The following is a 55834-nucleotide window of genomic DNA, read 5'->3' on the forward strand; positions in this document are numbered from 1 at the left end:
CGTCTGGTGGCCGCAGGACCTCGGCTCGCCCTCAAGCGCCGGCGCGCAGAACGACAGCGCCTATGCAATCTTTCCCGCCCACCGCCGCCTGGCAATCAAGGATTTGGGCGGCGTGACCCACTACGATACCGGCGATCATTTTATCTCCGGCGTCGGCCAGCAGCAGGGCAGCAATACCGGGCTTACCTTTTCCAGCCAGTATGGCTCGTTTTCGGTGTCGAGCCTGAGACGCGCCGACGAACTCCCCGAGCCCCTTCAGCAGCCGGTGGAGTGGTCGCCCTCTGTCGTGCAGCCGTCAGCGGCCCCGCCGGTTCAGCCGCTGCAGCAGCAGGCGGCATTACCCTTCGCTCCGGCCCCGGCTGGCGACAGCGCTTGGCAAGCCTCTCCGGCGTCTGCACCCGTCGCCGCCACAGGCCCCAAGGATGCCGCTGAAATCATCGGCCTCATCGAAAAGCTCGCAAGTCTTCGCGAGGCCGGCATCCTGACCGACGAAGAGTTTTCCGCCAAGAAGACCGAGCTTCTTGCCCGTCTGTGACGGCATGTCGGTCCGGGGTTCCCCATGACAACGACCCTGCGCTTGTTACAGGCTGAAGACGAAGAGGGTTGGAAAGCCTATCACGGCATCCGCCGGCATGTGCTTTTTGAGCTGCGGGGCTTGGACTTCTATGACGAAGTCCATCCGGACGAGCACAGGCAAGGACACTTCCCACTGCTGTTCAGCGTTGACGGCGTTCCCGCCGGAACAGCGCGCCTTGATGTTTCAGATGATGCAGAGGATGTCGGCATCGTACGGCTCGTCGCGATCATCCCTCAACTCCAGGGCCAAGGTTTCGGCAGGACGATGATGCGCGCGGTGGAGACTTTTGCCAGTGCGCGGGGCATCAGGCGGCTGGAGGTCTACGCCGCGCCGGACGCTGTTCCGTTCTATCAAAAGCAGGGTTGGCAGCACGTCAGGGAGACGCAGCAAACCGTCCTGCTGGCGAAATTGATCGACTGATCTCCTGTGTCTTTTGCGCGAGTTCTGACTTTGTCACACCTCTGTTAGACACACGTGGTCTAGCGACAGCAATCGTCTTAGAGAAGGATTGCTGCCATGAAGAGATTTGTCTCTGCTGTTTCCGCCCTTGTTGCCTTTGGCGCACTTGCCGTTTCCGCCAATGCCGCCGACCTCGTCATCTATACCAGCCAGCCGAACGAAGATGCCCAGGCAACCGTGGATGGTTTCAAGGCGGCAAATCCCGGCGTCGAAGTCGAATGGGTGCGAGACGGAACGACGAAGATCATGGCCAAGCTGATGGCTGAGATCGAGGCCGGAAATCCGGTGGCCGACGTGCTGCTGATTGCCGACACTGTCACGCTCGAGCGCCTGAAGCAGGACAAGCGGCTGATGGCGTATGTCTCGCCGGAAGCAAAGGCTTATGATGCCTCGCTCTACGATGCCGATGGCTATTATTATTCCACAAAGCTCATCACCACCGGCATCATGTACAACACGCAGGCCGCGATGAAACCGACGAGCTGGAAGGATCTGGCAAAGCCGGAGGCCAAGGGGCTTGTGGCCATGCCAAGCCCGTTGACGTCGGGTGCCGCCCTCATTCATGCCCAGACGCTCACCGCTAATCCGGCCCTCGGCTGGGATTATTACCGCGCGCTGAAGGAAAATGGCGCGACTGCCGCCGGCGGCAATGGCGCGGTGCTGAAATCCGTCGCCACCGGTGAAAAGGCCTATGGCGTTGTCGTCGATTACATGCCGATCCGCGAGAAGGCCAAGGGCGCGCCCATCGAATTCGTTTTCCCCTCGGAAGGCGTCTCGGCCGTCACCGAACCGGTCGCCATCATGAGCGCCACCAAACATGCCGATGCGGCGAAAAAGTTCGTCGATTACGTGCTGTCGGAAAAGGGCCAGGACGGTTTCCTGAAGCTCGGTTATATCCCGGCGCGCAACGGCATGGCTGTTCCCGCAGGCTTCCCGGCTCGTAATACGATCAAGGTCATGCCGCTCAAGGCCTCCGATGCGCTGAAGGATACCGATAAGGACTTGAAGACCTTTTCCGAGATCTTTGGCGGTAACGGCTGATTTCCAGGTTCCCGATGCCCCTTTTGCGTAACACGTCAAACAGCCAGCCCCGCTGGCTGTTTTCGTTCGTTCTCATCATGCTGTTTCTGTTGAGCGTTCTGCCGCTGGGCAGGCTTGCCGTGACCGGCATCCTGTCGCTGGTGAAGGGCGGCGGCGATGGGCTGCTTGCCGATCCTGCTCTCTGGCAGGCGCTGTGGAATACGCTCATCACCTCCTTCCTCGGCATGCTGGTCGCGGTGCTGCTCGGCGGCGGTTTTGCGCTGCTGCTAACGCTGTTTGATATTCGCGCCCGCACGCTGCTGGGCTTCCTGTTCATGCTGCCGATGATGATCCCGCCCCAGGTGACGGCACTTTCCTGGTTGGGGCTCACCGGCCCCTCCAGCACGCTGTTGAAGGCAATCGGCATGGCGCCCCCCATCGGCACGCCGCAGCCGCTCTATTCGATCGGCGGCATTGCGCTGCTGCTCGGGGTGCAGAATGCGCCGCTGGTTTATCTGGCGCTGAGGGCCGGCTTGCTTGCGCTGCCGCGCGATGCCGTGGAGGCGGCACGGCTTTCGGGTGCGTCGGCCTTGCAGGTGCTGGCGCATATCATCCTTCCCTTAGCACTGCCGGGTTTTGCGGCGGGTGCCGCCATGGCCTTCGTCTCCGGCGTCGGCAATTTCGGCATTCCCGCCATTCTCGGCATTCCCGCCTCGATCTACACGCTGCCGACGCTGATTTATGCGAAGTTTGCAAGTTTTGGGCCGAGCACCTTTGGCGATATCTCGCTGCTTTCAGGTTTCATCGCACTTTTGTCGGTGGCGGGCCTGCTGGTCGAGGAGCGGGTGCTGAAGGGCAGGGACTACCGTATCATCGGGCTGTCCGGCCGCTCGGCGGTGTTTGAACTGCGCAAGTGGCGGCTGGTCTCGGAGGCGCTGCTCTGGCTGGTGCTGGTGGTCATTCTGGTCCTGCCTTTCGCAGCGCTTGTGGCAAGTTCGCTGTCTCCCGCTTACGGCGTGCCACTGACGCTGAAGACGTTTACCCTGCATGCCTATGAGGAAGTGCTGCTGCGCCAGTCGGTGACGCGCACGGCTTTTCAGAATTCCATCGTGCTGTCACTTGCAACCGCCTTCGGCCTGCTGCTGGTGACGGTGCTGATGGGCTATTTCGTTGCCCGCGCCAGCCGGCGCGTGGCAGCCCTCGTGTCGGCCCTTGCCGATATTCCCTATGCGCTGCCGGGCATTGTTCTCGCGGTTGCCTGCATCCTTCTGTTTGCCGCCCCGCTGCCACTTGTCGGCGTGTCGATCTACGGCACGATCTGGATCCTGTTCTTTGCCTATCTCTCCAGTTTTCTCGCCGTCAGCTTGCGCCCCATTGCCAGCGCCTTTCGCCAGCTCGATCCTTCACTGGAAGAAGCGGCCCGCCTGTCGGGCGCCGGTTTTTACCAGCGCCTGCGCGATATTCTGGTGCCGCTGGTGGCGCCGGCCGCCGGTGCCGCCGTCATTCTGGTGTTCCTCATCGCCTGCAATGAACTGACCGTCTCGGCGCTCCTCTGGTCTGCCGGTACGCAGACGCTGGGTGTTGCCATCTACAATCTCGATGACAGCGGCAGTTTCAACCTCGCCTCTGCGCTTTCGGTTCTGGTCGTCGTTCTGGTGGTGGCCATGATGCTGCTGCTCGAACTTCTGGCCAAACATCTGCCCAAGGGAGTGGTGCCATGGCGAAGCTGATCCTCAACCGCCTGTCGAAGGATTTTGGCACCGGGCGGGCCGCGGTTGACGATGTCTCGCTCACCATCCGCGAAGGCGGGTTTCTGGCGCTGCTCGGCCCCTCCGGCTGCGGCAAAACGACGGTGCTGCGCATGATCGCCGGCTTCGAACAGCCGACGGATGGCGCGATCCTGCTCGGCGAACGGGTGCTGGCCGATGCATCGTCCATGGTGGCGCCCGAGCGGCGCAACATGGCGATGGTCTTCCAGTCCTACGCGCTCTGGCCGCATATGAGTGTGGCTGATAATGTCGGTTATCCGCTCAAAGTGCGTGGCATCACGGGCGAACGGCGCTCAGCTAAAGTGCGCGAGGCTTTGGCCGCCGTGCGTCTCGAAACCTATGCGGACCGTCGTCCGGCCGACCTCTCCGGCGGCCAGCGCCAGCGCGTGGCGCTGGCCCGGTGCCTCGTCACGGAGCCTGATGTGGTGCTGCTGGACGAGCCGCTCGCCAATCTCGACCGTCACCTACGTCAGGAGATGGAAGAAACGTTTCGCGAATTTCACGCCCGCTCGCGTGCCACGATGATCTATGTGACGCATGATCAGGCGGAAGCCATGGCGCTGGCGACAGACGTTGCCGTGATGGCGGACGGCAAGCTGCTGCAGATGGCATCGCCCGATGAAATCTATGCGCGGCCGCAGGGTCGGCTGGTCGGCGGTTTGATCGGGCAGGGGGCGATCCTGTCGCTGCCGTGGCGCGAACCGATGCCGCGCCAGATGGACTGGCCGGCGCTGCAGGCCTGCTTTTATCCGCAACCGGGAAGCCTTAAGGCCGAGATACTGGTGCGCCCGCAGGATGTGGTGATTTCCGACGAGGGGCTCGATACGGTGGTGGATGCATGCGTTTTCGAGGGCGAACGGTATGCGTTGCGGCTGCTTCTGGGCGATGGACAGGGCTTGCGCGCCTTCAGCCGCCGCCTTCTGAAGCCGGGAGAACGGGTGCGCGTGGTGTTGCGCAGCGGCTGGCGGCTTTGACGGAAACGAAACTGTCGGCAGTATTTTTCCCGATTTTCTCGGGACGGTAAAATTCAACGGTTGATGGTCCGTATTGTCTCGGGCAGTTTGTCGCCCATCTTCCCGGTGCGCTGCATCGGTTTGCGAAGGACAGGAGGTTCCCTTGGCTCTCACTTACGCCGTCTATGACGTGTTCACCGATACCCGGCTTGCCGGAAACCCTCTGGCGGTTGTGTTCGGCGCCGATGCGATGACGGATGGCGAGTTGCAGGCGCTGGCGCGCGAGACCAATCTGTCGGAAACGGTCTTCGTCCAGACCGCCGGCAACCCCGCCCACGCGGCAAAGCTGCGCATTTTTACGCCGACGCGTGAACTGCCGTTTGCCGGCCATCCGACCGTGGGTGCTGCCATCGCCATTGCCGAGCGGAACCATGCGGACGAGCGGCCGGATCTCGATCTCGTCTGCGTGCTGGAAGAAAATGTCGGGCCGGTGCGCTGCGCGGTGCGGCTTACCTCCGGCGAGGCAAGTTTTGCCGAATTCGATCTGCCGCGCATGCCCCAGCGCGTCCAGCTCGGTCTCGACCGGCAGGGGCTTGCCGATGCGCTCGGCGTCAAGCCCGGCGATCTCGGTTTTGAGAACCATGTGCCGTCGGTGTGGAGCGCCGGCGTGCCGTTCCTGATGGTCCCGCTGCACAATCTTGCGACCGTTGAAGGCATCGAATTCGACGGTATGTTGTGGGAGCGCGCGGCCCCGCTGGTCGAGGGCAGGCTTGCCTCCGTCTATGCCTATTGTCGCGGCGGCGTGCATCATGCTGCCCGTTTTCATGCGCGGATGTTTTCACCCGATATGGGAATTTCTGAAGATCCCGCAACCGGTGCGGCAGCCGCAGCCCTTGCCGGCGCCATCCATCATTTCGACGCGCTTCCGGATGGCCACCATCCGGTGCTGATCGAACAGGGCGTCGAGATGGGGCGCCCGTCCTTCATTCATCTGCACATGGATGTGAAGGAGAGTTCAATTGCGCGCGCACGCATTGGCGGGCAGGCTGTGAAGGTCGCGTCCGGAACCTTCCATCTCTGATCGATCTCGCATGACGATCAGATTTTGAGGTTTAGATGGGGAACCGAAAGCCGGCCCGATCGTTATGAGGGCCGACGGGAGTAGGGTCATGCATGTTTCATCTGTTGACGTTGTCGTAAGCCGCCAGGGCGGCGCGTGTTGGCCTGCGCGACGGGAGCGATTTTTTGCGGCCAGGGGCCTCGGGCCCACCCTCTAGCGTATCGCGAACATCACGATCCAAGGTGCTGCGCAAGGCGGCACCGTCGTTCGTCCACCACCCCAACCAGACAGAATATCGCCGTGTTGTTGATGCGTAAGGCTGCCCGCCCAATGGGCGCCAACGGTGATTCGTAATGCCGATGATGAGGAGTACCAATGATCAGAAGTGAGAAGAGGCCGAGCGACGACCCCTTGAATTCTGAGGATCTGGCAAAGTGCCAGCAGGTGTTCGAGCGGCTGCGGGCCGAAATCTGCCCTGATGACGACCAGGAGGAGACCAACCGGCTCGCTGCCATTACCATGGAGCTTTATCGCCAGGGCGTGCGCCGCGAAGACCTTTTGCGCGATATGGTGGCGGCTGCACGAGGGCATCACTGAGAGGTTTACCGCCTTCGACTGATCACTTCCTTGGAGGGCGGCGGTCTCGATTGATAGCAAAGACAACAGCAAGGCGCGGATGTTCAGGCCGCGCCTTTTGATTCGAGGAAGGGACGCCCAAAGCTGCGTTGGTTGCCGCGCCAGCGGCTTGTCTCCACTCAAGCTGCCGATCCCGCTTTAAGCCCAGTTCCCAGCTCGCACCTCCCAGTCGAGCCTCCACGCTCACATCCTTCCCCAGGCCCTCAATCCACCCGCCGTTTCCGTACCGCGAGCAGGCGCGCCCAGTCATCTCCTTGACGTTTACGTAAACTGCGTTTTATATCCGTGCTGTGGGCACGGGCGATCTGCCCCCCGTTGGGGAAGTGTCCGCGCATCTGGCGCGTTCCAAGGCTGGTGGCATAGGCTTTGCCGGTTGGCTGCCACGGCGCACACCGGCTTTTTGATCAAGAACTGCATCCTGGGGAGGACATTATGCCATTGCCAAAAACTCTCTCATCTTTGCGCCTGCCAGCGGTGGCCGCGCCGATGTTTCTGGCGTCGGGGCCGGATCTGGTGGTCGAAACCTGCCGCGCTGGTATTCTCGGCACCTTTCCCGCCCTGAACCAGCGCAGCACGCAAGGTTTTGTCGACTGGATGGACGAGATCCGGGCGCGCCTCCAGCCCTATCCGGATGCCGCTCCGTTCGGGGTCAACCTCATCGTTCACCGCTCCAACCCGCGGCTGGAGGCGGACCTGAAGGCGGTGGTCGATCACCAGGTGCCGCTGGTCATCACGTCGCTCGGGGCCGTGCCTGACGTGGTGAAGGCCGTGCAATCCTATGGCGGACTGGTGTTTCACGACGTCATCAGCCGGCGCCATGCGGAAAAGGCGGCTGAAGCCGGCGTCGATGGCATCATTGCCGTCTGCGCCGGCGCCGGCGGCCATGCGGGCACGCTCAGCCCCTTTGCGCTTTTGCCGGAAATCCGCTCCTTCTTCGACGGCACGCTGCTGTTGTCGGGGGCCATCAGCAACGGAGCGCAGATCGCCGCGGCCCGCCTGATGGGCGCAGACCTTGCGTATCTCGGCACGCGCTTTCTGGTGACCCGCGAATCGCTTGTCAGCGACGAACAGAAGCGCATGACGTTGGAGGCGAAGGCGGGCGACATCGTCTACACCAATGCCATTTCCGGCGTGAACGCAAACTTCCTCAAGCAGAGCATCGTGGCGGCCGGGCTTGATCCGGATCATCTGGTGGCGCATGGGCCGATGGATCTCGGCTCCGAGGCAAAAGCCTGGAAGACGGTGTGGTCGGCCGGGCAGGGCGTTTCGGCCATCGATGATATCCCGACTGTCGCCGAACTTTGCGACCGGCTGGTGCGCGAATATGCAAGCGCCATCGAAATTTCCGTCGCAGACCCATTTATGGCGCGGGCGGGAAGGGCGATCAACCGCTTGTGAAGGGTGAAATTGCTGCGCTCCTGCTTCGTTTCTTCCCTTCAAGTGATTGAGAAAAAATCGTTTTTCTGTGCAGCAGCGCCATCTGCCAGGCCGTTCACGAATTGATGACGATGCGGTCCAAGCTTTGCCCGTTGCCGGATCCAAAAACGAAGCCCATCTTCAGGATGCGTGACCGATAAGGCCGCAGAAACGGCGTTCGGGCCGTCATCGCTCCGGGCGCGCCGTAGAAGAGGATTTGAGCCATGAAACGTATTATCGTTGCTTGCACTATCGCGCTGTTGGGCGCTGGAACAATTGCTTTCGCGCAGGACCTGCATCACGCCAGCGAAGGTCGCCTCAGCATTGGCGCCATCGGCAGCACCGTGCAGCAGGTGTCCGATGAAAATGGCGCGCGTTACAGCGAAGTCTATCGCGTCACGCCCGACCACACCCTGACGCTTGTTTCCCGCACCGCCCTGTCGGACGGTTAAGGATTGTCGGCAAGGGCGGTTCGCTGCCCTTGCATGCTTCATTCAGCTTCGGATGGAAGAAAGCGCCCGCCTCACCGGCGGGTTTTCTTTTGCGGTTCTGTCGGTACCTGCGCAAAACCGCAGACAGCAAAAAGCCCCCGAAGCCGAGGCTGGGGGCCGTCATTCTGCTGTGGTGCTTCAGCCTTTGTTCCGCAACTGCCTCATACAGTCGGCGGTTCGAAGGCAACCCTTTCCGATTAACGGAAGGAGCGCGAAGCGATCGAACGAATGTCGTAGCGGGTCAGGCCGATGTCGCTGAGGGCCTGGTTGGACAGGCCACCCAGTTCGTTCATGGTGCGGCGGTAGCTGATCCAGCTCTTGGCGAGACGAATCGGGTTCATGGGATCTTCCTCAAACTTTGTTGTCCGTTGACACGTCCGTCAGCGGCGATGAGGGTCTTATACATCCGCATAATTAGAATGTGCAGTGCAAAAAGCAGGCGACTGCCATGCGTTTGTGCAATGTGATGAACAAATTTGCATCTTTGGGCAAAAAATGAGCGGCCGCCAAAGCGGCGTCGGCTCCGGCCGCAGGGCACAAAAAAAACGCCCCCCGAATGGGAGGCGTTTTGGAAAGCGTGGCCTTAAAGGTCGCGCTGGACAGTCTTCAGATGCCAACGGCGGTGCGGGCAACGCGACGGATTTCCGAGCGGCCGATGCCGAGATCGGTCAGTTCGCGGTCCGACATGCGGCCGAGTTCAGAAACGGTCTGACGATACTTGCGCCAGTTGGTGAGCGAGCGAGCGATGTTCATGGGTCATATCCTTCATGGGTTGAGGCAGAGACGGATTGCTTGGGTCGATCCGTCTCTCAAATCGATTGAATGCCACTATATGCTGCACCGCGTATAAGAACAGCGCTCATCCCGTATGCCACCCATGCGCTATATGCATTGCTGGTGAAAATCCGTTAAGCGGTGTGGCGAAAAGATGAGCGGTGGCCTCAATCTGTCCGCTCCATGCCGCCTGAATGCGGCAAGGCCCGAAACGAAAACGCCCACCGGGGGAGGACCGGTGGGCGTCAGGGAGGATGACTGGCGATCGGGAGGAGGATCTCGCCAGTCTATCGGGGTTCGCTGGGAGGAGGAGTGCGAACCGCCGAATTTATCATCGGGAAACCCCGAGGCCTTTTGCGGAAAGATCCGCCGACCGCCACGTCGCTGCACAGAATGTCCGTGCTGTTGTTTTGACTATACGCATTTCAGCGCCATTGTGCAGTGCAATATCGACAGGTGAGCCATTCGTCTTTCGCATGGCACTTCTTCTCCTTGATGATCATAGGCAATAAATATTAGGAACATGTAAACAATGGCGTTATCCTGCCGCCATCGAAACATTTCAGAGTTTCCGGTGCGTGGCTGCGGCAACTGTCATTTTTCCTTTGCGTGCACAAAAAACGGTTGTTATAGAGACGCGCGCTCCGGAAGGCCTCTGCGCGAGGAATTTCCACGCGGTTTTGGGGCGCGGGTATGGTGAAATTGGTAGACACGCCAGATTTAGGTTCTGGTGCCGCAAGGCGTGGGAGTTCAAGTCTCTCTACCCGCACCAGTTCCGCGGCAGATTCTGCCGCAGGTCTGATCCAGCTGTCGGCCCAGAGCCACAGCGCGCACGAGATTGCATCGAAGCCACGACCGGCGACAGGTTCCGGCGTCGTGCTCACCGAAACCACGGCTGTCTGAGCACCGCCGCATGATATGAAGGTATGACAATGCAGGTTATCGAAACGCTCGCTGAAGGGCTGAAGCGCGAAATCAAGGTCGTTATCCCGGCCAAGGACATGGAACAGCGCATGAACGAGCGCCTGGCGGAAGCCAAGGACAAGGTGCGCATCAATGGTTTCCGTCCCGGCAAGGTTCCGGTCGGCCATCTGAAGAAGATGTACGGCAAGTCGATCATGGCTGAACTCGTCAACGAGATCGTCCGCGACCGTCCGAGCGCCATCCTCTCCGAGCGTGGCGAAAAGTCGGCAACGCAGCCGACCGTTGCCATGACCGAGGACGAGGCGGAAGCCGACAAGATCCTCAACGCCGAAGTCGATTTCGAATTCACGCTCTCCTACGAAGTCATCCCGGCCATCGAACTGAAGCCGACCGCCGGCATCAAGGTCGTGCGCGAAGTGGTTGACGTTCCGGAAGAGGAAGTCAACGAGCAGATCATGAAGATCGCCGAAAGCGCGCGCACCTTTGAAGCCAAGGATGCTGCTGCCGAAACCGGCGACCGCGTAACGATGAACTACCTCGGCAAGGTTGATGGCGTTGCCTTTGATGGCGGCGCTGCTGAAGATGCCGAACTGGTCATCGGTTCCAACCGTTTCATCCCGGGCTTCGAAGACCAGCTGGTCGGCGTCAAGGCTGGCGAAGACAAGGTTATCACCGTCACCTTCCCGTCTGAATATCCGGCAGCAAACCTTGCTGGCAAGGACGCTACTTTCGACATCACCGTCAAGGAAGTGGCCGGTCCTGCAGCGCTTGAACTGAACGACGAACTGGCCACCACGCTTGGCGTCGAATCGCTCGACAAGCTGAAGGAAATCGTTCGCGGCCAGATCGAAGGCCAGTACGGCAACGTCACCCGTCAGAAGGTCAAGCGTCAGATCCTCGACCAGCTCGACGAGATGTACAAGTTCGACACGCCGGAAACCCTTGTTAACGCCGAGTTCGACAACATCTGGCGTCAGATCAACACCGATCTTGCCCAGTCCGGCAAAACCTTTGCCGACGAAGACACGACGGAAGAAGAAGCCCGCGACGAATATCGCAAGCTTGCCGAACGCCGCGTCCGCCTCGGCCTGGTTCTCTCCGAAATCGGCGAAAAGGCCGGCGTCGAAGTGACCGAAGAAGAAATGCAGCGTGCGCTTTACGCTCAGCTGCAGCAGTTCCCCGGCCAGCAGAAGGAAATCCTCGATTTCTTCCGCAACACGCCCGGTGCCTCCGCTTCGCTGCGCGCCCCGATCTTTGAAGAGAAGGTCGTTGACCAGCTGCTCTCGGAAATCGGCGTGACGGACAAGACCGTGACGAAGGAAGAGCTTCTCGCCGAAGACGAAAACGAAGGCGAAGAAAAGGCTGACAAGAAAAAGGCCGCTCCGAAGAAGAAGGCCGCCAAGGCCGAAGCTTCCGAAGCCGATGCCGCTGAAGGCGAAGAAGCCCCGGCACCGAAGAAGAAGGCTGCTCCGAAGAAGAAGGCCGCTGAAGGCGACGCTGAATAATCGTCTCCGGCAGATCCTGCCGATTGCATTGTCAAAAACCCCTGGCGTCACCGCCGGGGGTTTTTGCTTTGGGGCAGGGCCGTCAGGTGAAGGGGTCGTCTCGTCTGGCGGCATGGATGTGCGCCACGCGCAATTGCGCCCTCGGACAATTGCAGCCGGAAGCGGCCCTTGCGGGTATTCTTGACGCTACACAGAGTTTTGAATGAGGGTCTTGTCGATTGAGGCTTGGGTGGGTGACTTGGATGTGGCTTGGCGCCCCATGCCGGCTGATCGCTCGATCTGCGGCCTTTGGCCGGTACAGTCCGCGTCAGCGCCCTTACGAACCTTCGCAGGCGATCACGTCGGCAAGGAGAGGCGGGGATGGTGCATTGCGTGCCGAACGCCGTCCGACAGGTCTTTGGATGTCAGGTTTCCAGCACGGCCGGTGTGAAACGTGTACAGAGTTCGTCAGGCAACCCGGCTGCTGACGGACGAGAAATGCGCGTCGTTGAGAAGGACGCTGTAAAAGCCGGTATCGATCTTGCGCATGGCATCTTCGATGGACCAGCCGAACATCCAGGCGTCACACATCAGTTGCACATCGTCGCGCCCAAGACAGTCAGCGACTGCGGGGGCTGCCATGGGGCGCAGGAAGGGGTTCTCCTGTGCCGTTGCGCCGAGAATGCGGGCTTTTGATCCGCGTTCCTGCCATTCGAGAAGAGACTCAATGTTCATGTCTGCACCTGTTTTCAGCCCGTACCTAGGGCCGCGGCCTCGCTCTAGCAAGGCGTGAAATTGACCAATGCTCATAATTTTTTAACGATGGTATTTGCGAAAAACATTGCCGAATCAGTCAGATGCTGAATCAGCGTGGTTGGCGTTGCAAGCTGAGATAGATCGGGTCGAAGCCGGCAAACCGTTGCAGCCGATCCCAGTCGATAATCGTGATGCGGTCTTTCGACCAAATGAGGAATTCTTCCCCGCGCAGTTCCTGGATGACCCGGTTCATGTGAACGAGTGAAAGGCCCATCACATCGGCCATCTGCGTCTGCGACAAGGGGAAGTGAAAGCTGTTGGCGTTCACCCGCTTCACCACCTGCAGGCGCAGGTAAAGCTCGCAGATGATGTGGGCAAGATGCGCTGCCCGCGTCCTTCTCCCCATGGCAACCAGCCATTGGCGGCTGATGGCGCTCTGCACCAGCGTATCGAGCCACAGGAGGCGCGTCAGGTGGGGTTCCGTTTCCGTCAGTTCCTTCAGGGCCGAATGCTCGGCAATCCCGATGCGGCACGGCGATAACGCCACGATGCCATGGTCCATCGTCTTGACCATAAAGGCATGCAGATCGATGAATTCACCGGGAACGTGCAGGGAGGTCAATTGCCTCTGGCCATCGCCGGTGATGCTGTAACGGGCGGCAAAGCCTTCCAGCAATAGGCAGCTTGTCGTCGGCTGATCGCCTTCCTTGACGATGTCCTCCTGCGCCGCAACCCGCCGATCCCGCGTGAGAAGGCTTCTCAGCTTGGTTTTCTCGCGTTCATCGAGAATATCCCGTTGCTCCAGGTTCAAGAGCAGTGCGTCGATCAAGATCCGTCTCCAGGTGTCGGTGTAGGGCAGGTCAGAGTTCCAACGCCTGAGTGGCCTGTTTGTGCCTTCTGCTGGAACATTATTTGAAGCGACCGATTGTGTCAGTGCAATGCACGGTGGTTATGATGGCCCGCTATCTGTTCGATATACACAATGACGGCTTCAACCATGAGCCGGTGCCGATGGAACTATCCTCGCGAGATGAAGTAGTGCGGGAGGCCGGGCGAATTCTGGCTGACATGGCACGCGACGAGATGCGGGGCGACCGGCACATGTCGATCTTCCTCAACGTGCGCGATGAGACCGGCCGGCCGGTTTTCGTGAGCAGCCTGTCCTTTATGGCGGAATGGCTGGAAAAGGACAGCTGACACAGTGTGGCCAAGCAAAAAGGGGAGGAAGCGTGCGGCTTCCTCCCTTTTTTTCATGTCTTGCTGACCTCTCAGGTCGCCGGCGTCATGGCTGCCAACGCAGGTAGATGGTCGCAAGCGGCGGCAGCGTCAGAAGGATGGATTGCGGCTGGCCATGGGATGGCTGTTCTTCGCTCCAGGCTTCGACATTGCCAAGGTTGGAACCGCCATAAACGCCGGCGTCGGTGTTGAGGACCTCGCTCCATTTGCCAGCCTGCGGCACGCCGACTCGGTAACCTTTCCGCGGCACCGGCGTCATGTTGGAGATCGCAAGCACCGTCGAGCTTCCATCCCGGCTTTTGCGCAGCATGCCGAACACGGAATTTTCCGCGTCGTCCCCGATCACCCACTCAAAACCTTCCGGATGAATGTCGCCGTACTGAAGAGCGGGTTCGTTCGCGTAAAGCCGGTTGAGATCCCCGATCAGGCGCTGCATGCCGGCGTGGTCGGGTCGGTCGAGCAGATCCCAGACGAGCGAGCCGTCGTGGTTCCATTCGATGCTTTGTGCAATCTCACCGCCCATGAACAGCAGCTTCTTGCCGGGATGGGCCCACATGAAACCGTAATAGGCGCGAAGGTTTGCCATTTTCTGCCAGGCATCGCCGGGCATCTTGCCGACAAGCGAGCCCTTGCCGTGTACGACTTCGTCATGCGACAGCGGCAGCATGAAACGTTCGGTATAGGCGTAGACCATGCCGAAGGTCATCATGCCGTGGTGGTATTTCCGGTAGATCGGCTCCTCTTCCATGTAGTGGAGCGTGTCGTTCATCCAGCCCATGTTCCACTTGAAGTCGAAACCAAGACCGCCGTCTTCCACCGGCTTCGTGACGCCCGGCCATGCGGTCGATTCCTCGGCCACCGTGAAGGCGTGGGCGCAGCGCTGGTGGACGATGCTATTTAAATGCTTGAAGAACTCTACCGATTCAAGGTTTTCGCGGCCGCCATGTTTGTTGGGGATCCATTCGCCGGCATTGCGGGAATAATCGCGGTAAAGCATCGAAGCCACCGCATCGACGCGCAGGGCGTCGATGTGGAAATGCTCAAGCCATTCGAGGGCAGAGGCGATGAGGAACCCCTTCACCTCGTTGCGGCCGAGATTATAGATCAGCGTATTCCAGTCCTTGTGGAAACCTTCGCGCGGATCTTCATGCTCGTAGAGCGCGGTTCCATCAAAGCGCGCAAGGCCCCAGACATCGGTCGGGAAATGCGCCGGCACCCAGTCAAGAATAACGCCAATACCGGCTGCATGGCAGCGGTCAATGAAATAGGCAAAATCCTCCGGAGTGCCGTAACGTCCGGTCGGCGCAAACAGGCCAAGTGGCTGGTAACCCCAGGAGCCTCCGAACGGATGCTCCATGATCGGCATCAGCTCGATATGGGTAAAGCCGAGCTTTGCCGCGTAGGGCACCAGCCGCTGGCTGAGTTCCACCCAGTCGAGCGAACGGTTGTTCTCTTCGGCAATCCTGAGCCATGAGCCGAGATGCACCTCGTAGACGGACATGGCGGTTTCGCCGGAACGCACTTGCGTATCCTTGCGCATCCAGTCCTCGTCGGTCCAGCGAAACGGCGTGCTGGAGGCAACGATGGAGGCGGTGGCAGGGGCTGCCTCGCTGGCGCGCGCCACCGGATCTGCCTTCTGCGCCAGCACAGTTCCGTTCTGATCAGCGATCTCGAATTTGTAGCGATCGCCGGGGCCAAGGCGCGGCACAAAGATTTCCCAGATGCCGGCCTGAGGGCGAAGCCGCATCGGGTGGCGCCGCCCGTCCCAGGCGTTGAAATCACCCACCGCCGACACGCGGCGCGCATTGGGCGCCCAGACGGCAAAACGCACGCCGGGTACGCCATCCACGTCCATGGCACGGGCGCCAAGCGTCCGGCCCAGATCGTAATGCGTGCCCTGGCCGATCAGGTGGAGATCGAGATCGCCGAGCAGCAGGTCGAAGGAATAGGGATCTTCCGTCTCCTGCACGGCATCCGGCCAGGTGATGCGGTAGCGATAACGCCCGCCGCTTTCCACGGCGGCCGCAAACACACCCGCCGCATGGACGGTATGCATCCGCGCCAGCACCGCATTGCTGTCGGCAGCGATAATTTCGACATTTTCCGCCCCCGGCAGGAAGGCGCGAATGATGGTCACGCCGTGCGAGGGATGCGGGCCGAGGATGGAGAAGGGATCGCCATGGCGTCCTTCCACCAACGCCGTCAAGGCGTCAGGGGAAATGCCGGTCATGAGTTCGGAGCGTTCGATGTTCATTTCTGTGTCTCCGAGAGCCTTTTAACAATGGCAGAAAAGCCGGATAGCGGGATCGGCAGCCATTTCGGCCGGTTACGGGCTTCGTAGCCGATCTCGTAGGCCGCCTTCTGCAGAAGGTAGAGGTCGAGCATGCGCTGGCGGTCTACCGGATCAACGCGCAGGGCGTCAGACTGTTCGGTCTCTGCAAAATAGGCGTCGAGAAACGACTGCTCTGCCTGATCGGCAAAGGTGCGGATCATGGCAGTTCGTTCCGGGTGGTCCGTTTCCGAAACAGCTTCCGTATCCAGTTCCGCGGTGGCGGCGAGATAACTCAGCGAGCGCAGAAGGCCTGCCACATCCCGGAGCGGAATGGTCTTTGCCCGGCGTTCGGCAAGCGTCTTTGACGGCTCGCCCTCGAAGTCGATGATATAGGCATCGGCTTCGGCCACCAGGATCTGACCCAGGTGGAAATCACCATGGTTGCGGATCATCAGCGCACCCTCGGCCGACTGGGCAAGCTCGCCTGCAATGCGCAGCAGGTCATCGCGGCGGGCAAGAAGCGGCGCCACCATGGCTCTGGTTTCCGCATCCAGATCGCTGTTTGCCTCGCCAAGGATCGACAGGGTGGCTTCGATCTGGCTGACGGCCGCCTTGCGCCACAGCTCGGCATTTTCCGAGAGGGCCGGAAGTGGCTTGAAATCCTCGTTGTCGGTATCTGCGGCAAGCGCCACATGCAGTTCGCCCAATCGCTTGCCGATCGTGCCGGCAAAATCGACCAGCGGCCGCATCAGGTCGCTGACGGCATCCGGATCGTGATCGGAAAGGCCGATATCATCCAGCACACGGCGCAGGTTGCCGAGCATCCAGATCCAGGCATCACCCTGATTGCGCACGGCGCCCTGAACGATCATCAGCGTGAAGCGCTCGCCCTCCGGTGCAGTGCGCACCACCTCGCCCAGAAGCGGTGCAGTGTTCTGGTAACCGACATCCGTCAGGTATCGCGTCATCTCGACTTCCGGGTGGATGCCCGGAAAGATGTGGCGGATGAGCTTCACCATCGCGAGGTCTGCGATGATCAGCGAGCTGTTAGACTGCTCCGCGGACAGCCAGCGCACCGGCACATCCTCGGCAATGCTCATGCCGTCCAGCTGGTGCGTGCCGAGGAATTCCAGCGTTCCGCCGCGGCCGGAGAGGACCGAGCGTTCGCAAAGGCCACGGATCACGCCGCGGGCCATACCCTCCAGAGCAAAGCCATCCGTCAGGAAGCCGACGCGGCGTCCCTGGCGAATACGGGCAAGCGCCAGCTGCTGGGCAAGGGCCGGCGGCAGCGTATCGTCCCAGGCAGCCGTCAGCGGCAGGAGATAGGTTTCCGTGTGATCTTCCAGCTCCACTTCCAGCTCACCGAGCAGAATGTTGTGGGTGATGCCCATCGGGGTCGCGGCAACCAGCGTTGCCTTCTTCATCACCTCGCCCTTGGAGCCGAACCAGCGGCGCTTGTCGAGATAGGCCGGCAGGATCTCGCGCGACAGGGTTTCGGCAAGTTTTGGCGAATCGATCAGCTCCGTGAGGTCGCGGCGCATGACGAGCGTCGCCATGTCCGCCAGCTGTTCCGGCGGTTCCGTGCGCCAGGCCGGGCCATCGGCTTCCGCCACCAGCTGGAACCAGTAGAAGGAGAAGGGTGGCAGCGTCAGCAGATAGGTCAGCTCACCGATCGGTGGGAAGGGCGACATGCCCGTCAGCTCGATCGGTACACGGCCCTTGAACTCGGAGAGATCAAGCTCCACTGCCTGCGGCAGGCGCGAAAGGTTGGCGACGCAGAGCACCGTCTCGCCCTGGTATTCGCGCAAATACGCGAGGATCTTGCGGTTGCCGGGGGTGAGGAAACGCAGCGATCCGCGCCCGAAGGCCGGGTGTTTGCCGCGCAGCGCCAGCATGCGGCGCGTCCAGTTGAGAAGCGAATGGTTGTCGACGCTCTGCGCCTCGACATTCAGTGCCTCAAAGCCATAAAGCGGGTCCATAACCGGCGGCAGCACGAGGCGGGCGGGGTCGGCGCGGGAAAAGCCGCCATTGCGGTCATTGGACCACTGCATGGGCGTGCGAACGCCGTCGCGGTCACCGAGATAGATGTTGTCACCCATGCCGATTTCATCGCCGTAATAGAGAACGGGTGTGCCGGGCATGGAGAGAAGCAGGCCATTCATCAGTTCGACGCGGCGGCGATCTCGCTCCATCAGCGGCGCAAGACGGCGGCGGATGCCGAGATTGATGCGGGCGCGCCGGTCTGAGGCATAGATGCTCCAGAGGTAATCGCGCTCCTCGTCGGTCACCATTTCCAGCGTCAACTCATCATGGTTGCGCAGAAAAATCGCCCACTGGCAGTTTTCGGGGATTTCCGGCGTCTGGCGCATGATGTCGGTGATCGGGAAACGATCTTCCTTGGCAATCGCCATGTACATGCGTGGCATCAGCGGGAAGTGGAACGCCATGTTGCACTCGTCGCCATCGCCGAAATATTCCGACGTATCTTCCGGCCACTGGTTGGCCTCAGCCAGCAGAACCTTGCCGGGATGGCTGGCGTCCAGCGCAGCGCGGATCTTTTTCAGGATGTCGTGCGTCTCGGGCAGGTTCTCGTTGTTCGTGCCTTCGCGCTCGATCAGGTAGGGAATGGCGTCGAGACGGAAACCGTCGATGCCTGTTTCCAGCCAGAAACGCATGACGGACAAAAGCTCGTCCAGCACCTGCGGATTATCAAAATTGAGGTCCGGCTGGTGGGAATAGAAGCGGTGCCAGTAATAGGAGCCGGCAACCGGATCCCAGGTCCAGTTGGACTTTTCCGTATCGAGGAAGATGATGCGCGTTTCCGGAAACTTCTGGTCCGTATCGGACCAGACGTAAAAGTCTCGCTCCGGTGATCCCGCCGGCGCATTGCGCGCGCGCTGGAACCAGGGGTGCTGGTCGGACGTGTGGTTGATGACAAGCTCGATGATGACGCGGATGCCACGGCTATGAGCCGCATCCACAAACGCGCGAAAATCCTCCATCGTGCCGTAGTCGGGGCTGACAGCGCCGTAGTCTGCGATGTCATATCCGTCATCGCGGCGGGGCGAGGGGAAGAAGGGCAAGAGCCAGATGGCTGTCGCACCGAGCGAAGCAATGTGGTCGATCTTCTGGGTTAGGCCTGCGAAATCGCCGATGCCATCGCCGTTTGCATCGAAGAAGGACTTCACATGCAGCTGATAGATGATGGAATCCTTGTACCACAACAGGTCCTGTTCGGCCTGCTGGTTCTGCATCATATCCATAAAAGTCCTCCCTTATCGGACGCGCCAGACGGAAAACGGCATGCCGGGCTCAAGCCGCAGCCTTTGCCATTTTCCCGTCAGCGTGAATTTTTGACCCGTGATCAGGTCGTCCATGTTAAGCGCGCCATGGTCCGGGAGGTTCCATGACCAGAGAGGTATCTCTACATCTGCTTCCTGTGGCTGGTGCGGATCGAGGCTTACCCCGATCAGCAGAACGTTCTCGCGACCCGGGCTCGCCTTCTCGAAAAACATCACGTTGTCGTTGAAGGCGATGAGCTGGCGAAGGCCCAGATGCGAATGAAGCGCGGGGTTTTCCCGACGTATGCGGTTGAGGAGCGTGATCTCGCCCTTGATGTTGCCGGGCCGGTCATAATCCCAGGCGCGGATCTCGTATTTCTCCGAATCCGCATATTCCTTGCGCTTGGCATCGGGGCGGCCCTCGCAAAGCTCAAAGCCGTTATAGACACCCCAGAGGCCCGACAGCGTGGCGGCAAGGGCTGCCCGGATCAGATAGGCGGAGCGTGGCGCGTTCTGCAAAAAGTCCGGGTTGATATCATGCGTGTTGACGAAGAAATGCGGGCGGAAGAATTCGCGCGGCTCTTCCGTCGTCAGCTCGCGCATATAAGTTTCAAGCTCGGACTTCGTGTTGCGCCAGGTGAAGTAGGTGTAGGACTGCGAGAAGCCGACCTTGGCGAGGCGATACATCACCTTCGGCCGGGTAAAAGCTTCCGACAGGAACACCACATCAGGGTGGCGGCCGCGAATATCGGCGATCAGCCACTCCCAGAAGGGAAACGGCTTGGTGTGCGGATTGTCGACGCGAAACAGTTTGACGCCATTGTCGACCCAGAGCTGGACGACATCGCGCAACTCGGTCCAAAGCGATGGCACGGCGTCCTTCGCATAAAAATCGACGTTGACGATGTCCTCGTATTTCTTAGGCGGATTTTCGGCGTAACGCACGGTGCCGTCGGGGCGCCAGTCGAACCAGCCGGGATGTTCCTTCAGCCAGGGGTGATCCGGCGAGGCCTGGATGGCAAGGTCGAGTGCGATTTCCAGGCCATGGTCTGAAGCTGCCGAAACAAGACGGCGGAAATCCTCAAACGTGCCAAGCTCAGGATGGATTGCATCGTGGCCGCCATCGGGCGAACCGATACCGTAGGGGCTGCCGGGATCATTGGGGGCGGCGGTCAGGCTGTTGTTGCGGCCCTTGCGGTTGGTCGAGCCGATCGGGTGGATCGGCGGAAAATAGAGCACGTCAAATCCCATGTCGCGGATGGCGGGCAGCCGGGCAATCACGTCATCGAATGTGCCATGACGGTTGGGATCGCCGCTCTGGGAGCGGGGAAAGATCTGGAACCAGCTGGCAAAAGCTGCTTCGCGGCGTTCTGCATCAACGGGCATGGGAGCCGAGCGCACCCGGTGCGGGCGTCGGTCTGCCTCGGCCATGAGCCGGAATGTGTCGGCGGAGAGAAGCGTCTCTACCTTCTCGGCGGGGCCAAGGGCCTGCAGTCTGTCGTGAAGAGAGGTCAATCGGGTAACGAGATCGCCCGACGCACTTTTTTTCGCCTCCTCGATAAGCGTGATGCCCTCGATGGTTTCCAGCGTCAGATCCAGCCGCGCCTCATGTTTTTTCGAAAGCTCGTAGCGGAAGATGGCAAAGGGATTGCGCCAGCTTTCCACGGCAAATTCGTAGCGTCCCATGCGCCGCAGCGGAAATTCCGCACGCCAGCGGTCGTTCACCACATGGCGCATCGGCGCTTCACTCCACGTTGCTTCGTCGGCGGCGCGGTAGAACAGACTGGCCGAAATCGGGTCATGGCCATCGCCGAACACGTCAGCCTCCACCTCCACGGTGGAGCCCACGACGCGTTTCACCGGAAAACGGCCCTCATCAACGCTCGGGGTGATTTTTTCGATCGCAAGGCGCGGCGAGGCGGCTGCTTCCATCACATCTGGTACGGCGACAACATCGACGATGGCGGGAGAAACGGTGCCCTCGTACAGCCGCAACTCGCCCGGTTTGAGGCGCAGCGGCCCCGTCAGCGCAAGGGGAGAACGGGTGACGGTGTCGGTGAGCGGAAGGAAGGCGGAGGCCGCCTCACGCACGGCGTTGAGGGGGGCAGGAGCCGAGCGTCTGAGGTCTCGGTTGACGACGACAAGCCGCACGCCGGCGGCACTGCGCATATCCTCGGCATCGGGCATCATCAGGCCAATGGCCGGCGTCTGGGTCGCTGCAATCAGCCGCAGCGGACGTCCGCCCGAAACCAGGCGCGCGTCCTTCTGCTGGTCGTTGCGGGCGCGGATATCGGCGGAGAGGTCATAGACACCACCGTCCGCAAGGCCCCGCAGGCCGGTACCATGGCCGTGAGTCGGATCGAGCGGCGCCGTGGCGCCAACCTCAAATCCCATCGGTACCATCAGGCCCTCGGCCAGCGCGCCGGCCAGTTGCAGGGCCTGGCGCGCGCGCCGGATGCGGATTTCGGTGCTGTCCATGCCATGGGCGATGCGCTTGCCAAAGGGCACTTCCGGAAAAGCGATCTGGAACGGGAAGCGGCGATGGATCTCGTATTCCTCAAGAAACCAGCGTTCCTCAAGATCCCACCAGGCAAGCGACGAAAAGCAGCCATCGAAACCGTCTGAGCCGAGATCTGCAAGGTAACGGCGAAATTCGAAGCCGGTGCCCGGCGTCCAGGCGAGGAATTTTGTGTCAGGCTTCAGCATTCTTGCCGAGGTGATGAGGCGTGACCATGCTTCTACAGGCAGATGATCGATACCGAGGCAGCGAAAGCCGGAGATGCCGGCCCCCAGCATCAGTTCGATGCGTGCGTTCCAGCGCGCCACATAATCGTCCAGCATCTGCTCGTCACGGAGCGCCACCGGCCGGCTGCTGGCCGCCAGCGGATGGATACGGGGATCGGCAAGCACACGCTGACCGTCCTCAAGCGGCATTGCCTCGCGATCCACGACCAGATCGAGCATCAGCGCAAGGCCCTCATCCTGTGCGCTTTCAACCAGCAGCCGAAGACCTGCCGCCACATCGTCCCCAAGCCCTAGATCTGGGTCGAGACGGTCGAAATCCGCCGTGATGAAAACGCTGGCGCCTGCCGCGCGAACCCCGAGAGGTGTGCTCAGCACCGTGTCGAAACCAAGGTTTTTGGCATGTGCGAAAAGGGCCTTCCAGGCCTCGATCCCCCTCAATTCAAGCGGATGCACATAATAGATGCGCGGTGCCTTGCCCGTTGGCCCGGACGTGGGCGAAAGCGTGGATGCGGGGGTGGAAATCGAAGATCGGAGCAAAGACATGGGGCCGCCTGACGTGAGGTTTCAAAGGACCTAACGCAGGCATGCCGGCCTTGTTCCCTGTTCCACCCATGGCTCCGCTTGCTCGGATCAGGGAACAAGGCCGGCGCGCACCTCAGTGCAGCTTTGCTTCTTCCACCGCCGCTTCGAAACGCTGACGCGCGGCATCCGGCGCCTCCCGGCCGTCAAGCGCTGCCAGACACGAGAGATGCGCTTTTGCAAAACACATGCCCTTAATGGCTGGCCAGCGGAAATCCATGAAGCGGATGGCCTCATGCGGGCCGGTGATGACCTCGCGGCCAATCCTGACGGGGTTCTGCCAATGTGCTTTTTCCATGTCTTCCTCCCATGGGGTGTGCCTTCGTGTGGAAGGCATGCCGGCTTAACTTCCGGCCGCGGCCCGGGTTCCATCGGCCTCTGCCGTCTGCCTGGCCCATGGCCTTGCCGTTGGGTGGCGCGGGCGTTTGCGGTAAATTTCGTCTTAACGCCGTCATGAAAACTCTTTGGAAACCACCCATGATGATGATGGCCCGCATCAGGATGGGACAGACATGGCAAAAGCAGCATCCAGCCGGCCAAAACGCCGGCGAAAAACAACCAGAAAGACAACGGGCGGTCGCCTGTGGTTCTGGCTCCTGGCGCTCGTCGTGGTGCTCGGCAGTATCGTCGCCTACGATAATTCCAAGGAACTGCGCCGCTTCGTCGCGAGTAACTTTCCAAGCCTGTCGACCCCACCGCCCGCCTCCAGACCGGTTTCCGTCGCGCGTCAGGGCACGGCTTCCTCTCCAGCAAGGCCACAGGCTACGGTGCCGGTGCCGCCGCTTCCCGTCGGGCGTGGGCGTGAGGCGTCAACGGTAGAGGAAGTGCTGGCACGACAGCCCGCTTTGCCGCTAGCCGGTGCTGGCGCCGACAAACAGATGGGCGAGACGCTGGTCGGGCGGGGTTACCGCAACACATTCTATTTCTGCGGCACGTCCGGCCTCGATAATTGCGTCGCCGATGGCGGCGTCTTCTGGTTTCACAAGCAGGAAATCCGGCTGGCCGACGTCGTTGCGCCAAAAACCGAAAATGCCCGCTGCGACAGCGAACGGCAAAAGGGATTTGCCGCCAAGGTCCGGCTCCGCGATCTCCTCAATCAGGGCGGTTTCGATCTGGTCGATTGGCCGAACGCCGATGGAGACGGACGTGGCCGCAAGCTGAGGGTGGTCATGCGCAACGGACAGTCCATCGGCCAGCAGCTGGTGCGCGAAGGTCTTGTGCACGGCGTTTCCGACGCAGCCAAACCCTGGTGCGGATGAAGCCGCCTTTTTGCGCCGAAACTGGAATAGATCGGCCTTCTCACCATCCTGTTTAGGATTTGGGAACCACTTCCAGCGATTGTTCAACCTTAGTGATTTGATTCGATTGCGTGCGTATTAGGAGACATCATGGCGCTTGCACATTTCCCCGCCGATCGACGTAGGGCAGACATCAAGCGTTGTGCGCAGGCACTGCTCGATATCCATGGCGAGGACGCCAATCGCTTCTGGCGCGCCGAGATGGCGGCTCTTGCGAAGGGGCTGATGCAGCAGGGCGCATCGAGCGAAGAAATTTCCCATCAGGCGGCTTTGTTCATGAATGCCGTGCAGATGGAATTGCAGCATCTGTTTGCCGAGGAAGAACAGCAGGCGCTTGACGCTCGCGCCTGAGCGGCGCGCGGCCACTGTCTTTCCCGATGACTTCCAAAAAAGTGGCGTTCGCGCCACTTTTTTTATGCGCCTTAAGAAGGCGCCTCTGCCGCAAATGATTCGAATCGGTGTCGAAGGAAGGCCGGAAAAATCCGGCAAAAGCAATGAAGCAGCCGGGTCCCGTGAGGAACCGCAGCAGCTTCAAAATATCTTTGAAAAAGACTGGTGGGTGATGTAGGGCTCGAACCTACGACCCGCTGATTAAGAGTCAGCTGCTCTACCAACTGAGCTAATCACCCATCCGTGCGGCCCTGCGTTTCAGCGGCGCCGCTGGTGTGAGAGGGCGTATAAAGGGGATGTTTCAGCTTGTCTAGCGCCCTTTCAAAAAAACTTTCGTTTCTTTTCAACAGGCCCTTCCGAGATCGCAGGGTTTTGTTCCAAAGCGCCTGCAAAGCCGGGCTTTTGGCCGGGGAAAATTTTTTACTCCCCAGACGGACGCAATCGATGGCCAGCGCCTGCGGAAGGCAGTCGGTGAAGGTGGGCTAAATCGGGTTGTCGAACTGGTTGCGGGTCGGCTTTATGGGCTATTGTAGCAGTGCGGTTCGCTCCCAACATGGGAGTGACAAGGGGAGGAATGCCGATGGCTATCGAGGACGATATTGCAAAGGTTGGCGAACAGGAGAGGCTGCTGCGGTTTGATCGCTTCGATCTCGCCAGCGCCTGGTCGGTCGGCGAGAATCTGCGCCGGCGTGCCGACGAGCGAGGTCTGGTTTTATCCATCGATATTCGCATCAACGGCATGCAAGCGTTTTTCTCAGCTCTTCCGGAAGCACGGCCGGATTTCGAGCATTGGATCCGCCGCAAGCGCAATCTGGTCGAGCGGTTCCTGCGCTCAAGCTATGGGCTCGGGCTAGAGCTGAAAGCACAGAATGCCACAATGGAAGAAAAGTGGGGGCTTTCAAGCGCCGACTATGCGGCCCACGGCGGCTGCTTTCCCATTTTCGTCAACGGAGTCGGCTGTATCGGCACGGTCACCGTGTCCGGTCTTCCCCAGCGGGACGATCATAATCTGGTGGTCGAGGTGCTCGCCCGTCACCTCGGGATTAATTCGCATTCGATGCAGCTAGCCTGATTTTCTTGAAGGCATAAAAAAACCGGATGCCTTGGCACCCGGTTTTTTGGTTCACCCGTCTTAGGTGTTAGCGCCTGATCATGCGCGCGACGGCAATCAGGATGCAGGCGCCGATAAAGCCTGCGATCAGATAACCGATCCAGCCGCCCAGCACGACGCCGAAGACACTGAGGATGGCGTTGGCGACGATGGCGCCGACGATGCCCAGGATGATGTTCATGAGAACACCCATGTTGCTCTTCATGAACTGCTCTGCCAGCCAGCCGGCAATGCCGCCGATGATGATGGCTGCGATCCAGCCGATACCTGCGTTTTCCATGACCTTACCCTCTCGTTTCATAGGTGTCGGGCCGTCAACGCCGATCCGTGCCGAATGTTCCAGCAGAGGTAAAATCGGTTGAAGCGCCGACATGCCCCGGTTTTACGCAAGGCCGCCGTCTCGGCATGCCTTAGTTCTGCCCCTTCGCCGGTGTCGAAGCGGCAACTCCTTGCGTCAATCCACTTTCCTTCGGGAACAACTGAACTTATGGACTGAAGCTTCACCTGCCTGGGGTTCCCGACGTGATGAAATTGCCTTTCGACCGGTCCATCGGCTTTGTGCGCCTGGCGCTGCTTGTCACAGGTCTCGCTTTGGCCGCGACCAGCCTCAGCGCCGGCTTTTCGCGCGCGCAGGATCCGCAGGCCGCCCCGACATCCTCCGCCCCGGAACCGGCAGCCAATGCCGCTCCGGGCGCTACGCTTCCCGGCAACGATGCTCTGACCGTCGACACCGAGGCGGTTCTTGCCAATGCGCGCAAGTCGCTGGAAACGATAACAGCGCAGACGGCAGACGCCGATGTCGAGGATTTTCGCCTTGCCGAATTCAAGGTACAGGCCGATGATCTCGCCACGCATGTGGACGAGACGATGGTGAAGACCCGCCAGCGGCTGGAGCAGATCCAGACAAGGGTCACCCAGCTTGGCGAACCGCCGCAGGAGGGCCAGCCGCCAGAAGCGCTTGTCGTCACCGAAGAGCGCAAACGGCTGATGACCGAGCGCAACGAGTTGAATGCCGTTTCGGCCGAAGCCGGACAGGTGGTGGCCGCCGCGCGGTCGCTGTCAGCCAAGATCACCGAGCAGCGTCGTCGGCTGTTTTCCGAAAGGCTGCTGAAATATACCGATCTGTCGGCGGCCGTGTTCACTGACGCGGCCCAAGCCTTCACCGCCGAGGTGCGCGCGTTCAACGGCGCCATGTCCGGCTGGATCAGCTTTGCCTGGAAATTCAAGAAGCTGCAGCTTCTGTCGGCGATCTTCCTGTCGATCTGTGCGGCGCTGCTGTTTCTGGCCGGTGGCTACCGGCTGTTCGGGCGGATGATCAACCGCGACCTTTCGGTGGAAAATCCCCCCTATATCACGCGGCTGTCCTTTGCCTTCTGGTCGCTGATCGTGCAGACGGCGTCGCTGACCGCCTTCCTCATTGCCACGTTCTTTTTCCTTGTCAGCTTTAATGTGCTGCGCTCGGATGTGGCGCCGATGATCGCTTCCTTCTTCGGGTTCGTCTGGCTGGTGTTCTTCGTGGCGCGGCTGTGCGGGCTGTTGTTTGCGCCCGAGCATCCGAACTGGCGCCTTGCCCATGTGTCGAACCGCGGAGGGCGATGGCTCTACTGGCTCGTGCTCGGCATGGCCGTTATCAACGGGCTTGATTACGTGCTGAGCGCCATCGGCGAAGCCTTGAATTCGCCGGTGGTGCTGACCATCGTCAAGAGCCTGGTCGCCTCCGTACTGGTCGGCCTGATCCTCATCGGCATGTCGTTCCTGCGCCCGGAACTTGCAGACAGCAAGGACCCGGAGGAAGCGGGGCGGCCCTGGCCGCGCGGCGTTCCGCTCCTGATGCGGGCGATGGGGCTTGGGCTGATCTTTGCCGTGCTCACCGGTTATGTCGGGCTGGCGCGGTTTGCCTCCACGCAGATCGTGCTCACCGGTGCCATGATCGTCACCATGTATATCGGGCTTCTATCGGGCAAGGCTGTCGGCAAGCAGGGCAGTTTTGCCAATACCGTGGTCGGTCGTCATTTTGCCGAGCGCTTCAAGCTCGGTGAAGTGGCGCTGGATCAGATCGGGCTTGCGGCGGGGCTTGGCATCTATGCGGTGGCGCTTCTGTTCGGCGTGCCGCTGATCCTGCTCACCTGGGGTTTTCAGATCCAGGACATCCAGAGCGCCGCCTATCGTCTGTTCACGCAGATCTCCATCGGCAGCATCAATATCTCGCTCATCGGGATCCTCGGCGGCGTGCTGCTGTTCCTGCTGGGGTATCTCGGCACCCATTGGGCGCAGCGCTGGATAGACCGCAATGTCATGGCCCGCAGCCAGGTGGATGCCGGCGTGCGCAATTCGGTCAAGACCGGCATCGGTTACCTCGGCATCGGACTTGCGGCTGTCATCGGCATTTCGGCGGCCGGCATCGATCTTTCGAGCCTTGCGCTGGTTGCCAGTGCGCTCTCCGTCGGTATTGGTTTTGGCCTGCAGAACATCGTGTCCAATTTCGTTTCCGGCCTCATCCTTCTGGTGGAACGGCCGTTCAAGGTGGGTGACCATGTTGTGACGGGCACAACGGAAGGCATCGTCAAGCGCATTTCCGTGCGCGCCACCGAGATCGAAACCTTCCGCAAGCAGTCGATCATCGTGCCGAATTCCGATCTCATCAATGCTGCGGTCGGTAACTGGACGCATCGCAACCGCATTCAGCGCTCGGAAGTGCCTGTTAGCGTCGGGTATGATTCGGATCCGAAGCGTGTCATTGCGTTGCTGCTGGAGCTGGCGCATGCCGTGCCAGAGGTTCTGCGCAATCCCGAGCCGCATGTGGAATTCCTGCGGTTTGGCGCTTCGTCGCTGGATTTCGAACTGCGCTTTCACCTCGCCGACATGAACGATGGCCTGACCGTGCGCAACAATCTGCGTGCCGAGATCCTGAAGCGGTTCCGCGAGGAAGGCATCGAGATGCCCTATCCGCATCAGGATGTGAATATTCGCGGCACCGTGCTGACGCGTCTTGAGCCTTCGGCTCCGAAGCCTCAGGAGAAGGCGTCGCAGACAGACAAGGATGGCGAAGGTGAGGGGGCGTCTCCCGAGCCTGCCTGAACCGTGACCAAGGCGCGTCTGCATTTGGCAGCCGTCAATTTTGCCCTCGTCGCGGCAAGCTTGGCGCATGTCGTAAACAGGCGTTTGGCTGGCGGCTGGTGATTGCATAGTCGGCGCGAAAATTATGCGCGGGTGCCGTTCATCGGGCACCCGTCTGGTCAGAGGGGATGCTCAGATGAAGACACATGCACGGGCGGTCGTGATCGGTGGCGGGGTAGTGGGTGTTTCCACGCTGTACCATCTGGCAAAAAAGGGCTGGAACGATGCCGTGCTCATCGAGCGCAAGGAGCTGACGTCAGGTTCCACCTGGCATGCGGCGGGCCTTCTGCCGCTGTTCAACCTGTCTTATTCGGTCGGCCAGCTGCACAAATATTCGGTGCGCTTCTACGAGGAGCTGCAGGTGGAAACCGGCATGAATGTCGGTTTTTCAAAGGTGTCCAACATCCGTCTCGCGCGCACCAAGGACCGCTGGGACGAGTACATGTATTACGCCGGCATTGCCGAAACCATCGGCGTCAAGGTCAACATGCTGACGCCGGAAGAGGTCAAGGAGATCTGGCCGCTCTGCGAGACCGACGGCATTCTCGGCGCCATCCAGCATCCCGATGACGGTTATATCCAGCCGGCGGATCTGACGCAGGCGCTGGCCAAGGGCGCGCGTGATTTCGGGGCCACCATCTACCGAAACACCACCGTCACCGCCATCGAGCAGCAGCCGGACGGGCTCTGGAAGGTGACGACCGACAAGGGCGAGATCACCGCCGAGCACATCATTTCCTGCACCGGCAACTTTGCCCGCAAGACCGGCGAAATGGTCGGCCTCGACGTGCCGGTCATCCCCGTCGAGCACCAGTATATCGTCACCGAACCGCATCCGGCGATCCTGGAGCGTCGCCGCCAGGGCCTGCCGGAAATGGGCGTTCTGCGCGAATCCGACAGCGCCTGGTATATGCGCGAGGAGGCCGGCGGCCTCATCCTCGGGCCTTACGAGGTCGGCGCGCCCGTCTGTTATGTCGACGGTCCCTCCGCCGAGAGCGAATACGAGCTGTTCCAGGAAGAACTGGACCGCCTGATGCCGCATATCGAAACGGCGATTGCCCGCGTGCCGGCCTTTGGCGAAGTCGGCATCAAGAAGGTTTATAACGGCGCCATCGCCTACACGCCTGATGGTAACCCGATCGTCGGTCCGGCGCCGGGCCTCACCAATTTCTGGCTGAACGAAGGCCATTCCTTCGGCATCACGGCGGCCGGCGGCGCCGGTTGGCAGCTGGCGGAATGGATCGTCGATGGCGAGCCCACCGTCGACATGATGGGCGTCGATCCGCGCCGTTTCGGTCCTTACGCGACGGAAGGTTACCTCATTGCCAAGAACGAGGAAGCCTATGCCAATGTCTTCACCATGCATTATCCGGATGAGGAGCGCTCTGCCGCGCGTCCTTTGAAGGTCACGCCGGTCTATGACCGCCTGAAGAAGATGGGCGGCGTGTTCGGTTCGGTTTATGGCTGGGAGCGCGCCAACTGGTTTGCGCCGGAAGGTTATGAAGTGCCCGCCGATCAGCTCGGCGTCGGTGCCGATGTCCTCACCAGCCACAACCATGCGCCGCCGACGGAAGATGGCCGCATTGTCGAAAAATGGTCGTTCCGCCGCTCGAACTATTTTGAGCATGTCGGCAACGAGGTGAAGAATGTCCACGAGAATGTCGGCGTGCTCGACATGTCGGCCTTCGCCAAAATGGAAGTGTCCGGCCCCGGCGCGCGTGCCTTCCTCGAATCGATTTTCGCAAACGTGATCCCCAAGAAGCGCGGCCGCATCGCGCTTTGCCACATGCCGACACCGGCCGGCGGCGTGAAGGCGGAGTTTACCGTCTATGAGTGGGCGCCGGATCGTTTCTACATGGTGTCTGCCGGTTTCCTCGAAGCCCATGACCACGACCTCTTGCAGCGCCTGGCGCCAAAGGATGGTTCCGTCACCCTGCAGCCGATCACGCAGAAATACGGCGTGCTTGTTCTCGCCGGCCCCAAGTCGCGCCAGTTGCTGAAGAAGCTCACCCGCACCAGCCTCGACAACAAGGATTTCCCCTGGTTGACGGGCAAGAAGATCGCGGTGGGCGTTGCAACGGCCCATGCGCTGCGCGTCAACTTCATCGGCGAACTCGGCTGGGAGCTGCATCACCCGATCGAGATGCAGGCCACCATCTTCGATCAGCTGATGGAAGCCGGCGCCGAGTTTGGCATCAAGCCCTTCGGCATCCGGGCCATGGTGTCGATGGCGGTCGAAAAGTCCTATCGCAACATGGGCCGCGAGCTGTCGATCGAATACAATGCCTACGAGTCTGGCCTTGATCGTTTCATCCGTCCGGAAAAGCAGTTCATCGGCCGCGATACCATGCTGGCTGCACGTGACGCGGGCCTGCGCTCCAACCTCGTCACGCTTATTGTCGAGGGCAATACGGACGTCGATGCTCGTGGCTCGGAAGCGATCTACAACGAGGCCGGCGACCTCGTCGGGCGCGCCACCAGCGGTGCGTACGGTTGGCGTATCGGCAAGTCTGTGGCGCTTGCCATGGTGCGGCCGGACCATGCAGGCGTCGGCACCAAGCTGAAGATCAAGATCCTCGGCACACTGTTTGATGCGGTGGTGGTGCCGGAAAGCCCGTTTGACCCTGATAACGCGGCGATCCGCGCCGGCTGATCGGCGCAATCAAGGATTGATTGACCATGTTTTGAAGGCGGCTCCCTGGGGCCGCCTTTTTCGCTTGATTGTGCTACTTGTCCCCGATTCGCTTAAGGGTTCTGCAAGTCTGCTTTTTTATATTCAATGCATCACGAATATAAAGAAGGCGGATCATGACGTACCTCGGGATTTCCGGAATGCAATACTCTGGCGAACAGTTTCCGGAGGCTCGTATCATCGTGGCGGAAGACTCAAACGTCTTCACCTCCATGATCCGTCAGCGGCTGAAGGAAATCGTTGGTATTGACGCAGAGATCTGCCGCACGCACGAAGATCTGATGATGGCAAACGAGTTGTCGGACGAGCCGGTGACGCTGGCCATTTCCAACATCAACTTGCCGGGCGCCGAAAATGGCGAGGCGCTGGAATACCTGCTCGACCTCAACATCCCCACCATCGTTTTTACCGGCACGTTCCAGGAACAGACGCGCGAAAAGCTGCTGGCCAAGGATATCGTCGACTATATCCTGAAGGACAACGTTTTTGCCGTGGAAATGCTGGTGGAATCGGTCTGCCGCTTCCTCACCAACCACCGCCATCACGTGCTGATCGTCGATGACAGCCCGACGGCGCGCGCGCTCCTGTCAACGCGCCTCAAGCGCTATAATTTCCGGGTGAGCGTTGCCGAAAGCGGCGCCAAGGCCATCGACCTCCTGAAGAAGAACGCCGATATCGGCCTCGTCGTTACCGATTACAACATGCCCGATATCGACGGTTTCGAACTGACGCGCCGCATTCGCTCGGTGCGTGGCTCGCACGAATTGCGCGTCATCGGCGTGTCGTCCTCGACGGATCGGCTGTTGTCGGCGCGTTTCCTGAAGGCCGGCGGCAATGACTTCATGCTGCGCCCCTTCATCGACGAGGAGTTTCATTGCCGCGTCAACCAGAACCTGGACACGCTCTTGCAGATCAAGTCCATGCAGGCCTACCAGCGGCGCGAAGCCTCCGCCAAGGCTGCCGTTCCGGCCTGAATGTCCACCGCCCTTGATCTGCCTGCGCCGCGTTCCGAAAGGGACGCGGCGTTTTTGCTGATGGCCGAAGACCAGCTGGCTGACCTTTGCCCTTCCATTGAGGCGGGGGCGGCATACCGGCAACACTCGGCGTTTTTAGCGGGCAGCGCGCGGACACCCGCAACTTGATCGCGTCGGGCAAGTTCCTCGTCTGAGACGGAGAACCCGGATGCCCAAATCCAATCAAAAGCCCATGACCCCATCAGGTCGCCTTGACCGAAATATTGACACGCTCCTGGAGCGACGTATCCGGGACGAGGCGCAGGCCTCCCTGGAGGACAAGGCCGCAGGCGCCATTACCCGTTTTGCGGGATCGATGACGTTTGTTTATCTCCATGCCCTCGTGTTCGGCGGCTGGATACTTGTGAATATCGGTTTTCTGCCATTCATACCGGCCTTTGATCCCTCGCTTGTGATCCTCGCCATGGTGGCATCGGTGGAAGCCATCTTTATTTCCACCTTCGTGATGATCAGTCAGAACAGAATGGCCAAGGCTGATGACAAGCGGGCAGACCTCAACCTGCAGATTTCGCTTCTGGCGGAACACGAGACCACGCAGATCCTCTCCATTGTCGCGGCGATGGCCGAAAAGCTTGGGATCGTCGTCGAGCAGAAAGAGGAAATCGAGGAATTGCAAAAGGACGTCACGCCGGAAGAGGTGCTCGATACGATGGAACGCGTATCGTCAAAGGATGCGCACGAGACGACGTGACGTTTAAGGCTGCCCGGGAAAGGGCAGGGGCCAAGCGTGACAGGCTGGACCCCTTCTTGATGAGAACCCTGACAGCCTGTCGCGCCGCTGATCGTGGCGACCAGCGGCGGCGTACATCAGCGTGATTTAGGCGACCGCACCCATGCGCAGCGTGCTCATCGTCAGCTTGCGCTCGGCCCGCTCCTGCTGCGGCGAGCGGTTATAGACCTCGCGGTAACACTTGGAAAAATGCGAGGCGGAGACGAAACCGCAGGCAACGGCCACTTCCACCACCGGCATCGAGGATTGCACCAGCAGATGGCGGGCGCGGTCGAGGCGGATTTCCAGGTAATAACGCGCCGGTGAGCGGCCCATTTCCTGGCGGAACAGCCGTTCGATCTGCCGGCGCGACAGGCCGACATCGTCGGCGATCTCGATCAGCGACAGCGGCTCGGCCAAACTGCTTTCCATCAGCTCGATGATCTGCAGCACTTTAGCGTTCTGCACACCAAGGCGTGCACGCAGAGGCAGGCGCTGGCGGTCGTGCGGGTTGCGCACCCGGTCGGTCAACTGCTGCTCGCAGACGCGGTTGACCAGCGTTTCGCCAAAATCCTGGCCGATCAGGTTCAGCATCATGTCGAGCGATGCCGTGCCGCCGGCGCAGGTATAAAGATTGCCGTCGACCTCATAGAGATCGGCATAAACCTCCGCCTGCGGAAAGGCCTCGGCGAAACCCGGCAGGTTTTCCCAGTGAATGGCGCAGCGCTTGCCGTTCAGAAGCCCTGCCTGTGCCAGCACATGGGCGCCCGTACAGAGACTGCCGACGGCCACGCCGCGATTATACGTTTCGCGCAAGAAGGCGTTGACCGACTTGTTGTTGAATTCCTCGACATAAACGCCGGAACAGATCAACACCATGTTCGGGCGCCGTTCGCCGCCGAGATGGCGCCGCTCATCGGCCAGCGAACTGTTGACCTCAAGCGCAATGCCGCTCGAAGAATGCACCTTTTCGCCGTCCGTCGACGCCAGGCGCCATTCATAGGCGGGGTAGCCCAGCATGCGGTTGGCAATGCGCAGCGTTTCCACCGCGGCGGCAAAGGGCAGCATTGTAAAATGGGGAACGAGAAAAAAGACGAGCGTGCGCTTCGTGACCTGAGGCTTGTTCATCGGCGAGGGGGCTCCGTGGCGGATCGACATTCCTCGCGTGAAATTATGGTGCATGAATGTCCTTCATGCGACATTCAAAGTTGTATTCGCGCCCATCTCATAAAACAACAATGCCGCGCTTTACCATTTTTGCGACATGGTGCAATCGCTGCCTTCTGAGGGGCCAACTGGCGCAAATTTGGGCTATTCAACGCCCTTCCAAAGCCGAAATGTAAAACCCGCGTCCGGTGCTCTTCGAACGCGGGTTTTGGTGAATGTCGCAATTTCGCATTCAGCGGCGCTCCGCGGCTGCGGCGTCGCTTGTGGGCCAGCCGATGTCCTTGCGCGCATCGAAGGGCAGCGATTCCAGCAGGCGTTCCGTCTGGCGCCGGGTGCGTGCTGCCTGCCAGGCCGAAACGTGTGGCGCGATCATCTGAACGAGCGATGAGAGGGGGAGGGATGGAAGGCGCCAGCGCCTCTGTGACGGGTGCGTGCGGTGGTCGAGTATCATGGTCATTGTCATTCTCCTTCGTGTCTGCGACTGCCCGGTCGCCGCTGATAGCCATGCGCCGGGTTTATCGATCAATCAAACGAATGAAATTTATATCACTGATCGATTTCTGTGATTTCATGCCGTCTGATGCTGCAAAGATGCGGCATGGTTGACGATCAATCAAACGAAATGATATGGTGCTTAAGTTCAGTTAAATTGAAAGATGGATCGATGAACGCACCCTTTCGCCCTTCGCTGCCGCTGCTCGACAATGATGTGCTGCGCACCTTTGTGGCCATTGCCGAAACGGGGAATTTTTCAACGGCTGCAGAAGCCGTGTTGCGCACGCCGTCTGCCGTATCCATGCAGATCAAGAAACTGGAAGAGCAGTTGCGCACGACGCTGTTCTTGCGCGATGCCCGCTCCGTCAGCCTCACCCAGCATGGCGAGATGCTGCTGTCTTATGCGCGCCGCATGATCGCATTGTCGAACGAGGCGGTGTCGCGTTTCGTCATGCCGGAACTATCCGGCGTGGTGCGGCTGGGTGCTGCCGATGACATTGCCGAACGTCTTTTGCCGGCGATCCTGAAGGATTTCGGCGCCACCTTTCCCGGCATCATGGTTGATGTCACCGTGGACATGAGTTTGCACCTGCGCCGGCGCATGGAGGAGCAGCGGCTGGATCTGGCGCTGATCAACTGCGCGACCAAACCGTTTCCGACGGAGGGCGAGGTGGTTTATCGCGAAAATCTGGTCTGGGCCGGTGCAAAATGCGGCACGGCGCATCTGCGCGATCCCTTGCCCATTTCGATCTGGGAGGATGGCTGCATCTGGCGTCAGGAGGCGATCAGCCGGCTTGAAGCGATGAAGCGGCCCTATCGTATCGCCTATCTCAGCGCCAACACGATGGCGCAGCGTGCCGCCGTTGTCTCCGATCTTGCCATCGCGCCTTTCCCGCGCTCCTACATCACGGAAGACATGACGGTGCTTGGACTGCGGGAGGGATTGCCGGAACTGATCACGTTTGACATTCGGCTCGTGACCGCGCCGAATCTGTCGGTGCCGGGCAAGGCCGTCGCCGAAAGCATTCGGGAAGCCTATAGCGAAATGCAGCGTGCCGCCGCCTGAAGGGCAAGGATGTGCCGGTCCCGAGAAATTGCGCTGACGGGGCGATAGACGGCTTTGAGCGGATCCGGATCGGGTCGGCCGGAAACGCTTGAACGGCCGTCTGCCGCCCGCCATTGGGTCATCAGGCGGTATCCGCCGTCGTTACATCAGTCCCAACACGGTCAGTATGGCCACGACCAGGACGGAAAAGATGGCAAAGCTGGACCGCAGGACCATGCGGCGGCGCTGTTCGACGCCTGTCCAATCATAGTGCATTATGCTGGCTTTCTGCCTCCCGCCTCTCTTTCTTCATGAACAGGCAGGACTTTTTTCGTGGATCGGCATTCCACTGATCCCTTTATTAGAGCATTAATCCTGCGCGAACCTGTTCCCGGCTGCCGCAGATGATGCGGAGCGTGCGAAGGGCAGGGTTTACCAGATGCCGCGTGTCAGTCCGTGGTAAAGATAGGTCCAGATCGGCGGCGGGTAACGCAGGACCGACCGCCCGACCGGCCGGCGCGGCTGCAAATCGCCGCGCAGGGCATCCTCGATGGCGCGGATGGACATCTGCGTGCCGGCGGCCGTCAACAGCAGCGGATAGGTGGAGATCGTGTCCCGCGGCGATGGCGTCGGGCGCACTTCGTAGAGCGTGTCGCCGGTATCGAGGCCGGCATCGACCAGATGCACTGTCGCTCCGAAATTCGACTTGTCCCGTTCCACCAACGCCCAGTATCCGCCCATTTGCCCGCGATAGGTGGGATTGATGCCGGCATGGAAGTTGATGATGGGGCAGGAGATGGCAGCAAGGGTGCCGCGCGACAGGGCACGGCATGAAATGAGAAACACCACATCCGGCTTCATGCGCAGGATTTCCGCCTGCGCCTCACGGCTGTTGAGCGATGAGACATGCGTGGTCTTGATCGAGGCATCGGCGCCTGCCCAGAGCCGGTATTCCTCCAGGATTTCCTCGGTGCGCCGTAGCGCGATCTGTTTGCCGAACCGCGACAGGGCCATGGTTGCAAGCTGCCCGACGGCCGTCAGTCGGCCGAGCCGCCTTGCCCGGCGGCGGAAAATCTCGCGCTTGCTCTCGCTCTCCTCCTGCAGGACCTGTAGTCCCGGAAAGGATCGTGCCAGAACATTGACCATAACCTGCGGATTGAGCCCGCCAGCCGTCATCACCACCACGTTTGCGTCGCGCCTGTCCTGCATCCCCGCCCTGTTCTCTGCAGTCTTTTCCCCGTGCCGCAGATAGTTGCGCAGTTGCGCAGAAAAAAACGTTAAGGGGAAGTCCTTCTTCTCGCGGGGTTTGTCCGTCCCCAAGGCAAAAAGGGCAGGACATAAAAAGAGCAGTGGAAGGCAGTGAACCTTTTCGCATCTCATACGTTCCAGAGGCGGAAACTCACTTTCCGGACACGATCCTGTTCATTCCCATCGGAGACTTTCACATGACCGCCAAGACCATCACCGTCATTGCCGCACTGCTCGCCACCACGATGTCCCTCTCGTCCTGCGGCAATACGATCCGTGGCATGGGTCGGGATACTGCAAACACCGTGAATGCGACGCAGGACGCTGGCCGTAGCGTGGAACGCGCCGCCCGTTAAGGCAGCGATACAGACATGTTCGACAAGGCCGGTCTCGATGACCGGCCTTTTTGCATTTCCCCGCCCGTCGAATTTCAGCATTTAAATGGTGATAAAATAATTCAACTTTATTGCCGCCCGAAATCCAAGCTGATATCAGGTGCGTCAGGCAGGGAACTCGGGGTCTGGACGCTACAATTGGCGACGATGATCCGCGGGGCAAGTATTGAAGGATCGAGCAAAGATGAGCGCAACCGAAGTTCTGGAGAGGCCGGTGAATGCCGAGGAAAGCCGCACGAAACGGCTGAAGGCTGCAACGCATTCGACGCATGAGCGCCTGGACCAGCGGATTATGCGCGCGGACCCCTTTGCCGATCGTCAGCGCTACGGATGCTTTCTTGTCATGCAGTACCGGTTCCACCGGGATCTCGACGCGCTGTTTTCCAATCCGGAACTCGATGCGCTTTTGCCGGATCTGGCCGGTCGCAACCGCCTCGGCCTTATCGCGCAGGATCTGACCGATCTCGGACTTGAGCTTCCGGAGACGACCGAACCGCCTGTGTTTTCCGCGGGACAGCCGGTTGATATGGCAGAGGCACTGGGCTGGCTCTATGTCATCGAAGGCTCCAACCTGGGGGCCGCCTTCCTGTTGAAATATGCCGCAAAGCTTGGCCTCGACGAAACATTTGGCGCCCGCCATCTGGCCGGTTCACCAAACGGGCGCGGGCTGCATTGGCGCACGTTTACCGCAGCACTCGATGGCATTTCCCTGTCGCCTGAAGCGGAAGAGCGCGTTATCGCCGGCGCCGAATCGGCCTTCCGGCGCGTCCACGGCATGACCGAAGAGTGCTTCGCCTGAGAGGCTGATGCTTGCTTCAAAAGGAAGCCGGACCCCCCGATGCCGTCTTCACACGGGAGACGGCGGATAGGCCCGTTCCAGCCCGCCGGAGCGCACAAGGCCTTGCCTGAACGCCGCAAAGGCCGGATGCTGGCTGGACTTTGACGCTTCTGTTAGCCGCACCTGCAAGCGCGCGGGTGCGGCGTTACCGATCCATTCCCCGCATTTCTGCAGTTTCAGCGAGTTCAGAAATCGGGCGGTTGACGCGCGGTCGAGATAAAGATGCAGCCCGTCGAGCAGGGCATCGTCGCATTTCGGATTTTCCATCGCCAGTTGCAGGAAAGACTGGTTGTCGGCCGAGAACGTGGCGAGTGCGTCGGCCACCGTCTCGCGGTTTGCGATGGAGGAAATCTCGGTCATGGGCCTGTCCTGCTCAGTCTGCGATGCATCGGATGATGCCATATACCGACTGTCTAATGTTCTTTCAACGGCCCCCGGACGCTAGGTTTCCATCCCCGAAAACTCACCCCGCTGCCTCATGCGGCGTCGGTGTGACCATGGCGGAAACGAGCGCGGAAAAATCCAGCCGGCCGACGGGCTGCCCAGTGTCATCGACCACACGGGCCTCCGTGACATTGGCAAGCGTCATCTGCCGTGCTGCCGTTTCCAGCGTCATCGACGCGGGCACGGCAATGCTTTCCGAAGATAGCCCCAAATCACCAAGCGGAGTCATCACCGTTTTCGCCTGGATGATTCGGCCACGATTAACCTCGCGCACGAAGGAGGCGATGTAGTGATCGGCGGGGTTGAGCACGATGTCCTGCCCGGTGCCCTGCTGCACCACCTGTCCGTCGCGCAGGATGGCGATGCGGTCTCCAAGCCTCAGCGCCTCATCGAGATCATGGGTGATGAACACAACGGTCTTTTTCAACTCCGCCTGCAGGTCCAGCAACACGCCCTGCATGTCGACGCGGATGAGCGGGTCGAGCGCCGAATAGGCCTCGTCCATCAGGAGAATGTCGGCATCGTTGGTGAGCGCGCGGGCAAGCCCCACCCGCTGCTGCATGCCGCCGGACAACTGGTTTGGATAATGGCTCTCGAAGCCGGAAAGCCCGACGCGGTCGATCCAGTACCGTGCCTTTTTCAGGCTGTCGGTGCGGGGAATGCCCTGGATATCGAGACCGTAGACGGTGTTTTCCAGCACCGTGCGATGCGGCAGGAGGGCAAATTTCTGAAAAACCATTGCGGTCTTGTGGCGGCGGAATTCGCGAAGCTGGCTGACCGTCATCCGGCAGATGTCGGTGCCGTCATAGATCACTTCGCCCGCCGTTGGCTCGATCAACCGGTTGATGTGGCGGATGAGCGTGGACTTGCCGGAGCCGGAAAGCCCCATCACCACAGTAATGCCGCCGGCGGGCATGGAGATGTTGATATCCTGGAGGCCCAGCACATGGCCGTGGTTCTCGTTCAGGTCTGCCTTGGTCATGCCGGCCTTCACGGCCTCGACATAGCCTGCGCCGTCGGGCCCGAAAATCTTGTAGAGCCCGCGGATCTCGATGCCGTGACTAGCCATGCACCACCTCCGAATGTTTCTGCAGCCGCTTGCCAAAGGCCTGGCTTGCGCGGTCGAAGATGATGGCGATGGCCACAAGCGCAAAGCCGTTGAGGAAACCGAAGGTAAAAAACTGGTTGTTGATTGCCTGCAGCGTGTTTTTGCCAAGCCCGCCGACGCCGACCATGGAGGCGACGACGACCATGGCAAGCGACATCATGATGGTCTGGTTGATGCCGGCCATGATGGTGGGAAGCGCCAGCGGGATCTGCACGTTCCACAGTTTTTGGCCGGGCGATGAGCCGAAGGCATCTGCCGCTTCCAGCACGTCACGGTCCACCAGGCGTATGCCGAGATTGGTCAGCCGGATCATCGGCGGCACAGCGTAAATCACCACGGCAATCAGCCCCGGCACCTTGCCGATTCCGAAGATCACCACGACGGGAATGAGATAAACGAAGCTCGGCATGGTCTGCATCACGTCGAGCACCGGATTGACCACACCCTGCACCCGGTTCGAGCGCGCCATGACGATGCCGATCGGCAGGCCGATGAGGATGGCGATGAGGGTGGAGACGGTGACGATGGCAAGCGTTACCATCGTATCCTCCCAGAGCCCGACAAGACCGATGGCGCTCATGGCGAGCGCCGTCCCAAGCGTGATGGCCTTCGAGCGGCTGGCGAGATAGACGATGGCCACCATTACGGCGAGTACGAGGATCCACGGCGAGGTGGTGAACAGCCGCTCGAGATAGTTGAGAAACCATTGCAGCGGCTGCACCAGCACATCGATTACGTCTGCGTATTCGCGCACCAACCCCTTGAACCCGTCATCGATCGTCTTGCGGGCCATGCGGATCGTCTGGTCGCTGATGGCCGGAAAGTTGCAAAGCGCGTCCGGCAGCACAGAACAGGTCGCCATCGTTTCCCCTTCGATTTTTAAAGGCGTGCCGTTTGCCGGTCGTATCGCCTGTCACACCCCAGATCCCGTCCCGGCCTCCTCATGAGAAGACCGGGGATGGGAGGTCAATTTTACCGGAAGGGTCGCCGCAAGGGCGGCCTCAGACTGCTGACAAAGGGCCTTGAACTTTCTTCCGTCATGCTCGGGCTTGTCCCGAGTATCTACAACGTTTTGATTTTACTGGGTCTTGGTAGATCCTCGGCACAAGGCCGAGGATGACGTCGCGGTAGGAGACAGCTTTGCCATCAAGCTGGGACCGCCTCAAAGGGCGGCCTTCACCTTTGTCGCGGCCTCGGGGTTCACCCACGGCGTCCAGACGTCGGGGTTGTTCTTGAGGAAATAGCGTGCGGCATCTTCGTTGGTGCCCTGGTTGGCATCCTGCCAGGCCAGGATCGAATTCACCATGGCATTGCCCCACTTGCGCGCCTTGACGTAATCGAGGGCCACGCCCGCCTTTTCGGAAAAACGCTTGGTGATGACGGTATAGGCCTGCGAGGTCGGATAGGAGTTGACCTTGGGGTTTGGACAATCGGGAACCGCCGTGCAGGCATCCCAGTCCGCCTTGTCATGCGGTACGCCGAAGGACAGTTTTGCCATCTCGTATTTGCCGAGGATCGCGGTCGGTGCCCAATAATACCCAAGCCAGCCGGTCTTTTTGGCAAAGGCGTTGGCAATAGAGCCGTCAAGGCCTGCCGCCGAACCGGTGTCGACCAGATCGAACCCCTTATCCTTGGCACCCAGCGCCCGGTAGAGATTGGCCGTCGAGACCTGGCAATTCCAGCCCGAGGGGCAATTGGACACAGCGCCTCTGGAGGCATCTTCCGGGGCAGGGAACAGTTCGGGATGTTTCAGCGCATCCTGCACCGTCTTGATGTCGGGATGGGCGTCTGCGAGGAATTTCGGGATCCACCAGCCTTCCACCGCGCCATCGGCCAGAATTTCGGCGGCGATGATCAGCCGGCCTTCGGTTACGGCCGCATCAAGCGGCGTGCGCACGGCATTCACCCAAAGCTCCGGCGCTACGTCCGGCTGGCCCTTTTCGTTCATGGAAGTGAAGGTCGGCATGGTGTCACCGGTCACCAGCGTCACGGTGCAGCCATATCCCTTTTCAAGGATGATCTTGTCGACCTGGGCTGCGACGCCGGCAGAGGCCCAGTTCATTTCGGCGATGGAGACGTCGCCGCATCCGGCCGCCTGGGCGGAACCGGCCATGGCGTAGAGACCAGCCGCAAGTGCGGTGGAAGCGAGAAGTGTTTTCATCGTCTAAGACCTCCCAGTCTTTGATGGTTACATTTTAAAGGATATGCGTGGCTGAATTACCTTCGGTTGTGCTTCTTGTTTACCATGCCGGTCACCGATCTTGCTGACCGTCTCTGTCAATATTTGCGCCCCTCGGCTGCCTTTCCGCTTTGTGCGGATTTTGTGTAGTGCGTATGACAGTAATTCGAGCCTAAGCGTTCCGCTTTGAAAATCAACCGTCTGTGGGAGAAGGTGCATCCGGAGAAAGCCGGGCGCGCGCCCGAAACAAGGCAGCAACTGCATCAAAAGGCGCCACTTTTCCCTCAACCTGCCGCTAATGTTGCCTCATCGGCGGGTGGAGCCGTGGAGGGATCGAAAAGCTTGCAAAAGTCACGTCTGAGGTTTGACAGATCGTATCCCATTAGCGCCCTTGCCCACATTCAAAAAATATCGGGGCCAAGCGAAAAAAATTGGAACAATCGCTCACTTAATAACCGGTCGGTAACGAATGGGAGGCTATTCAGTCTGTCGAGGCGAATAGCCCATGGCTCCGGAAAGGTTTTGCGTCCCGGAGCCAGTTTGTATCTTGCTGTACTGGCTCTGTTCAGAGCCGCTGCCTTTATGGCCGTTAAGGCTGGTTTTGCGGCACGCTTCTCCCTCAATGTATCATTGCCATCGTTATCTGCGCAATCACGCATGCGACGGTTGACACCCGTTGCGTCCTGCCGCAATCTCTCACCTGGGGCTTGCTTGCGTCCGGGACGGCGCAGCAGGACTGGACGGACCAATCGGTGCTCTCCCGTGGAGAGCGGGATAAAGGTCAGGCGGGTCAACGGGTGCATGGGCAGCCGGACGCGCTCGGCCTCCAGCCGAGGCTTTCGCATAGGGCACATGATCAGCCGGGGTGGCGACCTCCTTATCTACGAATTTGCCACTCTTTCATGGTGCCTTCAGCGATACGGCCGGTCCGTCCATTTTCATTTCCGACAGTTTATGGCGCATGGCATGGCAATTCAGCACCCCGGCAAGATCACCTTCGTGCTGGGCGGTGCCCGCTCGGGCAAGTCCCGGTTTGCCGAAGGTTTGGCGAATGAGGCCGGCCTGCAAAAACATTATGTCGCAACCGGCGAGGCCTGGGACGACGAGATGCGCCAGCGCATCGCTGAGCACCGTAGACAGCGTGGCGAGGGCTGGGTGACGCATGAGGTGCCGCTGGAGCTTTCGGCCGCCCTTGCCACCATCGCCGCACCCGACCGGGTCGTGCTGGTCGATTGCCTGACACTCTGGATTACCAACCTGATGATGGCCGAGCGCGCGCTGGACGACGAAATGCGCCTGATGGTCGCTTCGCTGGCCGCGCTGCCGGGACCTGTTATTTTCGTGTCGAACGAGGTCGGCCTTGGCATCGTGCCGGAAAATCGCATGGCGCGGGCTTTTCGCGATCATGCCGGGCGCCTGCACCAGCAGTTGGCAGCCGTCGCCGATACGGTGTTTTTCATCGCCGCCGGCCTGCCGCTGAAGATGAAGTGATGCGCCTCTAAAACCCCAGCCAGATCCGGATCGGATGGGTGGGGTCGGCCACAAGTTTGGTGGCCATGGCAAGGCAGGAAATCACCAGAAGCGGCTTGATCAGCTTTGCGCCGCCGCGCATGGCAAGCCTTGAACCGATCTGCGCGCCGATCAACTGCCCGACGCCCATGATCAAGCCAACCTTCCAGAGGATCGCGCCGTTCACCGCAAAAACGGCGAGCGAGCCGAGGTTGGAGCCGAGGTTGAGGAGCTTTGTGTGCGCCGTCGCCTTCAGCATGCCAAAGCCGGCTAGCAGCACGAAGCCCAGCATATAGAACGAGCCGGCGCCGGGGCCGAAGATGCCATCATAGAGCGCCACGAACGGAACGGCCGTCACGGCAAAGACGGCAGGCGTAATGCGCCGCGTGCTGTCGCGGTCGGAGAGGTTCGGCTTCAGCGCAAAAAACAGCGCGATGGCAACCAGCAGGAAGGGAATCGCAGCTCCCAGATAACGTCCCGGCACATGCGAGGCGATGAGCGCGCCGCCACCGCCGGCCACCACGGCAATCAATGCCATCGGCAACTGCTCTTTCAGCTTCACGTGGCCGCGCCGGGCATAGGCGATGGTGGCCGATGCCGTGCCGAATGGCCCCTGCACCTTGTTGGTGGCAATGGCTTCCAGCGGCGGCACGCCGGCCAGAAGCAGGCAGGGAACCGTGATGAGGCCGCCACCGCCGGCAATCGAATCGATGAAACCGGCAAGGATCGCTGCCAGAAACAGCAGCGCAAGGATCTGGGGAGCAAGGTCGTGCACGGAAAAATCTCTGGACAAGGCGGCCGTGGCGACGGCAGCGGGAAAGAGCGGATGCCGCCTTCTGGCACTCCGGCGGCCTTGCCGCAAGCGGGCAGGCAGTCTTTGCCGTCTGAAGCAATGCAGAGTGTGGCTTTGGGACATCGGCGGACTTGCGCTACGGCCATTCGGCGTTATGGTGCCGCCCTCCCAACCGGCAGGATAATTCGGCATGCACAAGGTGATTTTCGACACGGATCCGGGCATCGATGATGCGATGGCGCTTCTCTTCCTTCATAAGCACCCTGAGATCGAACTTGTCGGCGTGACCACCGTGTTCGGCAATGCGCCGATCGACATCACCACACGCAATGCGCTTTATCTCGGCGAGGCCTGGAACATCCCGGCACCGGTGGCCGAAGGGGCAGGGCAGACGTTTGATCCGGCGCGCGGCGGCGCCTACTGGCCAACCGCCATCCACGGCCATAACGGCATCGGGGACGTGCCGGTGCCGGACGTGATCTCTCGTGTGAAGGATCCCTGTCCGGCCTATCAGTTCATCATCGAGACCGTGCGCGCGCATCCCGGCGAAATCACGCTGATTGCCGTTGGCCGCATGACAAACCTTGCGCTGGCGCTGAAGGCGGATCCGGAGATTGCTGGCCTCGTCAAACAGGTCGTCATCATGGGCGGCGCGTTTGATGTGAACGGCAATGTCTCGCCGGCGGCTGAGGCCAATATCCATGGCGATCCGGAAGCCGCAGACATCGTCTTTACCGCCTCCTGGCCGGTGGTGGTCGTCGGTCTCGATGTGACCCTGCAGACGGTAATGACGAGCGGGTTCCTCGCCGACATGGTGGCCTCAGGCGCCCCTGAGGTTCAGCTGCTCTCGGATATCTCGCAGCTCTATATTGATTTCTACAAGACCCGTGTCGGCGATGGGATGGTGGTGCATGACAGCTGCGCCTGCGTCTATCTGGTGCGCCCGGACCTCTTCGATACGCGAAGCGGTGCGATCCGTGTGGTCTGCGGCGGTATTGCCGATGGCCAGACCATCCAGAAGCCGGATGGTCGCGGTTTCCCGCCGGGCGCCTGGGACGGTTATCCGAGCCAGCAGGTGACGATGGGCGTGCGCCCCGAAGGCGTGCTCGAAGTGATCCGCGCCGCCTTGGTGGAAGGCCGAGCCGCCTGAGCGGCAGGCCCACAGCCGTTCAACATTGCCCGCGCCATAGCGCCAGATGCTGTTTAGGCAACAGTTCAGGTGCAAAATTTGAACTTGCGCTTCGCAGCCCATTGGCATCGAAGCGTCTTTTCCCTATGTGGAACCCTAACAATCAGAATTCAGAGGACATGAGCGTGACCGCTACCTTCGATAAAGTCGCCGATATCATCGCAGAAACCAGCGAAATCGACCGCGAAACCATTACGCCGGAAAGCCACACGATCGACGATCTCGGCATCGACAGCCTCGACTTCCTCGACATCGTGTTTGCGATCGACAAGGAATTCGGCATCAAGATCCCGCTTGAGCAGTGGACGCAGGAAGTCAACGAAGGCAAGGTTTCCACCGAGGAATATTTTGTCCTGAAGAACCTCTGCGCCAAGATCGATGAGCTGAAGGCGGCCAAGGGCTGAAACGCCTTGCCGGCAAAGCCTGATGCTTCTTGAATATTTCCAGATGATCGACCGCGTCGAAGCGGTGGATCTTGATGCAAAAACGCTGAAGGCGCGCTCGGTCGTGCCTTCGCAAAGCCCCGTGTTCGAAGGCCATTTCCCCGGCATGCCTCTGGTGCCCGGTGTTCTCCTCATCGAGACCATGGCGCAGGCGAGCGGATTTCTGGTGCTGGCGGCGAGCAATTTCGCTGCCATGCCGTTTCTGATGTCCGTCGATGGCGCCAAGATGCGCACCTTCGTCGAGCCCGATGCGGTGCTCGACATCGAGGTGTTTCTGGAGCATGAGGGATCCGGTTACGCGGTGACCAAGGCCAAGATCACGTCTGCGGGCAAGAAGGTCTGCGACGCGCAGTTGAAGCTGCGCACCATGCCGTTCGCGGAGGTGCCGCTGGCCGATATCGTGCGCAAGCGTGCCGTCGAAGTCGGCCTCATGGATGCGCTTGGCCCCCGTTAGAGACCGGCTTGCCCGTTAAGGACCGGCTGCCAGGATCGGCTGTAAGAAGGATCGACTTCAAGATGAGCAGTTCAGACAAGGATGTCGTCATCACCGGCGTCGGAATCGTCACCTGTCAGGGCGTCGGCAAGGAGCCGCATGTGGCGCTGCTGACCGGTTCCGACGTTGCGCGCCCGCGCATCGAAACCGAACGCTTCAAGCCGTATCCGGTGCATCCGATGCCGGAGATCGACTGGTCCGCCCAGATCGCCAAGCGCGGCGACCAGCGCCAGATGGAAAACTGGCAACGTCTCGGCGTTTTCGCAGCCGGCCTTGCGCTTGATGATGCGGGCCTGAAGGACAATGTCGAGGCCTGCGGCACGATGGATATGATCGTGGCGGCCGGCGGCGGCGAACGCGACATCAAGGTCGATTCGCTGATTGTCGACGAAGCCCTGAAGCGCAACGACCGCGAACAGCTGCTCAACGAAAAGCTGACGACGGAACTGCGCCCGACGCTGTTTCTCGCCCAGCTGTCGAACCTCATGGCCGGCAATATCTCCATCGTCCACAAGGTTACCGGCTCCTCGCGTACCTTCATGGGCGAAGAGGCCGCCGGCATTTCCGCCGTCGAGACCGCCTATCACCGCATCAAGGCCGGCCAGTCGACGCATTCGCTCGTCGGCGGCGCCTTTGTGGCCGAACGCGCCGATATCATCCTTCTGGTTGAGGGCATCCGTGCCCATGCGACGGGGGATTGGCATCCGCTCTGGTCGCGCGCCATCGAAAACGGTGGTGGCATGATGATGGGCTCCGTCGGTGCCTTCCTCGTGATGGAATCGCGCACCCATGCCGAATCGCGCGGCGCCCATATCTATGCGGTTGTCGATGCCATCGAAGGCGATCGCGGCAGCCGTGACGACCGTGGGCTCGAAACACGGCTCGGCCGCATGGCAACGCTTGCCTCGGAAGTCACACCCGGCGATCTCGTGGTGTTTTCCGGCTCGAGTGGCGTCGTGGATCTGGCAGCCCGCGAGCGGGCAGCCCTGGAGGTTGAATTTCCGGGGGCTGCGATCCGCGGTTATGGCGGGGTCACCGGCCATGCCATGGAAGCCCAGTTTCCGCTTGGCCTTGCGCTTGCAGCGCTGGCCCTCGATACCAATGCACACGTGCCGGCCTTCGACACGGACCATGAACGCCCGATGAGCGGTGGCGCAAGCCACGCGGTGGTTACCACCGTTGGTTACCTGCGCGGCGAGGGCCTTGCTGTCCTGTCGGCGAACGGCTGAGGATTTCATCATGAGCAGCACAGCTTTCAAGGATCATCTCGGCCGGCCGATTGTCGCGGTCACCGGCATGGGCGTCATCACATCGCTCGGGCAGGGGCTTGCCGACAATTGGGCAGCGCTCACGTCTGGCACGTCGGGCATCCACAAGATCACCCGCTTCCCGACCGATGGGCTCTCCACCCGCATCTGCGGTACGGTGGATTTCATCGAGGTCCCGCATCCCAATTCCGTCGAGCGGTCCTTTGCCTTTGCCCGCGAAACCACCCGCGAAGCCTTGGCGCAGGCCGGTCTGTCGGGTGATTTCGCAGGCCCGCTGTTTCTGGCCGCCCCGCCGGTCGAGCCGGAATGGAGTGCCCGTTTCGAGCTTGCCGACCGCGCACCGCCGGCCGAAAAGGAAGGCGATGCCTATGAGCGGTTCCTTGCCGCCATGCGCGAGCGTCCCGATCCGGTGTTTCTGGAGGCGGCCCAGTTCGGTTCGATCTCCGAGCGCCTCTCCGACCTTTTTGGCACGCGCGGTCTGCCCGTAACGCTGTCGACGGCCTGCGCCTCTGGCGCCACTGCCATCCAGCTTGGCGTCGAAGCGATCCGCCAGGGCCGCACCGAGCGGGCGCTGACGGTTGCAACCGATGGATCCGTGTCTGCCGAAGCGCTCATCCGCTTCTCGCTGCTCTCGGCCCTCTCCACCCAGAACGATCCGCCGGAAAAGGCGTCAAAACCTTTCAGCAAGGATCGCGATGGTTTTGTCATCGCCGAAGGCGCCGCAACGCTGGTTCTGGAATCGCTGGAATCGGCCGTTGCCCGCGGTGCCAAGGTTCTGGGGATCCTCAAGGGCTGCGGCGAAAAGGCCGATCATTTCCACCGCACACGCTCGTCTCCGGATGGCGGGCCGGCGATTGCCACCATTCGCGCTGCCCTTGACGATGCCGGCATCGATGAAAGCCGCATCGGTTATATCAACGCCCACGGCACCTCGACGCCGGAAAACGACAAGATGGAATATGGCGCCATGCTGTCGGTCTTCGGCGAGCGGTTGAAGGACGGCATTCCGTCCTCCTCCAACAAGTCGATGATCGGCCACACGCTGACGGCCGCAGGGGCCGTGGAAGCGGTGTTTTCCATCCAGACCATGCTGACCGGCACGCTGCCGCCGACGATCAACTACACCAATCCGGACCCGACCATCGTTCTCGATGTCGTGCCGAACGTGAAGCGCGATCAGCAGGTGACGGCGGTGCTCTCCAACTCGTTCGGTTTTGGCGGGCAGAACGCCAGCCTTGTCATGACGGTGGAGCCGGCCTAAACACCGGTTCAATAGTCCGGCGGCTGTTCCAGCGCCCACGAAGACCCTATTTTGCACGCCTCCGGGTGAAGGATAAAAACGCATGCGCGCTTTGCAACTGATTGACGACCGCCGGCTTGAAGCGACCGACATTCCCGAGCCGGAGGCTCCGGGTCCGGGCGAAGTGACCTTGCGGGTCAAGGCTGTGGCGCTGAACCACATCGATGTCTGGGGCTGGCGCGGCATGGCGTTCGCCAAGCGCAAGATGCCGCTCACCATCGGTGCGGAAGCCTCCGGCGTCGTGGAGGCCATTGGCCCCGGCGTATCAAACGTGCTGCCCGGCCAGCTCGTTTCCATCTATGGCGCGCGCACCTGTGGCCTCTGCAAGCCGTGCCGCGAAGGCCGCGACAATGTGTGCGAGAACGTCGCCGGCGTTCACGGCTTCCATCTCGATGGCTTTGCCCAGGAAAAGATCAACATTCCCGCGCGCCAGCTCGTGCCGGCACCGCCAGGCGTCGATGCGGTGGCGGCAGCGCTTGCGCCGGTGACATTCGGCACGGTTGAACACATGCTGTTCGATAATGCGAAGCTTGAGCCTGGCGAGACCATTTTGATCCACGCCGGCGGCTCCGGCATCGGCTCGGCGGCGATCCAGCTTGCCAAGAAGATCGGCTGCACCGTCATCACCACAGTCGGTTCCGATGACAAGATCGAAAGGGCGAAGGCGCTCGGCGCCGATCATGTCATCAACTACCGCACCGACCGGTTTGAAGGCGTCGTGCGCAAGCTGACGAAGAAGAAGGGCGTCGATGTGGTGTTCGAACATGTCGGCAAGGATACGTTTGCCGCCTCGATGTTCTGCCTGAAGCGCGGCGGCCGTCTCGTCACCTGTGGTTCCACCTCGGGTGTTTCGACAGACATCAACCTGATGATGTTGTTCCAGCAGCAGCTGAAACTTCTCGGCTCCTTCGGTTGCCGCATGGAAAACATGGCCAATGTCATGCAGAAGATGGCGCGCGGTATTGTCCATCCGGTCATCGATACGGAAGTGACCTTCGGCGATATCCACAAGGCGCTGGAGCGTATGGAGAGCCGCCAGATCTTTGGCAAGATCATCCTGAGGATGGATTGATCCTTTGAAAATGCTTTTGACGAGGATCGTTCTGAAGGCGCGCCACGTCCAGCAATGGCTGGTGGCGCAGCTGGCCTTCTCCTTCCTCAACCTGCTGAAGCTTTTGCCCGCCGATCCGGCCATTCGTTTTGCCGACTGGCTGGTGCGCCGCATCGGGCCACGCACCAGCCGCCACAAGCTGATGCTCACCAACCTCGCCAACGCCTATCCGGAGAAATCCGAGAGCGAGCGCCACGACATCGCGCTTGCCAGCTGGGGGCATATGGGGCGGCTTGCGGCGGAATACGTGTTTCTCGACCGGCTGTTTGATTTCGACCCGGAAAGCGACACACCCGGCCGCATCGAAGTCTCGGGCACGTCGATCTTTCTCGACCTGCGCAACAATCCGCGCCCGTTCATGGTGTTTACCGCCCATACCGGCAATTTCGAGCTTCTGCCGGTCGCCGGCAATGCGTTTGGCTTGAATGTCACCGTGATGTTTCGCCCGCCGAACAATCCCTACATTGCCGAAAAGGTCTTCTCCTTTCGCGCCGCGCGCATGGGAAAGCTGGTGCCCTCGCATGCCGGTTCCTCCTTTGCGCTGGCGCGCCAGCTCGAGGCCGGAAAGGCTGTCGGCGTGCTGGTCGACCAGAAATTCCAGAAGGGCCTCTCGACCAACTTCTTCGGTCATCCCGTCCAGACCAATCCGCTGCTTGCCAAGCTCGTGCGCCAGTTCGATTGCGAGGTCTATCCGGCCCGCTGCATCCGCCTGCCGAACAATCGCTACCGGCTGGAAATCGAGCCGAAGATCGCGGTGCCGCGCAATGAAAAGGGCGCCGTCGATGTGCAGGCCACCGGCCAACTGCTGAACGACAAGGTGGAAAGCTGGGTGCGCGAACACCCCGAGCAATGGCTCTGGTATCACGACCGCTGGAACATCAAGCACACCCTGAGGGACTGAACCTCAGGGCTCGTCTTCCAGTCTATCCTCTTCCATGATCTGCTTCAGCGTCGCCAGATCGGCGGCCACATGGCGGGCATCTTCCTCGAACTGTTCCGGCGACATGCCGGGCAGGCGCGTCACCAGAAATATTGCTTCGGCTCCATCGCCGTTCGGCACGATGCGAAAGGCGTTGTGAACCCGAATGCCCGAGGGCATGTTGACGACATGATCAATGACGCCGAGATCGTTTTCCGGGACAAACGTCACCCGCACCTGTCCCAGTGGCCCGCCATCAGCCAGCCAGTCCGGACCGTCCCGCGTCAGACCGGCACCGAGGCCTGAGGCCCAGCGGGCCATATTTTCCGGGCGCGCGGCGAAGGCATAAACGGCGCGCCAGTCCCTGCGGATGCTGACATGCACCGCTTTTGCTTCCATTGGCGTCATTGTGTGGATCCTCCGTCGTGTGATCGGCGTTTGCACATTTGCAGGCTCTGGAAACCTTGCCGGGATGCCTGCAAGAACACTGCCCAATTTAGCGGCTGAAGGACGAAGGTCGCAATGAATTTAATCGTTTTGCTTCGGCTCGGCCTTGCCGTTTGTCACCTGCGGTGCCAAAACAAACACCCAATCGCAATGGAGATATATCCGTGGAACAGGCAGAAATCGGCCTTATCGGTCTTGGCGTCATGGGGTCCAACCTCGCATTGAACATTGCGGAAAAGGGCAATAAGATTGCTGTTTTCAACCGCACCGCTGAGGCAACCCGCAAATTTTACGCCGAAGCCGGCAGCCTTCAGAGTCAGATCATTCCGTGCGAAACGATGGAAGAGTTCGTCGCCGCGATCCGCCCGCCGCGCCCGATCATCATCATGATCAAGGCTGGCGATCCCGTTGACCAGCAGATGGCGCTGCTTGAGCCTTATCTGTCTTCCGGCGACATCATGATCGATGCCGGCAATGCCAATTTCCGCGACACCATGCGCCGCTTTGAAAGCCTGAAGGACAGCCCGCTGACCTTTATCGGCATGGGTGTATCCGGTGGTGAAGAAGGTGCCCGCCACGGCCCCTCCATCATGGTCGGCGGCACGGAAGAAAGCTGGAAGCGCGTCGAAAGCGTGCTCACCTCCATTTCCGCCAAATACAATGGCGAGCCCTGCGTTGCCTGGCTCGGCAATGATGGCGCCGGCCATTTTGTAAAAACCATCCACAACGGCATCGAATATGCCGACATGCAGATGATCGCCGAAATCTACGGCATTCTGCGCGACGGCCTGAAGCTTTCGGCCGAGGAAATCTCGCAGGTGTTTGGCCGCTGGAACAAGGGTCGTCTCGACTCCTACCTGATCGAGATCACCGAAAAGGTGCTCTCCGCCACCGACCCGATTTCCGGCAAGCCGATGGTTGACGTCATCCTCGATCGCGCCGGGCAGAAGGGCACCGGCAAGTGGTCGGTCATCGAGGCGCAGAATCTGGGCGTTGCCGCAACCGCCATCGAAGCGGCCGTGGCCGGACGTATCCTGTCCTCGCAGAAGGTCGAGCGCGAAGCTGCCGAACAGGTCCTCGGTCTGCCGCAGACGGTTGCCATGCCCGGCATCGATGGGATGGCTTTCCTCGACGATCTCGAAAACGCGCTGCTGGCCGCCAAGATCGGCGCCTATGCGCAAGGCTTTGCCGTGATGGCGGCAGCATCCAAGGAATACGGCTGGAACCTGCCGATGCCGACGATCGCAAAGATCTGGCGCGCCGGCTGCATCATCCGCTCGGAATTCCTGGACGAGATCACCTCTGCCTTCACCAAGGATCCTGATATCGCCAACCTCATCGTGACTCCGGCCTTTGCAGCGCTTGTGAAGGAAACCGACAGCGCGCTGCGTCGCGTCGTCTCGACCGCGGTCATGTCGGGCCTTCCGGTTCCGGCGCTGTCGTCGGCACTGTCTTATTTCGACAGCTACCGTCGCAGCCGCGGCACGGCAAACCTTATCCAGGCGCAGCGCGATTTCTTCGGCGCCCATGGTTTCGAGCGCGTCGACGGCGTCGACAAGCCGCATGGCCCCTGGGGCAGCGGCCTCAACGCCTGAGCCTTTGACGCCCAAAAAATCCGCCGTGCGCGACGAAAACATCGCGCACGGCTTTTTCCGTCCAAGCCTTAGCGCACGGGCGGACCTGCCATCAATCCGGAGGAGACCGAACATGGCCTGGCAGCCTTCTGAAGACCGTTATTCCAAGATGAAATACAACCGCTGCGGCCGCACGGGGCTGAAGCTTCCGGCGATCTCGCTCGGCTTCTGGCACAATTTCGGCGAAGACACCGAACATCAGCGCAAGCGCGACATCTGCCGCACGGCGTTCGATCTCGGCATCACCCATTTCGATCTCGCCAACAATTACGGCCCGCCTCCCGGCAGCGCCGAAACCGCCTTCGGCGAAATCCTGAAGACCGATTTTGCCGGTTATCGCGACGAGATGATCATCTCTTCCAAGGCTGGCTACAATATGTGGCCGGGCCCTTACGGCGAATGGGGCAGCCGCAAATATCTGATCGCATCCTGCGACCAGAGCCTGAAGCGCATGGGCCTCGATTACGTCGACATCTTCTATTCGCACCGTTTCGATCCGGAGACGCCGCTGGAAGAAACCTGCGGCGCGCTCGATCATATCGTGCGTTCGGGCCGTGCGCTCTACGTCGGCATCTCCTCGTACAATTCCAAGCGCACCCGCGAGGCCGCCGCAATCCTGAAGGATCTCGGCACGCCCTGCATCATCCACCAGCCGAGCTATTCGATCATCAATCGCTGGGTGGAAGACGACGGCCTTCTCGACACGCTGGATGAGGTGGGCATGGGCTCCATCGTCTTTTCCCCGCTCGCCCAGGGCATGCTGACGTCAAAATATCTCGGCGGTATTCCCGATGACAGCCGGGCAGCCCAGGGCAAGTCGCTGCGCCCGGCCTTCCTCAACGAGCGCAATATCGGCAACCTGCGTGGCCTCAACGCCATTGCCGAAAAGCGCGGCCAGACGCTCGCGCAGATGGCAATCGCCTGGGTTCTGCGCGGTGGTCGCGTAACCTCCGCCCTCATCGGTGCAAGCCGTGCGGAACAGGTGGTGGACTGCGTGGCAGCGCTTGAGCGCCCGGATTTCACGGCCGAAGAGCTGGCGGAAATCGAAGTTTTTGCCAAGGATGCCGATATCAATCTCTGGGCTCAGTCGGCCGAGCGGGAAGGCCCGTCACGCTGATTGAAGTCTGCCGTTTTAGTGGGAAAACCCGGCCATGGTGCCGGGTTTTTTCGTTTGGGAATGACAACTTGTCCGTCACTATAAATCTCAGAATTTCGCAGCAAGTTGTTTTAATCATTGCGGAATTGTAATGTGGCGGTTCATCTGTCGTTCATGGGTGTGGCGCTAACTTCCGGTTGTCTAATACAGAAAACGAGGAGACACCCGATGAAAATTCTGATTTCCATTCTGACCGCTGCCACCATTCTTGCCGCCCCGATTGCCCAGGCGCAGGATTACCGCGGCCATGGCAATGACCGCCATCGTCCAAGCGAACGCACCGTCGTCATCGAAAAGAAGAAGGTCGTCGTCCAGAAGCATCGCTGGTCGAAGGGCCACAAGCTGACACGCGCCGAACGCGCCCGTCTGGCCAATATCCGCGACTACCGCCAGTACCGCCTGTCGGCACCGCCGCGTGGTTACCAGTGGGTACGGGTCGACAACCAGTTCCTGCTGATCGGCGCGACAAGCGGCATCATTTCGAGCATCGTCACCAGTCGCTGATTGCGTCTGATATAGAGCGGCACCAATATTGAAAAACCCGGCCATGCGCCGGGTTTTTTCGTCCTGATCCATCCATGTGCGGCGAAGCTTAAGCTTTCCGTCGCAGCGTAATCACTGTCAGTTCCGAGGGGATGCCGAGCCGCAGGGCAAAGCCCGGCCACAGCGCCGTGCCGTTGTTGACGTAGAGTTGCATGCCGCCGACGTCATAGAGGCCGGAGACGAAGCCGTTGTTGGCGCGAGCCACCAGACGGTCGAGCCCTTTCACCATGCCGCCATGGGTATGGCCGGACAGCTGCAGGGCAGTGCCGGCCTTGGCATTCGTTTCTGCCATCATCGGCTGGTGATCGAGAAGAATGACCGGCGCGCCTGTCGGTGCATCCTGCAGCGCTGCCGACACGTCGCGCACGCCAAGTCCGCGCCGTTCGGCTGAGAGATCGTTGACGCCGGCGATCACCAGCCTGGCATCGCCGCGCGCAATCACCGTATGGGCGTTTGATAGCATGTTCAGCCCGAGCCCAGACAGATGCGCCATCCACCGTTCCGGCTCGAAGAAATATTCATGGTTGCCAGGGATCGAATAGACGCCGTCGCGGGCACGAAGACCGGCAAGCGGGGCAACATCCACACTGCGGTTTTCAAGGCTGCCGTCGATGAAATCGCCGGTGATGACGATCAGGTCGGTGTTCAGAGCATTGGAGCGTGTCACGACCTCCTGCGCCCAGGACGCTGGAAACAGGCGGCTGATATGAAGGTCGGTCAGCTGCAACAGCCGGTAACCATCGAATTCCGGGGGGAGGCCGGTTATCGCGATCTCGACATTTTTGACCGGCGGAACCCTGATCGCTTGCGAGACGCCGAAACCCGCGAGCGCAAGGGCTGCAAGTCCCATCGCATAACGAACCGCTGGGGCAGCGGAAGGGAAGTGGCCCTTGAACGGTATCAACAGCAGGGAGATGACATCGAGCGCAATCTGCACCACGGCGAGCAGCAGCATCGCGCCGAGCAGCACATTAAAGGCGATGACCAGCGGCCTTGGAAATTCCGGTGAAAACACCGATCCGGACGAGAGCTTGCTGAAGTAGTGATATTGCGACGCGATGAGCAGCAGGGCTGCCAGCGCGATCTTGACGGACAGATGCCAGGGGAGGGGCTGAATGAACCGCACGACGATGACCAGCCAGGGCAGTCCGAATATGAGATGAAACATGAATTAAGCCTATGACCAACTGTTTCCGTTACGGCAAGGAACAGCAATCGGATCAAGCGTCATATCGATCCGGCCTCCAGCGTCGCGGCTGGAGGCATGTGGTCATGACAAGCCTTCGTGTCAAACGATGCTCAACCGTTTGTGTTGAGGGCAGGTGTC

Annotated in this window: 52 protein-coding genes and 2 tRNA genes (1 of these 54 running past the window's edge); 34 read left to right on the forward strand and 20 right to left on the reverse strand. The window is 60.5% G+C overall.

Features of this window, described 5'->3' with window-relative positions:
• The 9 genes from AC4CWH_RS05455 to AC4CWH_RS05495 all read left to right on the forward strand — a co-directional run.
• Positions 1–535 carry the 3' portion of an SHOCT domain-containing protein gene (locus AC4CWH_RS05455; RefSeq protein ID WP_491320726.1) on the forward strand. The gene continues 299 nt to the left of window position 1, outside the view, so only the last 535 of its 834 coding nucleotides appear in the window; its start codon lies beyond the left edge, outside the window; it ends in the stop codon at positions 533–535.
• A gap of 24 nt (positions 536–559) precedes the next feature.
• Positions 560–997, forward strand: coding sequence for a GNAT family N-acetyltransferase (locus AC4CWH_RS05460; RefSeq protein ID WP_491320727.1), 438 nt, complete (start codon positions 560–562; stop codon positions 995–997).
• 96 nt (positions 998–1093) lie between these two features.
• Entirely contained in the window at positions 1094–2077 is a 984-nt protein-coding gene (locus tag AC4CWH_RS05465; protein WP_491320728.1) for an ABC transporter substrate-binding protein, read from the forward strand.
• A 14-nt stretch (positions 2078–2091) separates the two neighbouring features.
• Positions 2092–3786, forward strand: coding sequence for an ABC transporter permease (locus AC4CWH_RS05470; protein ID WP_491320729.1), 1695 nt, complete (start codon positions 2092–2094; stop codon positions 3784–3786).
• Positions 3774–4799, forward strand: a complete 1026-nt coding sequence (locus AC4CWH_RS05475) for an ABC transporter ATP-binding protein (RefSeq protein ID WP_491320730.1) — start codon at positions 3774–3776, stop codon at positions 4797–4799. Before AC4CWH_RS05470 ends, AC4CWH_RS05475 begins: the two co-directional genes overlap by 13 nt.
• 142 nt (positions 4800–4941) lie before the next feature.
• Complete coding sequence (locus tag AC4CWH_RS05480) at positions 4942–5859, forward strand: PhzF family phenazine biosynthesis protein (RefSeq protein ID WP_491320731.1); 918 nt, start codon at positions 4942–4944, stop codon at positions 5857–5859.
• A gap of 354 nt (positions 5860–6213) precedes the next feature.
• Complete coding sequence (locus AC4CWH_RS05485; RefSeq protein ID WP_491284653.1) at positions 6214–6435, forward strand: hypothetical protein; 222 nt, start codon at positions 6214–6216, stop codon at positions 6433–6435.
• 471 nt (positions 6436–6906) lie between these two features.
• On the forward strand, positions 6907–7872 hold the full coding sequence (locus AC4CWH_RS05490) for an NAD(P)H-dependent flavin oxidoreductase (protein WP_491320732.1): 966 nt from the start codon (positions 6907–6909) through the stop codon (positions 7870–7872).
• Positions 7873–8114: 242 nt separating this feature from the next.
• A complete protein-coding gene (locus AC4CWH_RS05495) occupies positions 8115–8342 on the forward strand; it encodes a hypothetical protein (RefSeq protein WP_491284658.1) in 228 nt (75 codons plus the stop codon).
• A gap of 236 nt (positions 8343–8578) precedes the next feature.
• Here the strand turns inward: AC4CWH_RS05495 and AC4CWH_RS05500 are convergent, their stop codons facing one another.
• Positions 8579–8722 (reverse strand): DUF1127 domain-containing protein, encoded by a 144-nt coding sequence (locus tag AC4CWH_RS05500; protein WP_491284660.1) that lies wholly within the window; start codon positions 8720–8722, stop codon positions 8579–8581.
• A 265-nt stretch (positions 8723–8987) separates the two neighbouring features.
• The gene (locus tag AC4CWH_RS05505) at positions 8988–9134 is read right to left on the reverse strand and encodes a DUF1127 domain-containing protein (RefSeq protein WP_491284661.1); all 147 of its coding nucleotides are present in this window, start codon (positions 9132–9134) and stop codon (positions 8988–8990) included.
• A 708-nt stretch (positions 9135–9842) separates the two neighbouring features.
• Here AC4CWH_RS05505 and AC4CWH_RS05510 point away from each other — a divergent pair.
• Positions 9843–9927 (forward strand) — tRNA-Leu (locus tag AC4CWH_RS05510).
• A 160-nt stretch (positions 9928–10087) separates the two neighbouring features.
• Positions 10088–11584, forward strand: a complete 1497-nt coding sequence (gene tig / locus AC4CWH_RS05515) for a trigger factor (protein ID WP_491321360.1) — start codon at positions 10088–10090, stop codon at positions 11582–11584.
• A 447-nt stretch (positions 11585–12031) separates the two neighbouring features.
• Here the strand turns inward: tig and AC4CWH_RS05520 are convergent, their stop codons facing one another.
• Both AC4CWH_RS05520 and AC4CWH_RS05525 read right to left on the reverse strand, forming a co-directional pair.
• Positions 12032–12298, reverse strand: coding sequence for a CrpP-related protein (locus tag AC4CWH_RS05520; RefSeq protein ID WP_491320733.1), 267 nt, complete (start codon positions 12296–12298; stop codon positions 12032–12034).
• A gap of 130 nt (positions 12299–12428) precedes the next feature.
• Positions 12429–13148: a Crp/Fnr family transcriptional regulator gene (locus AC4CWH_RS05525; protein WP_491320734.1), complete on the reverse strand. Its 720-nt coding sequence runs from the start codon at positions 13146–13148 to the stop codon at positions 12429–12431.
• 125 nt (positions 13149–13273) lie between these two features.
• Here AC4CWH_RS05525 and AC4CWH_RS05530 point away from each other — a divergent pair, with 125 nt between their 5' ends.
• Entirely contained in the window at positions 13274–13516 is a 243-nt protein-coding gene (locus tag AC4CWH_RS05530) for a DUF6894 family protein (RefSeq protein WP_491320735.1), read from the forward strand.
• Between the two features lie 85 nt (positions 13517–13601).
• On the opposite strand, the gene glgB is transcribed toward AC4CWH_RS05530, so the two are convergent.
• From glgB to AC4CWH_RS05550, 4 genes are all read right to left on the reverse strand, one after another.
• Complete coding sequence (gene glgB, locus AC4CWH_RS05535) at positions 13602–15809, reverse strand: 1,4-alpha-glucan branching protein GlgB (RefSeq protein WP_491320736.1); 2208 nt, start codon at positions 15807–15809, stop codon at positions 13602–13604.
• Positions 15806–19090 carry a maltose alpha-D-glucosyltransferase gene (gene treS / locus AC4CWH_RS05540; RefSeq protein ID WP_491320737.1) on the reverse strand — a complete coding sequence of 1095 codons (3285 nt, stop codon included), beginning with the start codon at positions 19088–19090 and terminating at the stop codon, positions 15806–15808. Before treS ends, glgB begins: the two co-directional genes overlap by 4 nt.
• 12 nt (positions 19091–19102) lie before the next feature.
• The gene (locus tag AC4CWH_RS05545; RefSeq protein ID WP_491320738.1) at positions 19103–22396 is read right to left on the reverse strand and encodes an alpha-1,4-glucan--maltose-1-phosphate maltosyltransferase; all 3294 of its coding nucleotides are present in this window, start codon (positions 22394–22396) and stop codon (positions 19103–19105) included.
• A 112-nt stretch (positions 22397–22508) separates the two neighbouring features.
• A complete protein-coding gene (locus AC4CWH_RS05550) occupies positions 22509–22730 on the reverse strand; it encodes a DUF982 domain-containing protein (RefSeq protein ID WP_491284677.1) in 222 nt (73 codons plus the stop codon).
• 214 nt (positions 22731–22944) lie between these two features.
• Here AC4CWH_RS05550 and AC4CWH_RS05555 point away from each other — a divergent pair, with 214 nt between their 5' ends.
• The 3 genes from AC4CWH_RS05555 (at position 22945) to AC4CWH_RS05565 (ending at position 24298) form a co-directional block, all read left to right on the forward strand.
• Positions 22945–23691 carry a hypothetical protein gene (locus tag AC4CWH_RS05555; RefSeq protein WP_491320739.1) on the forward strand — a complete coding sequence of 249 codons (747 nt, stop codon included), beginning with the start codon at positions 22945–22947 and terminating at the stop codon, positions 23689–23691.
• A 129-nt stretch (positions 23692–23820) separates the two neighbouring features.
• Complete coding sequence (locus AC4CWH_RS05560) at positions 23821–24081, forward strand: DUF6074 family protein (RefSeq protein WP_491284681.1); 261 nt, start codon at positions 23821–23823, stop codon at positions 24079–24081.
• On the forward strand, positions 24065–24298 hold the full coding sequence (locus AC4CWH_RS05565) for a hypothetical protein (RefSeq protein WP_491320740.1): 234 nt from the start codon (positions 24065–24067) through the stop codon (positions 24296–24298). Before AC4CWH_RS05560 ends, AC4CWH_RS05565 begins: the two co-directional genes overlap by 17 nt.
• Here AC4CWH_RS05565 and AC4CWH_RS05570 read toward each other — a convergent pair.
• Positions 24284–24359 (reverse strand) — tRNA-Lys (locus AC4CWH_RS05570). The two genes, AC4CWH_RS05565 and AC4CWH_RS05570, sit on opposite strands and share 15 nt — an antisense overlap.
• A 341-nt stretch (positions 24360–24700) precedes the next feature.
• Here AC4CWH_RS05570 and AC4CWH_RS05575 point away from each other — a divergent pair.
• Positions 24701–25192 carry a heme-degrading domain-containing protein gene (locus AC4CWH_RS05575; protein ID WP_491320741.1) on the forward strand — a complete coding sequence of 164 codons (492 nt, stop codon included), beginning with the start codon at positions 24701–24703 and terminating at the stop codon, positions 25190–25192.
• Positions 25193–25259: 67 nt separating this feature from the next.
• Here AC4CWH_RS05575 and AC4CWH_RS05580 read toward each other — a convergent pair whose 3' ends face one another.
• A complete protein-coding gene (locus AC4CWH_RS05580) occupies positions 25260–25511 on the reverse strand; it encodes a GlsB/YeaQ/YmgE family stress response membrane protein (protein WP_491284685.1) in 252 nt (83 codons plus the stop codon).
• Positions 25512–25756: 245 nt separating this feature from the next.
• On the opposite strand from AC4CWH_RS05580, the gene AC4CWH_RS05585 reads away from it, so the two are divergent.
• The 4 genes from AC4CWH_RS05585 to AC4CWH_RS05600 all read left to right on the forward strand — a co-directional run bounded on the left by AC4CWH_RS05585 (position 25757) and on the right by AC4CWH_RS05600 (position 32765).
• Positions 25757–28309 carry a mechanosensitive ion channel domain-containing protein gene (locus AC4CWH_RS05585; protein ID WP_491285282.1) on the forward strand — a complete coding sequence of 851 codons (2553 nt, stop codon included), beginning with the start codon at positions 25757–25759 and terminating at the stop codon, positions 28307–28309.
• Positions 28310–28484: 175 nt separating this feature from the next.
• A complete protein-coding gene (locus tag AC4CWH_RS05590) occupies positions 28485–31001 on the forward strand; it encodes a GcvT family protein (protein ID WP_491320742.1) in 2517 nt (838 codons plus the stop codon).
• Between the two features lie 155 nt (positions 31002–31156).
• Positions 31157–32014, forward strand: coding sequence for a response regulator (locus tag AC4CWH_RS05595; RefSeq protein ID WP_491320743.1), 858 nt, complete (start codon positions 31157–31159; stop codon positions 32012–32014).
• Positions 32015–32222: 208 nt separating this feature from the next.
• Entirely contained in the window at positions 32223–32765 is a 543-nt protein-coding gene (locus tag AC4CWH_RS05600; protein WP_491320744.1) for a DUF1003 domain-containing protein, read from the forward strand.
• A gap of 126 nt (positions 32766–32891) precedes the next feature.
• Here the strand turns inward: AC4CWH_RS05600 and AC4CWH_RS05605 are convergent, their stop codons facing one another.
• Together AC4CWH_RS05605 and AC4CWH_RS05610 are read right to left on the reverse strand one after the other, a co-directional pair.
• Positions 32892–33911: a GlxA family transcriptional regulator gene (locus tag AC4CWH_RS05605; protein ID WP_491284693.1), complete on the reverse strand. Its 1020-nt coding sequence runs from the start codon at positions 33909–33911 to the stop codon at positions 32892–32894.
• A gap of 271 nt (positions 33912–34182) precedes the next feature.
• Positions 34183–34407, reverse strand: coding sequence for a hypothetical protein (locus tag AC4CWH_RS05610; RefSeq protein WP_491320745.1), 225 nt, complete (start codon positions 34405–34407; stop codon positions 34183–34185).
• Between the two features lie 165 nt (positions 34408–34572).
• Between AC4CWH_RS05610 and AC4CWH_RS05615 the strand changes: the two genes are divergently transcribed.
• Positions 34573–35511, forward strand: coding sequence for a LysR family transcriptional regulator (locus tag AC4CWH_RS05615; protein ID WP_491285285.1), 939 nt, complete (start codon positions 34573–34575; stop codon positions 35509–35511).
• A 411-nt stretch (positions 35512–35922) separates the two neighbouring features.
• On the opposite strand, the gene AC4CWH_RS05620 is transcribed toward AC4CWH_RS05615, so the two are convergent.
• Positions 35923–36699, reverse strand: a complete 777-nt coding sequence (locus AC4CWH_RS05620) for a formyl transferase (RefSeq protein ID WP_491320746.1) — start codon at positions 36697–36699, stop codon at positions 35923–35925.
• A 236-nt stretch (positions 36700–36935) separates the two neighbouring features.
• Between AC4CWH_RS05620 and AC4CWH_RS05625 the strand changes: the two genes are divergently transcribed.
• A complete protein-coding gene (locus AC4CWH_RS05625) occupies positions 36936–37094 on the forward strand; it encodes an entericidin domain-containing protein (RefSeq protein ID WP_491284698.1) in 159 nt (52 codons plus the stop codon).
• Between the two features lie 223 nt (positions 37095–37317).
• Positions 37318–37932, forward strand: coding sequence for a biliverdin-producing heme oxygenase (locus AC4CWH_RS05630; RefSeq protein ID WP_491320747.1), 615 nt, complete (start codon positions 37318–37320; stop codon positions 37930–37932).
• A gap of 48 nt (positions 37933–37980) precedes the next feature.
• On the opposite strand, the gene AC4CWH_RS05635 is transcribed toward AC4CWH_RS05630, so the two are convergent.
• The 4 genes from AC4CWH_RS05635 to AC4CWH_RS05650 all read right to left on the reverse strand — a co-directional run bounded on the left by AC4CWH_RS05635 (position 37981) and on the right by AC4CWH_RS05650 (position 41684).
• Complete coding sequence (locus AC4CWH_RS05635; RefSeq protein ID WP_491320748.1) at positions 37981–38331, reverse strand: hypothetical protein; 351 nt, start codon at positions 38329–38331, stop codon at positions 37981–37983.
• Positions 38332–38434: 103 nt separating this feature from the next.
• Positions 38435–39484, reverse strand: coding sequence for a quaternary amine ABC transporter ATP-binding protein (locus AC4CWH_RS05640; RefSeq protein ID WP_491320749.1), 1050 nt, complete (start codon positions 39482–39484; stop codon positions 38435–38437).
• The gene (locus tag AC4CWH_RS05645; RefSeq protein WP_491320750.1) at positions 39477–40385 is read right to left on the reverse strand and encodes an ABC transporter permease; all 909 of its coding nucleotides are present in this window, start codon (positions 40383–40385) and stop codon (positions 39477–39479) included. Before AC4CWH_RS05645 ends, AC4CWH_RS05640 begins: the two co-directional genes overlap by 8 nt.
• A gap of 300 nt (positions 40386–40685) precedes the next feature.
• Positions 40686–41684, reverse strand: a complete 999-nt coding sequence (locus tag AC4CWH_RS05650) for an ABC transporter substrate-binding protein (RefSeq protein WP_491320751.1) — start codon at positions 41682–41684, stop codon at positions 40686–40688.
• Positions 41685–42668: 984 nt separating this feature from the next.
• Here AC4CWH_RS05650 and cobU point away from each other — a divergent pair.
• Positions 42669–43193, forward strand: coding sequence for a bifunctional adenosylcobinamide kinase/adenosylcobinamide-phosphate guanylyltransferase (gene cobU / locus AC4CWH_RS05655; RefSeq protein ID WP_491320752.1), 525 nt, complete (start codon positions 42669–42671; stop codon positions 43191–43193).
• A gap of 7 nt (positions 43194–43200) precedes the next feature.
• Here cobU and AC4CWH_RS05660 read toward each other — a convergent pair whose 3' ends face one another.
• A complete protein-coding gene (locus AC4CWH_RS05660) occupies positions 43201–43986 on the reverse strand; it encodes a TSUP family transporter (protein ID WP_491320753.1) in 786 nt (261 codons plus the stop codon).
• 208 nt (positions 43987–44194) lie between these two features.
• Here AC4CWH_RS05660 and AC4CWH_RS05665 point away from each other — a divergent pair, with 208 nt between their 5' ends.
• From AC4CWH_RS05665 to AC4CWH_RS05695, 7 genes are all read left to right on the forward strand, one after another.
• The gene (locus tag AC4CWH_RS05665; RefSeq protein WP_491320754.1) at positions 44195–45154 is read left to right on the forward strand and encodes a nucleoside hydrolase; all 960 of its coding nucleotides are present in this window, start codon (positions 44195–44197) and stop codon (positions 45152–45154) included.
• A gap of 158 nt (positions 45155–45312) precedes the next feature.
• Positions 45313–45597 carry an acyl carrier protein gene (locus AC4CWH_RS05670; protein ID WP_210104799.1) on the forward strand — a complete coding sequence of 95 codons (285 nt, stop codon included), beginning with the start codon at positions 45313–45315 and terminating at the stop codon, positions 45595–45597.
• 22 nt (positions 45598–45619) lie between these two features.
• The gene (locus AC4CWH_RS05675; protein WP_491320755.1) at positions 45620–46090 is read left to right on the forward strand and encodes a 3-hydroxyacyl-ACP dehydratase FabZ family protein; all 471 of its coding nucleotides are present in this window, start codon (positions 45620–45622) and stop codon (positions 46088–46090) included.
• Between the two features lie 62 nt (positions 46091–46152).
• On the forward strand, positions 46153–47358 hold the full coding sequence (locus tag AC4CWH_RS05680; RefSeq protein ID WP_491320756.1) for a beta-ketoacyl-ACP synthase: 1206 nt from the start codon (positions 46153–46155) through the stop codon (positions 47356–47358).
• Positions 47359–47368: 10 nt separating this feature from the next.
• Positions 47369–48658, forward strand: a complete 1290-nt coding sequence (locus tag AC4CWH_RS05685; RefSeq protein ID WP_491320757.1) for a beta-ketoacyl-ACP synthase — start codon at positions 47369–47371, stop codon at positions 48656–48658.
• Positions 48659–48740: 82 nt separating this feature from the next.
• Complete coding sequence (locus tag AC4CWH_RS05690) at positions 48741–49769, forward strand: zinc-binding dehydrogenase (RefSeq protein WP_491320758.1); 1029 nt, start codon at positions 48741–48743, stop codon at positions 49767–49769.
• A gap of 4 nt (positions 49770–49773) precedes the next feature.
• Positions 49774–50709, forward strand: a complete 936-nt coding sequence (locus tag AC4CWH_RS05695; protein ID WP_491320759.1) for a lipid A biosynthesis lauroyl acyltransferase — start codon at positions 49774–49776, stop codon at positions 50707–50709.
• Positions 50710–50712: 3 nt separating this feature from the next.
• Here the strand turns inward: AC4CWH_RS05695 and AC4CWH_RS05700 are convergent, their stop codons facing one another.
• Positions 50713–51135: an SRPBCC family protein gene (locus AC4CWH_RS05700; RefSeq protein WP_491320760.1), complete on the reverse strand. Its 423-nt coding sequence runs from the start codon at positions 51133–51135 to the stop codon at positions 50713–50715.
• Positions 51136–51338: 203 nt separating this feature from the next.
• Here AC4CWH_RS05700 and gnd point away from each other — a divergent pair, with 203 nt between their 5' ends.
• From gnd to AC4CWH_RS05715, 3 genes are all read left to right on the forward strand, one after another.
• Entirely contained in the window at positions 51339–52769 is a 1431-nt protein-coding gene (gnd, locus tag AC4CWH_RS05705; protein ID WP_491284725.1) for an NADP-dependent phosphogluconate dehydrogenase, read from the forward strand.
• 112 nt (positions 52770–52881) lie between these two features.
• Positions 52882–53925, forward strand: coding sequence for an L-glyceraldehyde 3-phosphate reductase (gene mgrA / locus AC4CWH_RS05710; protein ID WP_491320761.1), 1044 nt, complete (start codon positions 52882–52884; stop codon positions 53923–53925).
• A 207-nt stretch (positions 53926–54132) separates the two neighbouring features.
• Positions 54133–54468 (forward strand): RcnB family protein, encoded by a 336-nt coding sequence (locus tag AC4CWH_RS05715; protein ID WP_491320762.1) that lies wholly within the window; start codon positions 54133–54135, stop codon positions 54466–54468.
• An 88-nt stretch (positions 54469–54556) separates the two neighbouring features.
• Here the strand turns inward: AC4CWH_RS05715 and AC4CWH_RS05720 are convergent, their stop codons facing one another.
• Positions 54557–55675, reverse strand: a complete 1119-nt coding sequence (locus AC4CWH_RS05720) for a metallophosphoesterase (RefSeq protein WP_491320763.1) — start codon at positions 55673–55675, stop codon at positions 54557–54559.
• Positions 55676–55834 lie beyond the last annotated feature (159 nt).

Source organism: Neorhizobium sp. PAMB6716 (genome assembly GCF_058242805.1).

Excerpts from the sequence above, each read along its gene's own strand:
- AC4CWH_RS05505 (WP_491284661.1), bottom strand. The coding sequence starts at position 9,134 with ATGAACATCGCTCGCTCGCTCACCAACTGGCGCAAGTATCGTCAGACC.
- AC4CWH_RS05605 (WP_491284693.1), bottom strand. The coding sequence starts at position 33,911 with ATGAACAAGCCTCAGGTCACGAAGCGCACGCTCGTCTTTTTTCTCGTT.
- AC4CWH_RS05550 (WP_491284677.1), bottom strand. The coding sequence starts at position 22,730 with ATGGAAAAAGCACATTGGCAGAACCCCGTCAGGATTGGCCGCGAGGTC.
- AC4CWH_RS05490 (WP_491320732.1), top strand. The coding sequence starts at position 6,907 with ATGCCATTGCCAAAAACTCTCTCATCTTTGCGCCTGCCAGCGGTGGCC.
- AC4CWH_RS05590 (WP_491320742.1), top strand. The coding sequence starts at position 28,485 with ATGAAGACACATGCACGGGCGGTCGTGATCGGTGGCGGGGTAGTGGGT.
- AC4CWH_RS05600 (WP_491320744.1), top strand. The coding sequence starts at position 32,223 with ATGCCCAAATCCAATCAAAAGCCCATGACCCCATCAGGTCGCCTTGAC.
- AC4CWH_RS05720 (WP_491320763.1), bottom strand. The coding sequence starts at position 55,675 with ATGTTTCATCTCATATTCGGACTGCCCTGGCTGGTCATCGTCGTGCGG.
- AC4CWH_RS05560 (WP_491284681.1), top strand. The coding sequence starts at position 23,821 with ATGGCGCTTGCACATTTCCCCGCCGATCGACGTAGGGCAGACATCAAG.
- cobU (WP_491320752.1), top strand. The coding sequence starts at position 42,669 with ATGGCAATTCAGCACCCCGGCAAGATCACCTTCGTGCTGGGCGGTGCC.
- AC4CWH_RS05650 (WP_491320751.1), bottom strand. The coding sequence starts at position 41,684 with ATGAAAACACTTCTCGCTTCCACCGCACTTGCGGCTGGTCTCTACGCC.
- AC4CWH_RS05500 (WP_491284660.1), bottom strand. The coding sequence starts at position 8,722 with ATGAACCCGATTCGTCTCGCCAAGAGCTGGATCAGCTACCGCCGCACC.
- AC4CWH_RS05530 (WP_491320735.1), top strand. The coding sequence starts at position 13,274 with ATGGCCCGCTATCTGTTCGATATACACAATGACGGCTTCAACCATGAG.
- tig (WP_491321360.1), top strand. The coding sequence starts at position 10,088 with ATGCAGGTTATCGAAACGCTCGCTGAAGGGCTGAAGCGCGAAATCAAG.
- AC4CWH_RS05520 (WP_491320733.1), bottom strand. The coding sequence starts at position 12,298 with ATGAACATTGAGTCTCTTCTCGAATGGCAGGAACGCGGATCAAAAGCC.
- AC4CWH_RS05620 (WP_491320746.1), bottom strand. The coding sequence starts at position 36,699 with ATGCAGGACAGGCGCGACGCAAACGTGGTGGTGATGACGGCTGGCGGG.
- AC4CWH_RS05615 (WP_491285285.1), top strand. The coding sequence starts at position 34,573 with ATGATATGGTGCTTAAGTTCAGTTAAATTGAAAGATGGATCGATGAAC.
- AC4CWH_RS05555 (WP_491320739.1), top strand. The coding sequence starts at position 22,945 with ATGGCAAAAGCAGCATCCAGCCGGCCAAAACGCCGGCGAAAAACAACC.
- AC4CWH_RS05665 (WP_491320754.1), top strand. The coding sequence starts at position 44,195 with ATGCACAAGGTGATTTTCGACACGGATCCGGGCATCGATGATGCGATG.
- AC4CWH_RS05575 (WP_491320741.1), top strand. The coding sequence starts at position 24,701 with ATGGCTATCGAGGACGATATTGCAAAGGTTGGCGAACAGGAGAGGCTG.
- AC4CWH_RS05460 (WP_491320727.1), top strand. The coding sequence starts at position 560 with ATGACAACGACCCTGCGCTTGTTACAGGCTGAAGACGAAGAGGGTTGG.
- AC4CWH_RS05580 (WP_491284685.1), bottom strand. The coding sequence starts at position 25,511 with ATGGAAAACGCAGGTATCGGCTGGATCGCAGCCATCATCATCGGCGGC.
- AC4CWH_RS05675 (WP_491320755.1), top strand. The coding sequence starts at position 45,620 with ATGCTTCTTGAATATTTCCAGATGATCGACCGCGTCGAAGCGGTGGAT.
- AC4CWH_RS05685 (WP_491320757.1), top strand. The coding sequence starts at position 47,369 with ATGAGCAGCACAGCTTTCAAGGATCATCTCGGCCGGCCGATTGTCGCG.
- AC4CWH_RS05690 (WP_491320758.1), top strand. The coding sequence starts at position 48,741 with ATGCGCGCTTTGCAACTGATTGACGACCGCCGGCTTGAAGCGACCGAC.
- glgB (WP_491320736.1), bottom strand. The coding sequence starts at position 15,809 with ATGAACATCGAACGCTCCGAACTCATGACCGGCATTTCCCCTGACGCC.
- AC4CWH_RS05595 (WP_491320743.1), top strand. The coding sequence starts at position 31,157 with ATGACGTACCTCGGGATTTCCGGAATGCAATACTCTGGCGAACAGTTT.
- AC4CWH_RS05640 (WP_491320749.1), bottom strand. The coding sequence starts at position 39,484 with ATGGCTAGTCACGGCATCGAGATCCGCGGGCTCTACAAGATTTTCGGG.
- AC4CWH_RS05680 (WP_491320756.1), top strand. The coding sequence starts at position 46,153 with ATGAGCAGTTCAGACAAGGATGTCGTCATCACCGGCGTCGGAATCGTC.
- AC4CWH_RS05485 (WP_491284653.1), top strand. The coding sequence starts at position 6,214 with ATGATCAGAAGTGAGAAGAGGCCGAGCGACGACCCCTTGAATTCTGAG.
- AC4CWH_RS05635 (WP_491320748.1), bottom strand. The coding sequence starts at position 38,331 with ATGACCGAGATTTCCTCCATCGCAAACCGCGAGACGGTGGCCGACGCA.
- AC4CWH_RS05630 (WP_491320747.1), top strand. The coding sequence starts at position 37,318 with ATGAGCGCAACCGAAGTTCTGGAGAGGCCGGTGAATGCCGAGGAAAGC.
- AC4CWH_RS05585 (WP_491285282.1), top strand. The coding sequence starts at position 25,757 with ATGAAATTGCCTTTCGACCGGTCCATCGGCTTTGTGCGCCTGGCGCTG.
- AC4CWH_RS05700 (WP_491320760.1), bottom strand. The coding sequence starts at position 51,135 with ATGACGCCAATGGAAGCAAAAGCGGTGCATGTCAGCATCCGCAGGGAC.
- AC4CWH_RS05715 (WP_491320762.1), top strand. The coding sequence starts at position 54,133 with ATGAAAATTCTGATTTCCATTCTGACCGCTGCCACCATTCTTGCCGCC.
- AC4CWH_RS05670 (WP_210104799.1), top strand. The coding sequence starts at position 45,313 with ATGAGCGTGACCGCTACCTTCGATAAAGTCGCCGATATCATCGCAGAA.
- mgrA (WP_491320761.1), top strand. The coding sequence starts at position 52,882 with ATGGCCTGGCAGCCTTCTGAAGACCGTTATTCCAAGATGAAATACAAC.
- AC4CWH_RS05625 (WP_491284698.1), top strand. The coding sequence starts at position 36,936 with ATGACCGCCAAGACCATCACCGTCATTGCCGCACTGCTCGCCACCACG.
- treS (WP_491320737.1), bottom strand. The coding sequence starts at position 19,090 with ATGGATATGATGCAGAACCAGCAGGCCGAACAGGACCTGTTGTGGTAC.
- AC4CWH_RS05645 (WP_491320750.1), bottom strand. The coding sequence starts at position 40,385 with ATGGCGACCTGTTCTGTGCTGCCGGACGCGCTTTGCAACTTTCCGGCC.
- AC4CWH_RS05475 (WP_491320730.1), top strand. The coding sequence starts at position 3,774 with ATGGCGAAGCTGATCCTCAACCGCCTGTCGAAGGATTTTGGCACCGGG.
- AC4CWH_RS05545 (WP_491320738.1), bottom strand. The coding sequence starts at position 22,396 with ATGTCTTTGCTCCGATCTTCGATTTCCACCCCCGCATCCACGCTTTCG.
- AC4CWH_RS05470 (WP_491320729.1), top strand. The coding sequence starts at position 2,092 with ATGCCCCTTTTGCGTAACACGTCAAACAGCCAGCCCCGCTGGCTGTTT.
- AC4CWH_RS05610 (WP_491320745.1), bottom strand. The coding sequence starts at position 34,407 with ATGACCATGATACTCGACCACCGCACGCACCCGTCACAGAGGCGCTGG.
- AC4CWH_RS05495 (WP_491284658.1), top strand. The coding sequence starts at position 8,115 with ATGAAACGTATTATCGTTGCTTGCACTATCGCGCTGTTGGGCGCTGGA.
- AC4CWH_RS05465 (WP_491320728.1), top strand. The coding sequence starts at position 1,094 with ATGAAGAGATTTGTCTCTGCTGTTTCCGCCCTTGTTGCCTTTGGCGCA.